Here is a 55083-nt window from a genome sequence, read left to right on the forward strand (position 1 = left end):
ATTGAGCGTAATCAGCAGGCGCTTGAGGTGTTGAAACCGCATAAAGAAACCGGTCTGTACGGTGCGGATGGTCAGACGGCGACGGCGCGTATTGCAGGTGTGAAAAAGATTTCGATTTGACGCATAAGCGACTCATCATGCAGTGGGGAGCACCATGAGGTGAACTCCCCTTTTGGCGTTTATGCCGTCCGGCGGGCAAACTCTTTGACTTTGAAACCCAGCACCGCGAGCGTGGCAAAATACGCCACCACCCCAACGCACACCACGGCCATCAGGCGCATCAGACGATAAGGCATCGTGCCCAGGGACCACTCCGGCATCACGTGCATCATGCCAAGCAGCGCGGCAGACATCACCAGTACCGCAACGATCAGACGCACCAGGAAACTGCCCCAACCCGGCTGCGGCGTGAAAATATCCTGCTTGCGCAGCTGCCAGTACAGCAGCCCGGCATTCAGACAGGCCGCGAGACCAATCGATAATGACAGGCCGGCATGTTTCAGCGGACCAATAAACGCCAGGTTCATCAGCTGCGTCATAATCAGCGTCACGATGGCAATTTTTACCGGCGTTTTAATGTCCTGACGCGAGTAAAAGCCCGGCGCCAGCACTTTCACCACGATCAGCCCCATCAGCCCCACCGAGTAGGCAATCAGCGCGCGCTGGGTCATGGCGGCATCGAAGGCAGTGAATTTCCCGTACTGGAAGAGCGACACCGTCAGCGGTTTGGCCAGAATACCCAGCGCCACCGCGCTTGGCAGGGCCAGCAGGAAGCAGAGACGCAGGCCCCAGTCCATCAGGCGGCAATACTCATCATGATTGCCGCTGGCAAAACTTTTCGACAGCGACGGCAGCAGGATGGTCCCCAGCGCCACGCCCAGCACCCCGGACGGAAACTCCATCAGGCGGTCGGCGTAGTACATCCAGGAAACCGAGCCGGACACCAGGAACGAGGCAAAGATGGTGTTGATAATCAGCGAGATCTGGCTGACAGAGACGCCGAGAATGGCGGGCCCCATCTGCTTGATGACGCGCATCGCCCCGGCATCTTTGAGGTTGATGCGCGGCAGCACCAGCATGCCGATTTTTTTCAGGTGCGGCAGCTGATACGCCAGCTGCAGCACGCCGCCGACGGTGACCGCCCAGGCCAGCGCCAGCACCGGCGGGTTGAAGTGCGGGGCGGCGAACAGGGCAAAGCCGATCATGCTGACGTTAAGAAACGTCGGCGCAAACGCCGGTACAGAGAAGCGGTTCCATGTATTGAGGATCGCCCCCACCAGCGAGGCCAGCGAGATCAGCAGAATATAGGGGAAAGTAATGCGCAACAGCTGCGAGGTCAGGGCAAACTTGTCGGCCGTATCGGCAAAGCCGGGCGCGGTCACCATAATCACCCAGGGCGCGGCCAGCATCCCGAGGACGGTCACCACCGCCAGCGCCAGCGTCAGCAGGCCGGAGACATAAGACACAAAGACGCGCGTGGCGTCCTCGCCCTGCTTGCTTTTATATTCTGCCAGGATCGGGACGAATGCCTGGGAAAACGCCCCTTCCGCAAAAATACGACGCAGCAGGTTCGGTAATTTGAACGCGACGAAAAAGGCGTCCGTGGCCATCCCTGCACCAAATACCCTTGCCACAATGGCGTCGCGCGCAAAACCCAGCACGCGGGAAAACATGGTCATCGAGCTGACGGCCGCCAGCGATTTTAATAAGTTCATTAACGTGAATTTCCAGAACCATACGGATTTCCAGGACGGGCAAGCGTAAGCGCCACCCGGCAAAGCCTACAAGCGGCGCTTAGTCTACCCGGATTTCAACGAATTACTATCCGCAGATGTTACAGCGAGTTATTCACTCATGGCCTCGCGCCAGAGCCTTTCCACAATGCGCTGCGCCATGATGGCCTGCTCGCCGGACGTTTCAGGAACCGTCTGATTTTGCACGCAGGTGATGAAGTGGCGGGCGCAACCGGCAAAACCGCGCTGTTCAAGCGTGCTCTGCCAGCCAGGCGCGGGGAGCGTCATCACGCCTCTGCCCTTCTCTTCCCGCCATTCACGCATGTCGGTAATGTCGTACAACGCCCCGTCGGTGACGGCCTGGACGCATTCTCGCTGGCTGCCGGCACGACGATGCATGCTGGTAGTTACCTGCAGATGGTCAATCGCGAAATGGTGTTCGGCGTAGACCATTTCACCCTGCTCGTTCGTGAGCAGCGTGCCACTTTGCAGCTGCGCGTTGCTGCCGGCGAGCCACAGCGCCGTATCCACAACGTGGAGATAATCATCCAGCAGCGTGAAGCGCAAATCGTTCGGCCCGATGCTGTCCGTGCGGTGCTTATCCATCCGCAGCGAGGCAAACGTGCCCGACTGTGCCTTAAGCTGCTGGTAAAGGGGCGCGAAGCGGCGGTTGAAGCCGACCATCAGCGTCAGTTTTTTACGCGCCGCCAGTTCAATCAGGCGTTCCGCGTCCGGAACATTTTCCGCCAGCGGTTTATCCACGCAAACGTGAACGCCCGCATTGAGCAGCTCGCTCACGACCTGATAGTGGGTAGACGTTGAGGTATGCACAAAGACCGCATCGCACTCGCGGGCCAGATCCTGAAGCGACGCCGCATACGGCATACGCCAGGTTTCGCAGATCCGCTCGGCCTTCTCGCGCGTGGGTGACCATGCCCCTTGCAGCGTCCAGTCCGTCGCTGCCCCCAGAACCGGCAGCCAGGCTTTTTGTGCAATACCGCCCAGCCCTACTACGCCAATGCGTAATTTTTTCACCGTCAGTCTCCCAAATGTGCCAGCAGGGCATCCAGACGCTGTTTCAGCCCGGCGACCTCGTCTTCCAGCGCCGCTACGCGGGCAACCAAATCATCATCTACGGCCGTTATGTCGGTTGCGCTGGATTTAACTGAACTATCAACGTCACCGCTGAACAGGTGCATATAGCGGCTTTCACGCTTGCCCGGCTCGCGCGCCAGACGCACCACGTAAGGACCGTCTTCACGCGCGGCCAGCCCTTCGAGGGTCTGCTCGACCTCCTGCATATCGCTGAACTCATGCATGCGGGAAGCGCGCGTGCGCAGTTCTCCCGGCGTCTGCGCTCCGCGCAGCAGCAGCGTGGTGATGACCGCCACTTCCGCACTGCTCAGCTTCAGGTCACCGAATTCGGAGTTACAGAAGCGCTGTTCGTATTTGGTCACGCGGTTGCCGAAGCCGCTGACGGTGCGCAGATAGTGGCGTTTGACCAGCGCATCCAGCACGTCCTGAACCTCATGCTCGCTGAGGTTCATCACCGGCTCGCGGTTGGTTTTCTGGTTGCAGGCCATGGTCACGGCGTTGACGGACAGCGGATACTGCTCCGGCGTGGTGACCTGTTTTTCGAGTAAGCACCCAATCACGCGCGCTTCTGTACCGTTTAGCTGATACTTCATCTTTTCTCCTTAACGACCTGCAGTCCAGTCCCGGGTGGTTAATGCCGTCAGAACGTGGTCGCGCCACTCTCCGTCTATCAGCAGATAGTCTTTGGCGTAACCCTCTTTCTCGAACCCTAAACGCGCCAGCAGATTTCCGCTGCGCTGGTTATGCGGCATATAGTTCGCCATAATGCGATGAATGTGCTGGGTGCGTTGCATATAGCGGATCGCTACCGTCAGCGCCTCGTACATCAGCCCCTGCCCCTGCCACTTCTGGCCGATGGAGTAGCCCAGGTAGCAGGCGTGAAACGATCCCCGCACCACGTTTGAAAAATTGGCGATCCCGATAATCTCTTTCTCTTCAGGATCCAGCAGCGCGAAATAAAACGCGCTGCCCTGCTTGTGAAATTCCGTAATCATGCTGAGGCGCGCCTGCCAGCCGGAAGGGTAACAATGGCTCTCATCCCGAACGGGTTCCCAGGGTTTTAAAAACTGGCGATTCTCGGCGTAATAATCCGCCAGACGCCAGGCATCACGCTCATGCACCAGACGAACGACCAGCCTGTCCGTTGTCAGACGCACTTTTGGCACATTACTGCGATAGCCAAACATCGATACCACTCCTTCCCGTCACTTCAGCTTGCCCATTAGCTTTACTATACCTGCGCCTGCGCCGTCTGTGAAAACAGTGACATACCATTTTCACCTCTTTTCACATTTTTCGATGAGAACTCTCTATCAAAGCACCCTTTTGATAAAAAAATATTGTCACGTGCAGGGGTGGGAAAAAACGCGGCGACACCGCAGAATGTTAGCGTGCTCACCATCTTATTTTCCCTGGAGGGAAAATGTCCCGCGTATCACAGGCCAGGAGCCTGGGTAAATATTTCCTGCTCGTCGATAACATGCTGGTCGTGCTCGGCTTTTTTGTCGTTTTTCCGCTTATTTCGATCCGCTTTGTCGATCAGATGGGCTGGGCGGCATTAATGGTCGGCATTGCCCTGGGGCTACGCCAGTTTGTCCAGCAGGGCCTGGGCGTCTTTGGCGGGGCTATCGCCGACCGCTTTGGCGCGAAACCGATGATCGTCACCGGTATGCTGCTGCGCGCGGCAGGGTTTGCCACGATGGCGGTCGCCCAGGAGCCCTGGCTGCTCTGGTTCTCCTGTTTCCTCTCCGGTATCGGGGGCACGCTGTTCGATCCGCCCCGCACCGCGCTGGTGGTAAAGCTGATTCGCCCGCAGCACCGCGGCCGTTTCTTCTCCATTCTGATGATGCAGGACAGTGCCGGGGCGGTTATCGGCGCCCTGCTGGGAAGCTGGCTGCTGCAGTATGACTTCCGTCTGGTCTGCGCGGCTGGGGCGGTGCTCTTTATGCTGTGCGCGCTGTTTAATGGCCTGTTCCTGCCGGCGTGGAAACTGTCAACGGTGAAAGCGCCGGTTCGGGAAGGGCTGGGCCGCGTCCTGCGCGACAGACGTTTTGTCACCTATGTGTTGACCCTGACGGGATATTACATGCTGGCCGTGCAGGTCATGCTGATGCTGCCGATCATGGTTAACGACATTGCAGGTACCCCTGCGGCGGTGAAATGGATGTACGCCATCGAAGCCTGCCTGTCGTTAACGCTCCTCTATCCGATTGCCCGCTGGAGCGAGCGGCGTTTTCGCCTGGAGCATCGCCTGATGGCCGGACTGTTCCTGATGACGCTGAGCATGATGCCGATCGGCCTGGTGAACACGCTCCAGCAGCTGTTTACGCTGATTTGCACGTTCTATATTGGCTCGATCATCGCCGAGCCTGCCCGCGAAACGCTGAGCGCCTCGCTTGCGGATGCGCGTGCACGCGGCAGCTATATGGGGTTCAGCCGACTGGGGCTGGCGCTTGGCGGGGCATTAGGTTACGCCGGCGGCGGCTGGTTGTTTGATGCTGGCAAAGCGTTAAATCAACCTGAACTTCCGTGGATGATGCTGGGCGTGGTGGGCTTTATGACGCTACTCGCCCTGTGGTGGCAGTTCAGCCAGAAACGCAGCGCGAGCGGCATGCTCGAGCCTGGCGCGTAGCCTTTCCCTCGGGCGGGAGCCCTTCCCGCCCCACTTCTCAGTTTTTTCTGCTGGTTTCTGCCCATTCACGCTGACATACTGGCGTAACAGGACAGAAGCGCCGATTTTTCGTTGAGGAACACTATGAAGAAAATTGTCTTAGCCGCGGCATTGATTGTCAGCGGCCTGCTGGTTGGCTGTAACCAGCTCACGCAATACACCGTCAGTGAACAGGAAATTAATCAGGCGCTGGAAAAACATAACAATTTCTCGAAAGACATTGGCGTACCGGGTCTTGCCGATGCGCATATCGTGCTCACAAACCTCACCAGTCAAATCGGACGTGAAGAGCCAAACAAAGTCACCCTGGCCGGTGATGCGGACCTCGATATGTCCTCCCTCTTTGGCAATCAGAAAGCCAACATCAAGCTCAAGCTGAAGGCACTGCCTGTTTTCAACAAAGAGAAAGGGGCGATTTTCCTGCAGGAGATGGAAGTGGTCGACGCGAAGGTGTCTCCGGACAAGATGGCGCCAGTTCTGCAAACCCTGATGCCCTATCTGAATCAGTCGCTGCGGAATTACTTTAACCAGCAGCCCGCGTACGTCTTAAGCGAAGACAAAAGCAAGGGTGAAGCTCTGGCGAAAAAATACGCAAAAGGCATAGAGGTGAAACCGGGCGAAATTATCATTCCTTTCACCGATTAACCTGAAGGGCGCTGCGGCGCCCTTTTTTTTCACGGAAAAGTGTGCAAACGAAAACGTTTCCGCTTATGATTTGTGTCCGGCAAAAACAGCCATCCTTATGACTGATTCCTGACAAGCCGGAGCTTCCATGACTGCACAACCCCAGGTTCTTAAAATCCGCCGCCCTGACGACTGGCATATCCATCTGCGTGATGGCGATATGCTGAAAACCGTCGTGCCTTATACCAGCGAAATTTATGGCCGCGCGATTGTCATGCCTAACCTGGTGCCACCAGTCACCACCGTCGATGCCGCGATAGCCTATCGCCAGCGCATTCTCGACGCCGTTCCTGCGGGACACGATTTTACCCCGTTGATGACCTGCTATCTGACCGATTCACTGGATCCGAACGAAGTGGAGCGCGGGTTTAACGAAGGCGTCTTTACGGCAGCGAAACTCTACCCGGCGAATGCCACCACCAACTCCAGCCACGGCGTCACCAGCATTGATGCCATTATGCCGGTGCTGGAACGCATGCAGAAACTGGGTATGCCGCTGCTGGTTCACGGCGAAGTAACGCATGCCGAGATTGATATCTTCGACCGCGAAGCCCGTTTTATCGAGACCGTGATGGAGCCTTTGCGCCAGCGCCTGCCGGCGCTGAAGGTGGTCTTCGAGCATATCACCACCAAAGACGCGGCAGAGTACGTGCGTGACGGCAACGATCTTATCGCCGCCACCATTACGCCACAGCACCTGATGTTTAACCGTAACCACATGCTGGTGGGTGGGGTGCGCCCTCACCTCTACTGCCTGCCTATTCTTAAGCGCAACATCCACCAGCAGGCGCTGCGCGAGCTGGTCGCCAGCGGATTCTCCCGCGCGTTCCTCGGTACCGATTCCGCGCCTCACGCCCGCCATCGTAAAGAGGCGAGCTGCGGCTGTGCAGGCTGCTTCAACGCCCCAACGGCGCTTGCCAGCTACGCAACCGTGTTTGAAGAGATGAACGCGCTGGAACATTTCGAAGCATTCTGCTCCCTTAACGGCCCGCGCTTCTACGGCCTGCCGGTCAACGACACCTTCATCGAACTGGAGCGTAAAGCGAGCCACGTTGAGGAGTCCATTGCCCTGACGGACGACACGCTGATCCCCTTCCTGGCGGGTGAAACCGTAAGCTGGACGGTAAAACGTTAAAAAATCAGTGCCCCTTGTTGTCAAACTGATAATATACCTGTATAAATAAACAGTATATTACACAGGGGGCATTTATGCGTATTGAAGTCACCATAGCCAAAACTACCGTTCTGCCTGCCGGCGCGCTTGATGCACTGGCAGGCGAATTATCCCGTCGTATTAACAACACCTTTCCCGACAACGCGGGTGCCGTCACGGTGCGTTACGCCGCGGCGAACAACCTCTCCGTCATTGGCGCCGCAAAAGAAGATAAAGATCGCATCAGCGAAATCCTCCAGGAAACGTGGGAAAGCGCTGACGACTGGTTCATCACGGATTAACACTGCTCCCTCATTGTGTTTTTTTGCCGGGTCGCCCCGGCTTTTTTTTGCCTCATAATCCTGTAAGTTCAAAATAATTCGGCATCTTCTTTAAAAATCGTGAACGAGATGGTGTTTTATTGTTCGAACAATCCTAAAAAGCAGAAAAATGTGTTGCCACCTGTTTATTTTTCCCTTCGGAACCCTTATTACTTGGTATACTGAAGTTGCTTTCAGAAAAACATGCATTGAACCTCAAAGCCGTTGTCTTCTAACACGCATTAAGGGGGTTATAATGGAAAAGAATAGTGAAGTCATCCAGACCCACCCACTTGTTGGCTGGGATATCAGTACCGTAGATAGCTACGATGCGCTGATGCTGCGTTTGCACTACCAGACCCCAAATCAACTCAACCGTGAAGAAGCGGAAGTTGGACAGACGCTGTGGCTAACAACAGACGTCGCCCGTCAGTTTATTTCTATTTTAGAAGCAGGTATTGCAAAAATAGAATCTGGCGACTACCAGGAAAATGAGTATAAACGGCACTAAGCTTATGCCCACTTTTCTCTCTACAGGCACCCTCGCGGTGCCTTATTTATTTCTCCCTTGTCTAACCCCGCGTTGTTAATTACTCTGCTAACAAAACATCAGTTTATGAGATGCATATGAGATACGACTTAATCATTATTGGCAGCGGCTCCGTAGGATCTGCCGCAGGCTATTACGCAACACAGGCAGGTCTGAAGGTTCTGATGATCGATAGCCATCTGCCTCCTCATGCGGAAGGCAGCCATCATGGCGATACCCGCCTCATCCGCCATGCGTACGGTGAAGGTGAACGCTACGTTCCGCTGGTGCTTCGCGCCCAGACGCTGTGGGATGAACTGGCGAAACAGACCGAAGATCGTATTTTCGAGCGTACTGGCGTCATCAACCTGGGTCCGGCACATTCTGCGTTTCTCGCTGGCGTCGAACGCAGCGCGAAAGCGTTTAATCTGGACGTTGAGAAGCTGGATGCGACGGGCATTACCGCACGCTGGCCCGAAATTACCGTCCCGGACGATTATATTGGCCTCTTTGAAGCCCACTCCGGGGTGCTCCATTGCGAAACGGCGATCAAAACCTGGATCGAGCTTGCTGCGAAGGCAGGCTGCGCGCAGCTGTTCAACTGTCCGGTAGAGGCCATCACCCATGATGATAATGGCGTCACGGTCACCACTATTGACGGCGATTATTCAGCGTCCCGCCTGCTGGTCAGCGCAGGTACCTGGGTTACCCGCCTGCTGCCCGATCTGCCGATCCAGCCGGTGCGCAAGGTCTTCTCCTGGTTCCAGTCGGATGGCCGTTACAGCGCCCAGAATAAATTCCCGGCCTTCACCGGCGAATTACCCAACGGCGACCAGTTCTACGGCTTCCCGTCAGAAAAAGACGCGCTGAAAATCGGCAAACACAACGGCGGCCAGGCGATCTCCTCCCCTGAAGAGCGTAAACCTTTCGGCGCCTTCCCACAGGATGGTTCAGAGGCCTTCTCGTTCCTGCGCACTATTCTTCCGGGCATTGGCGGCTTGCTGTATGGCGCGGCCTGTACCTACGACAATACGCCGGATGAAGACTTTATCATTGATACACTGCCGGGGCATGACAACACCCTGCTCATCACCGGACTGAGCGGCCACGGCTTTAAGTTTGCTTCCGTTCTGGGTGAAATCGCCGCGCAGTTTGCCCAGGGCTTTGCGCCGCAGTTTGATCTGACGCCCTTCTCCCTCTCGCGTTTTAACGGATAATCCGCACGGGTTCCGGAGGTCACGGGGCCCGCTTCATTCACACCGCATGTTGGGGCGTTATGCGCAAGATCGTTAGCTTTCTGATGAATAATATTCGCGAGCATTTTATGCTCTATCTCTTATTGTGGGCGCTGCTGGCCATTATTGATTTTGTTTACATTGTATTTTACTGAAAAGCCTTACTGACAATAATTGACATTACTTTATCTTTATTGAAGCTTATATTTTCATCTTGCACGAAGAGATTGAATTAGCGTTAGCGATCCTTTTCAAAATTGCTGAAATAAATAAAATAAAAATCAATAGCCAATTATTTCAGTTGCAATATCCCGCCTTCCCGTTCATTTTTACTTTCCGGTTAATTTGAAAATGGACATTCTGATGCAATGGCGTAACTCCTCCCGGCGCTATGGAATAATATCCATAGGTTTGCACTGGATATTTGCTCTTGCCGTCTACGGTATGTTTGGACTTGGGCTCTGGATGGTCACGCTCAGCTATTACGATGGCTGGTATCACCAGGCGCCGGAATTGCATAAAAGCATTGGTGTCCTACTGATGCTGGGGCTGGTTTTCCGCGTGATCTGGCGGCACATTTCCCCACCGCCCGGCGCGCAAAAGACTCACAGCAAATTTACCCGCGTCAGTGCAGTCGCCGCGCATATTGCCCTTTATGCGCTGCTGTTTGCCATCCTGATTAGCGGCTATCTTATTTCGACGGCTGACGGTAAGCCGATTAACGTTTTTGGCCTGTTCGAGGTTCCGGCAACCCTTAGCGATGCCGGCGCTCAGGCCGACACGGCGGGGGTTGTTCACCTCTGGCTCGCCTGGAGCGTGGTGATTCTGTCCGTGCTGCACGGGCTTGCCGCCCTCAAACACCATTTTATTGATAAAGACGATACGCTAAAGCGCATGCTTGGCCGCTCGTCAGTTGACTCTGGAGCATAAAATGAAAAAACACCTGCTGGGTATCGCACTGGGTTCTCTGTTATTCACCGCCGGCTCCGCCGTGGCGGCGGATTATAAAATAGATAAAGAGGGCCAGCACGCTTTCGTCAATTTCCGTATTCAGCACCTGGGATATAGCTGGCTGTACGGCACCTTTAAGGATTTTGACGGCACATTCACCTTTGACGAAAAAAATCCCGCAGCCGATAAAGTCAATGTGACCATTAATACGAACAGCGTCGACACGAACCACGCAGAGCGCGATAAACACCTGCGCAGTGGGGAATTCCTCAACGTCGCGAAATTCCCGCAGGCGACCTTCACTTCTACTGAGGTGAAGAAAGAGGGTGATAAGCTGAATATTACCGGCAACCTGACGCTTAACGGCGTAACCAAACCGGTTACGCTTGATGCGAAATTACTGGGCCAGGGTGACGATCCGTGGGGCGGTAAACGCGCAGGCTTCGAAGCGGCAGGGAAAATTCACCTGAAAGATTTTAATATCACAACGGATTTAGGCCCGGCGTCTCAGGACGTGGAGCTGATTATATCCGTTGAAGGTGTACAGCAGAAATCATAATAACGTCGCCCGGCAGGCTTTTGCCGTGCCGGGCGTTATTATCATTCCGGGTCAGGGATACCCAGTTTGGTATTCAGACGACCGCGAGATTTATTGAAAATCTTGTTGCCGTTTTCACGTCCTGCGCGACGGCGACGCTGCTCTTCTTCCGGCAGGATGCTCTCTTCACTGCACAGCTCGCTACAGCAACCGTTAAACTTCTCGGCACAGGCCGGGCACTGAATGAACAGCAGATGACAACCGTCGTTTTTGCAGTTGGTGTGGGTATCGCACGGCGCGCCGCACTGGTGGCACTGGGCGATGACGTCATCCGAAATACGTTCACCCATACGCTCGTCAAAGACAAAGTTTTTCCCGATAAAGCGTACCGGCAGCCCCTGTTCACGGGCGCGGCGAGCGTACTCAATAATGCCGCCTTCAATGTGCCAGACTTTATTGAAGCCGTTGTGCTTCATCCACGCGCTGGCTTTCTCACAGCGGATACCGCCGGTGCAGTACATAACGATCTTTTTATCTTTATGCTCCTGCATCATTTCAACCGCTTTCGGCAACTGCTCGCGGAAGGTATCCGCCGGAATCTCCATCGCATTCTCGAAATGCCCCACTTCATACTCATAGTGGTTACGCATATCGATGAACACGGCATCCGGATCGTCCAGCATCGCATTCACTTCCGCCGCCTTCAGGTATTCACCGACGTCCGCCGGGTTAAACTCCGGATCGTCGATACCGTCCGCCACGATGCGTTCACGCACCTTCATGCGCAGCACCCAGAAGGATTTCCCGTCATCATCCAGGGCAATGTTCAGGCGTAAGCCGTTAAGGGCCGGGTCAAATTGATAAAGTACGTCGCGGAAGGCGCTGACTTTGCTTTCCGGTACGCTAATCTGTGCGTTGATGCCTTCACGGGCAAGGTAGACGCGGCCGAAGACGTTCAGCGCCGTGAACGCCTGATAAAGCGCATCTCGGGTCGCCTGCGGATCGTCGATCGTGAAGTATTTATAGAATGAGATGGTTGTGCGCGGTTCGGTTTCAGCCAACATACGCGCTTTTAACATCTCGTTCGAAACGCGGTTGTGTAACACTGGCATGGTGTACAGTCCTGGAGTCGTTAGAGAGAATGAAAAATCGGTCGGCATCATATAGCAAACAAAACCAATTTACATCCACACAATTTACGCTACATTTCACACACCCTGATTAATCAGGATTAACAATTGCTGTATTCGTGCACGCTTCGAAAGCAGATATTTTGGCTACGCCTCAAAAAATGAGACACTAGCGAAACAGGACGTTTGAACACAGGAAAGACATGACCCAGTTACCAAAATTTACTGCCGCCCTTTTGCATCCCCGCTATTGGTTGACCTGGCTTGGCATCGGCTTTTTATGGCTTCTGGTACAGCTTCCCTACCCTGTTATTTTTCGGTTGGGTAAATTTCTGGGCCGTTTCGCACAACTGTTTATGAAGCGTCGCGCCAGAATCGCGTACCGCAACCTTGAGCTGTGTTTTCCGCAGATGAGCGACTCAGAGCGTCACAATATGGTCGCGAAGAACTTCGAATCCGTTGGGATGGGCCTTATGGAAACCGGCATGGCGTGGTTCTGGCCGGACAAACGCATGGCTCGCTGGAGCGAGGTAACGGGAACCGGCATGGATCCCGTGCATACGCTTCAGGCCAACCAGACGGGCGTTCTGCTGATCGGCGTCCATTTTCTGACGCTCGAAATCGGGGCGCGTATGTTCGGCATGCAGGCGCCCGGCATTGGCGTTTATCGCCCTAACGATAACCCGGTCATCGATTTAATCCAGACCAACGGCCGCATGCGCTCCAACAAAAGCATGATCGACCGTAAAGATCTGAAGGGAATGATCCGTGCGCTGAAATCCGGCGAAGTGGTCTGGTATGCCCCCGACCACGACTATGGCCCACAGGTCAGCGTTTTTGTCCCCTTCTTCGCCGTTGAAGAGGCCGCCACAACCACCGGCACCTGGATGCTGGCGCGGATGTCCAAAGCCGCCATCGTACCCTTTGTTCCCCGCCGCAAGCCTGACGGTTCGGGCTACGAGTTGATGATGCTGGAACCGGAACTCGCGCCGCCGCTTGACGATGCAGAAACCACCGCGCGCTGGATGAACGGTATCGTAGAGAAATGCATCATGCTCGCACCCGAGCAGTACATGTGGTTGCACCGCCGCTTTAAAACGCGGCCAAAAGGCACGCCGTCCCGCTATTGATTTTCAGGATGCGATCCTCAAGGTCGCATCCTGTTTTAGCTTTAAAAGCTCCCCCTCATTGCGGCAATCATAACCCAGGCGCATAATTAGCAGGCTTATTACTTCTTGCTTCAGGTGCTCAGCACCTCATTATGCGGATTGTTATGTCACCTTCAGATGCCCCCATAAACTGGAAGCGTAACCTCACGGTTGCGTGGCTTGGCTGTTTTCTCACCGGCGCGGCGTTTAGCCTGGTCATGCCTTTTCTGCCGCTCTATGTTGAACAGCTGGGCGTGACGGGCCATAGCGCGCTCAATATGTGGTCCGGCCTGGTATTCAGCATCACGTTCCTGTTCTCCGCGATAGCCTCGCCCTTCTGGGGCGGCCTTGCCGACCGCAAGGGCCGTAAAATCATGCTGCTGCGCTCGGCGCTGGGGATGGCCATTATCATGGCGCTGATGGGCGTGGCGCAGAACGTCTGGCAGTTCCTGATTTTGCGCGCGTTGCTGGGTTTGCTGGGTGGATTTATTCCCAATGCCAATGCCCTGATTGCCACGCAAATTCCTCGCCATAAGAGCGGCTGGGCGCTGGGCACGCTCTCAACCGGCGGCGTAAGCGGTGCCCTGCTGGGGCCACTGGCCGGCGGACTCATGGCCGATAGCTATGGCCTGCGTCCGGTGTTCTTTATCACCGCCTGCGTGCTGTTCCTGTGCTTTGTTGTCACCCTGCTCTGTATTCGGGAAAACTTCACCCCCGTTGCGAAGAAAGAGATGCTACACGCCAGGGAGATGCTGACCTCGCTTAAAAATCCCAGACTGGTGCTGAGCCTGTTCGTGACGACCCTGATTATTCAGGTCGCAACCGGATCGATTGCCCCTATCCTCACGCTGTACATCCGCGATCTGGCGGGCAACGTCAGCAATATCGCGTTTATTAGCGGGCTGATTGCGTCCGTGCCCGGGGTGGCGGCGCTGCTTAGCGCGCCGAGGCTGGGGAAACTGGGGGACCGCGTCGGTCCGGAAAAAATTCTGATCTGTGCGCTGGTGATCTCCGTCCTGCTGCTGATCCCCATGTCGATGGTGCACTCTCCGTGGCAGCTGGGCTTACTTCGCTTTTTGCTTGGTGCCGCAGACGGGGCCTTGCTGCCCGCCGTACAGACCCTGCTGGTTTACAACTCCACGAACCAGATTGCCGGGCGGATCTTCAGCTATAACCAGTCATTTCGCGACATCGGTAACGTCACCGGACCGCTTCTCGGGGCGAGCATCTCCGCCAGCTTCGGTTTTCGCGCCGTCTTTATCGTGACGGCGGGCGTGGTACTGTTTAATGCAATTTATTCGTGGTTCAGTTTATCCCGCGCGCTACGGCCAGTGGCGGAATAAGACGAACGCCTGACGCTTATTTTCGCATTCATACTTGCAGAATCGGATATTAAGCTATTCTTTCCCTGAAACCTTCTGGAAAACAGGGAGACACCAATGACCATGTACGCCACGCTGGAAGAAGCTATTGATGCCGCTCGTGAAGAGTTCCTCGCCGACAACCCCGGCGTTGAAGAAGAAGATGCTGACGTGCAACAACTTAATATCCAGAAATACGTTCTGCAGGATGGGGATATTATGTGGCAGGCCGAATTCTTTGCCGATGAAGGTGAAGAAGGGGAATGCCTGCCGGTCCTGAGCGGTGAAGGTGCGCAGGCCGTCTTTGATGGCGACTATGATGAAATCGAACTGCGGCAGGAATGGCTGGAAGAGAACACATTGCACGAGTGGGATGAGGGCGAATTTCAGCTCGAGCCACCGCTGGATACGGAAGAAGGTCAAACCGCAGCCGATGAGTGGGACGAGCGTTAATTTACGCTACTCGTAAGGGCCGTGGCTGGCATCGATCGGCAGCAGCAGCGTGTCGAAAATTAGCGAGAATGGCAGATCCAGCACGGTGAGGTAGCGCCATGCGGAGTCTCGGAGATCCCATTTCACACCCGGGTAATACTGATTCCCGTGGCCCTGCCCTGGAATGGTGCGGCTGATGATGCTGCCGCAGCCGCTGAGCAGGCATGCCATCAGAACGACGATGATGATTCTCATGAGTAACCTCTAAAAAAATACCGGCGATTATGCCGGTATTTTAGTTGGCGGGAGGCGCTTCGCTTACCCGCTCTACTTAACCACTTACTTCGCCTTCAACGCCAGCGGGTTCAGCTTCAGTTCTTTATAGTAGTTTACCCACGAAGAGTATCTCTCCGGAGCGGACCATACGCGGTAGTGAAGACGCGCCATCGTAACCGGGTCGCTCAACAGGACCAGACGACGGTCACGGTTGAGTTTTTCCGGGGTCTCGTTCAGCGCCTGCTCAACGTGACGATCGCGGGCAATCTCCAGCACCTGGCTGGCGCGGTGACGCGCCGTCGCCATTGCCGTCGCCAGGGCGTTGAATGACGGGTTAAACACGGCGTGCATAAAGCCGTCATCCAGCGTGCGATTGCGGTTCTGCTCGAGATAACGATCGGTGTCTACCAGCACCTGCGGCGGGGAATACTCTTCCGGGATCAGGAACAGCTTCCAGCGTTTGGTCCGCAGCCCCACCGTCGAACGGCTGGAGATCACGGAGACAAACGGCGACAGGATCAGCGAGAAGACAATCGGCGCCAGCCAGAACAGGAAGCGCAGATCCAGCCACGCCATCCCGGCCGCCCACACCAGACCCAGCAGCAGCTGAGAACCATGGCGCATAAAGGCTTCGCTCCACGGCGTGGAGTCGTCATCACGCTGCGGTGAGTTCCAGACCACTTCCCAGCCCAGGAACGCACTGACCACGAACACGGTGTGGAACAGCATACGCACCGGTGCCAGCAGCACGGAGAACAGCACTTCCAGCAGCAGTGAAAGGGTCACGCGGAAGAAACCGCCGTACTCTTTTGAGCCTTTGCACCAGATCAGGATGATGCTGAGCAGCTTAGGCAGGAACAGCAGCACCATGGTGGAGGCAAACAGCGCAATCGCCAGTTCCGGACGCCACTGCGGCCACACCGGGAACAGCTGGCGCGGCTGCAGGAAGTATTGCGGCTCCGTCAGGGCATGGACGACCTGCAGCGCTGTGGAGAGCGCAAGGAACATAAACCACAGCGGTGCGGAGAGATACGACATCACGCCCGTCAGGAACACCGCGCGGTGAACCGGGTGCATCCCTTTCACCAGGAACAGGCGGAAGTTCATCAGGTTACCGTGACACCAGCGGCGGTCACGCTTGAGCTCGTCCAGCAGGTTCGGCGGCAGCTCTTCGTACGATCCCGGCAGGTCGTAGGCAATCCAGACGCCCCAGCCAGCACGACGCATCAGCGCCGCTTCCACGAAGTCATGTGACAGAATAGAACCGGCAAACGAACCCTCGCCCGGCAGCGGCGCCAGCGCACAGTGCTCAATGAACGGCTTCACGCGGATGATGGCGTTGTGACCCCAGTAGTGGGATTCACCCAGCTGCCAGAAGTGCAGGCCCGCCGTAAACAGCGGCCCGTAAACACGGGTGGCGAACTGCTGACAGCGCGCATAGAGCGTGTCCATACCGGACGCTTTTGGCGAAGACTGAATGATACCCGCGTTCGGGTTGGCTTCCATCAGACGCACCAGACCGCTCAGGCAGTCACCGCTCATGACGGAGTCAGCATCCAGCACCACCATGTAGCTGTACTGGTTACCCCAGCGACGGCAGAAGTCATCGATGTTACCGCTTTTACGCTTCACACGACGGCGGCGGCGACGGTAGAAGATCTGCCCTTCGCCCTGCACTTCTGCAATCAGGTCCATCCACGCTTTTTGTTCTGCCACGCAGATATCCGGGTTGTAACTGTCGCTCAGGATGTAAACGTCAAAATGCTCCGCGTTGCCGGTGGCCTTCACGGACTCCCAGGTGGCACGCAGGCCCGCAAACACGCGGTCAACGTCTTCGTTACAGATAGGCATAATCAGCGCGGTACGGTGCTCAGGATTGAGGGGTTCATCCCCGACCGTTGACGCCGAAATGCTGTATTTGTCACGCCCCATCAGCAGCTGCAGGAAGCCCATCAGCGCGGTCCAGAAACCGGCCGAGACCCAGCAGAAGAGAACCGCGAACAGCAGAAGGATGCCGCTCTGCAGGATATACGGCAGCAGCTGCATGAAGGAGACCCAGAGATCCTGACCCATCATGTCCATCGGATTGATGAACGCCCAGCCCTGATACGGCAGGATGGTTTTCATATACCAGGTCGCGACGACCGTCTGCGCCAGCGTCAACAGCAGCAGGATGTAGCGACGGAGGGTCCCCACGGTACGCCATTTCTGTTCGGAAGCCTGCTCTTCTTTCGTCAGGCGTGACAGATAGCGCGGCGTCACATCACGCCCGCGCAGGCGATCCCAGAAGCGGCCCACCGGGTTGGTGCGCCACGGATCGGGGAACATTGAGGAACGCGTGGCCTTCGGCATCGCCTGAAGCTGATCGCGCCCTTCGTCGTCTTTAATCAATTGCCCTTCTGCCAGCGAGTCCGGCCAGGCCTGCTCCAGACGTGCCTTTACTGACCCCAGCGGCGTATCATCATCACGGGAAAACTGACGATGTTCACCATCCAGCGCGGTGTGAACCGCGCGGATGTCGCTCTTAGGCAGTGCCGCTTTTTCGATATCCGTCAGCGGCATGGCATCAATATATTCAGATGTATTATTCATTGGCAGGTAGCTGATAGCTCCAGGTTTCACTCAGCGGCTGATCGTTACTGACCAGCGCAGCACGCATTTCAGTGGTCTGTTTCGGATCTTTCACTTTCACGCGCAGGGTCAGACGCCAGCCTTTGGTTACGGGGTTGTAACGCACGGTATTCTCAACGATTTCACCGTTATCACCGATGCTGGCCTGAGCGGCAACGGCGGTGTCCGGTGACAGTTTCTTCATATCCTGGCCTGTAAAGTCCACGACAAAGGCCACGGTACCGTCAGGCTGACGGATAAGATTAGACTGTTTCACATCACCCGTTGAGCGACGAGTCTGCATCACATACGCGTTATCCGGCGCATGCAGCTTATCTTCGTCGCGGCTGAAGGTGATGGTGTACTTGAAGTTCATCTCTTTACCGGCTTCCGGCAGCTGATCCGGCGTCCAGTAAGCCACGATGTTATCGTTGGTTTCGTCGTTGGTTGGAATCTCAACCAGCTCAACCTTACCTTTACCCCAGTCACCGTTTGGCGTGACCCAGGCGCTTGGACGCTGGTCATAGCGGTCGTCCAAATCTTCAAAGCGGGAGAACTGACGGCCACGCTGCAGCAGGCCAAAACCTTGCGGGTTTTCCATCGCGAAGCTGCTCACCGCCAGATGTTTCGGGTTGTTCAGCGGACGCCAGATCCACTCTCCGTTACCGGCATGAATAGACAGACCGTTGGAGTCGTGCAGTTCCGGGCGGAAGTTAGTGGCCGGAGACGGCTGGTTCGGCCCAAACAGGAACATGCTGGTCAGTGGTGCAACGCCCAGTTTGCCCACTTTATCACGCAGGTAAACCTTGGACTGCACGTCAACCACGGTGTCACGACCCGGCATAATCACAAAGCGATAGGCGCCGGTCGCACGCGGTGAATCCAGCAGCGCGTAAATGGTCAGACGTTTATCCGTTGGTTTTGGACGTTCAATCCAGAACTCACGGAAACGTGGGAATTCTTCACCTGATGGCAGCGCGGTATCAATCGCCAGTCCGCGCGCAGAAAGCCCGTATACCTGCCCCGCGCCAATCACGCGGAAATAGCTGGCACCAAGCATGCTGACGATTTCGTCGTTTTTATCTTTGCTGTTGATCGGGTAAAGCACCTTAAAGCCTGCGAAGCCCAGGTCTTTCACCGTATCTTTGTCGTGTTGCACATTGCCAAAATTGAAGTAATCCGGGCTGTATTTGATCTTACGTACCGCTGTGGCCGTCACTTCGTTGATGGCAACAGGCGTGTCGAAATACATACCCTGATGATAAAACTCAAGCTTGAACGGGGTCTTGATGTTGCTCCAGTAGGCTTTGTCGTGATTGAACTGGATTTGCTGATAGTCCGCATATTTCATATCGCGGAAAACGGAGGGCAAGTTACTTTTCGGCGCTTCGTAGCTCTTGCCAGCCATCGATTTTGCCTGTTTTGCGACATCGTCGATGTTAAAGGCCAGTGCCGATGAGGTATACAGTGATAACACCACTGCAGCACCTAACCAACGCATTTTCATCATCTGTGGTTTATGTTTCATAATAAGTAAGCACTTCCCCCTTTGTGTGCTTATATCGATCCGATCCATTTTAATGGAAACTCAGGCAATCCGACAACATTATCACTGCTTTGTTCAGCTGCTGGCTCATGGATTAAGCAAATGAAAGAACCCATTATTCACTTTGCGTGCTTATCCTGGAGACAGGGTGTCGGTCTTGGTGTAGGGTTGCTTTCGAATGTAACCATTATGAGTCTTAGGGATAAGACGAAAAGTCTGAGAATGCACAACGTTATATGAGCACAACACCAACAGAACGTGAATATTTCCTCGACTCGATCCGGGCATGGCTGATGCTATTGGGGATCCCTTTTCACATATCACTGATTTACTCCAGCCACACCTGGCATGTGAATAGCCAGATGCCCTCCTGGTGGCTGACGCTGTTTAATGACTTTATTCACGCCTTCCGTATGCAGGTGTTTTTTGTCATCTCCGGCTATTTCTCTTACATGCTGTTTCTGCGATACCCGCTTAAACGCTGGTGGAAGGTGCGCGTCGAGCGCGTGGGGATCCCCATGCTGACCGCGATTCCGCTGCTGACCCTGCCCCAGTTCATTATGCTGCAGTACGTCAAAGGCAAAGCGGAAAACTGGCCGAATCTGTCACTGTATGAAAAGTACAATACGCTGGTCTGGGAGCTGGTGTCTCACCTGTGGTTCCTGCTGGTCCTGGTGGTGCTCACTACGGTGAGCCTGTTCATTTTCAGCCGCCTGCGTCACCACCTGAGTTCGAGAGCTGACGCCTTTTTCGCCACCGTTACGCTGGGCAAACTGTCGGTGCTCTTCTTGCTGTTGGGTATCGCTTACGCCGCGGTGAGACGCATCCTGTTTATCGTCTATCCACCGATACTGAGCGACGGCCTGTTTAATTTTGTGGTGATGCAGTCCCTTTTCTACATTCCGTTCTTTTTAATTGGCGCGCTGGCGTTTATTTACCCGAAGCTGAAAGCGCTGTTTACTACCCCGTCACCGTGGTGTGCTGTGGGTGCGGCCATCGCGTTCGCGGCCTATCTGCTGAACCAGCGCTACGGGAGCGGTGACGCCTGGATGTACGAAACGGAAAGCGTGATCACCATGCTGCTGGGTTTATGGATGGTGAACGTAGTATTCGCGCTCGGCCACCGCCTGCTGAACTTTAAGTCCAGCCGCGTGACCTACTTCGTGAATGCGTCGCTGTTTATTTATCTGGTGCATCACCCGCTCACGCTCTTCTTCGGGGCTTACATCACCCCGCATATCGCCTCTAACACGCTGGGTTTCTTTACCGGTCTGGTGTTTGTCGTGGGGATTGCGATCGTGCTCTATGAAATCCACCTGCGGATCCCGCTTCTGCGTTTCCTCTTCTCAGGAAAACCTCAGGTAAAAGCCTCATAAACAACCGCGGCGCACTCAGTGCGCCGCGTTTTGCTTCAGGTGTCCAGTTCCTGCCCGCGCTGGGTCAGCAACCGTTGATAAAGGTGGGTGGTTTCTTCATCGAAACAGACAAAGATAACTTTCTCAGGCATCGGTTTTAGCGACAGATAGCGGTAAACGGTGTCGACGGCGATCGTAGCGGCAGCCGCCTTAGGATAGCCATACACCCCCGTACTGATGGCCGGGAACGCCATTGTTTTATAGCCGTTGTCGGCAGCCAGCCGCAGACAGTTTCGGTAAGCCTCTTCCAGAATACTCGCCTCGTGCCGATCGCCACCGTGCCAGACAGGCCCTACGGCGTGGATCACCGCTTTGGCAGGCAGATCGCCCGCAAGCGTAATGACCGCATGGCCGGGAGGACATTCGCCCTGCTGTTGCCGTACGGTTTTGCAGGCTTCCAGCAGCTGCGGTCCGGCAGCCCGGTGGATAGCCCCGTCCACACCGCCTCCCCCCATCAGGGAGGGATTGGCCGCATTGACGATGACGTCGACGTGCATGGTCGTAATATCACCATGAATAACTTCAATTTGCGGTTTCATAAAGCCCCTCTGCAACCCGCCTTTTTATTAAGTGTATCGCAGGGCTACCCGGGAGAAAAAACTATCAGAAAAAATCCTCTTCCGCACAAAGCGGAAGAGAGAACGCTATCGATACTGGATTTCGACAACCGCGAGCGTTTTTTCAGGGTTAAGGTATTTCATGCGGAGCGACACCAGATCTGAATCGGACACTTTGCCATTAAGCGCCTCTTCATAACTGACCATGCGCGTTTGCATACGATTATTATCCGGACAGGACATAGCAAACTGTCTCTGCTGCGGCGTAACTTCACAGGGGTCTGCAACAATGGCACCGCGAAAATGAATAACGCCACCGTTCACAATGGTAGCCGAATAAACCGGGAGGCTAAAAACAGAAACAATCAGGCCCAGACCCGTCACGAGTCGAGCGAAAGAGTGGTTCATTATCGGTACTCCTCAATGAAAATCGTCCTTGAGGGGTAAACGCACTTCATTATGACAAACGAAGTCTCACGTTAAGGAACATAATGACCTGATCCCTGATATCAGCATAGCTCAACGGCACAGACCCGCCACATTCGCAACGCATTGATTTCATGAATGATTAAAGCGAACGTTCCGCTGGCGACCACTGCTGTGATAAATGAAGCGATTTACCGTCTGAAACGGTGACAACGATTTTTACCGTGTCTCCCGCATTAATATTTAAACTCAGGCGCATTAAATCAATCGTCTGATTAGCGGGTATAAAAAGGGTATTTTGCTGTCGGGACGAACTTTGTCCCCCCTGCCCTTCCCGAACGGAAACAATCTGAACCTGACAATCACACGGCTGCGCCAGGGTGACCTGAGGAATAATGGTGGTCATATTTTCCTGCTGCGACGTTTTGAAAGTTATCTGGCTGGAAAGCGCGGCAAGAAGAATTAAGGTATTCATGATGAACTCCCGAAAAAAAACAGGGCATCAGCCCTGTTTTTTTGTAGCACAGATTTCAGTATCAGTACTGATGAGCTGTCGCGTGGTTACCAAAACCAATCTGGGTAACGTTGACAGTAGAGTTAGAGGCAGTCTGGTCGACGAGGGCGCCGTTAAAGCCGCCGGACTGGCTAACGTTCATAACAGATTTTTTGCTGTTCCACTGATCCAGTGTTGCACTGTTGCCAAATCCTTTCTGGGTCAGGTTGATTTTACTGTCATCAGAACCCTGACCAACGTCAGCGCCGTTACCGCCACCTTTCTGGGTAATATTCAGCACGGAATTTCTGGCGTCTGTCTGCAGAGCAACCGCGGAGTTACCGCCACCGTCCTGATAAATATTCAGGGTTGAATTTGGGCCACTGTATCCGCCATGACCATGCCCATGGCCCCAGCCGCCCTGATTAATAGAACCCGCCATAGCACTACCAGAAACTACGATTGCTGCAAGCGCTGCCACTTTGAGAAATTTCATGGTAAACCCCCATCGGATTGATTAAAATCGTCGCGAATGCGCTAATGTTGAATAACGTTAATCGCCATTTGCGACTGTTTCTGCACTACAACTGCGGTTTTCTGCGTACCGTACTGCGTAATATTTGCTCTATTACCCGACCCTTTCTGGATAATTTTCGCGCTATTACCGTATCCCTCTTGCGTAATGCCTGCATCATTCGCGGTACCGCTCTGATCGATCCAGGCTATATTGTAACTCCCTGATTGATCAACTCTTGCTCTGTTGCCCGCCCCATCCTGTGAAACAATGGACAAGAGTTTTGAACCTTCCTGGCGAACCTGAGCGTCATTAAAAACACCCTGTTGACCAATAATGGCTGCCTGATTGAGTGATGAAAGACTTAATTCGTTAACCGCAAAGTTATATTCAGCATTGGCTAAATCTGAATTCGCTGCGGTTACAAATCCAGGCGCACCCAGTAATGTAAACACCATAAATAACGATGTGTATTTCATGTTGTCACCCTGGACCTGGTTATTTAATCACGCCATAACCTATAACCGTGTTACTTGTAAAAACGATGCATATTGTGTTAACGCGTCGTTACGGTGAAGAGTATGTCCGCTGAAACATTTTAAATATCTCACCCGCGCGGCTTATTTTTATTTTTCGGATCACCACAAAGTCGTAATTTACGACAAAAATCACTTTACTCAGGCCAGCTTATATTTTTTATTTCCCCTGCCCAACAATCAGGTTGTACAACGAGGCGAAGGCTGTCCACGCGTCTTCTCGCGTTGTTTAAACGTAACGGCAGAAGGACACTTTTTCACAGTCGTGACACGAAGCCCGTTTTCTTAAGCCAGACAACCGCGCATTTATGGGCTTAGAAATAATCTGAACCTCATACTGTTTTATCGTTAGCACAAAATAACAAATCCACCTCAAAATCAATGACATATAAATATTTGTATGATTTTTAAAAACTGTGCATCTCTATTTAGGTGTACAACTTTCTCATCATTTCTCGCCATTCATTACAAGTGATTTTCACAAATTAATATTGATTTTTACATTCGGTTACATGTTTAACACTTGCTTTAAACTTCGTAAAAGCTAGATTGAAATTAGATGTACGAAATTGGTTTTATATTTACCTCCCCGTGGAGGTTATGGTCTGATTCTACACACAGCAGTGCAACATCTGTCAGTACTTCTGGTGTCCTCTATTAAACAGGAGGACAGCTGCCAGGTGCCAAAAAAAAGTGGGGTTTCATCATGTATAATGAAGTCCATAGTTTACATGGTCATACATTACTGTTGATCACAAAACCTTCTTTGCAAGCGACAGCGTTATTACAACATTTAAAGCAATCTTTATCACTGAACGGGAAATTGCATAATATTCAACGTTCTTTTGATGATATTGCACCTGGCAGCATCATTCTGTTCGATATGATGGAAGCTGATAAAAAGCTCATCCATTACTGGCAAGATATTTTAAGCAGGAAAAACAATAATATCCGCGTGCTATTATTGAATACGCCTGATGAATATCCTTTCAGGGATATTGAAAGCTGGCCGCATATCAATGGCGTGTTCTACGTCACGGAAGAAGAAGACCGGGTAGTTGAGGGTCTGCAAGGCATATTGCGCGGAGAGTGTTATTTTTCGCAAAAGCTGGCCAGCTACCTCATCACGCACTCCGGAAATTATCGCTATAACAGCTCAGAGTCAGCACTGCTCACGCACCGTGAGAAAGAGATCCTGAATAAGTTACGCATTGGTGCTTCAAATATTGAAATCGCCCGTTCGTTATTTATCAGCGAAAATACGGTAAAGACGCACCTTTATAATCTTTTCAAGAAGATAGCTGTAAAAAACCGAACTCAGGCGGTTTCGTGGGCAAACGATAACCTCAGGCGTTAATCACATGAAGCGCACGTTGAGTTGGATCGCCGCAGCGAGTTTCCTGCTCGCTGCCGGGAATCTGAAGGCCGTCGAGGTCGAAGTTCCCGGATTGTTAACAGACCACACTGTCTCATCGGTCGGGCACAGTTTTTATCGAGCCTTCAGTGACAAATGGGACAGTACTTATACCGGAAATATAACAATCAACGAGCGGCCCAGTGCACGATGGGGAAGTTGGATAACAATAACGGCCAATCAGTACGTTATTTATCAAACGTTTTTATTCCCCACTAAAATGGACTTCGATAAAAACGTAGCCCTGGCACTGGCCCAATCAGAAGACGCTATTAATCGCCTGCAAATAGATAAAGCCCTATTAAGCACCAGCGATTTAGCTAAAGACGAGTTCTAGCGAACCGATATGCGGAGGCTGTCATGCGTATTGCATATGCAGTTGTTTCGATAATGCTAATAACACCTATAAGCTGGGCCGGAAATATGACGTTTCAGTTCCGTAACCCTAACTTTGGCGGTAACCCTAACAACGGCGCCTTTCTGCTGAATGAAGCGCAGGCGCAAAACTCCTATAAGGACCCAAGCTTAAAGGATTTTAGCGTTGATACCCCATCCGCACTGGACAACTTCACTCAGGCTATCCAGTCGCAGATTTTAGGCGGATTACTGACCAACATTAATACCGGCAAACCCGGCAGAATGGTGACCAACGATTTTATCGTTGATATCGCCAACACCGATGGACAGCTTCAGCTGAACGTGACCGATCGTAAAACCGGAAGGATCTCCACTATTCAGGTTTCCGGTCTACAAAGTAATTCAACTGACTTTTAAACAATAGCTAAATAAGGACAACGATCATGCAGCGCTTCCTGATATTTGTTGCAGTGTGCTTATTGAGCGGTTGTTTAACTGCTCCACCTAAAGAAGCTGCAAAACCAACATTAATGCCTCGGGCCCAGAGTTATCGTGATTTAACGCATTTACCTGCTCCAACGGGGAAAATATTTGTCTCCGTATACAACATTCAGGATGAAACCGGGCAATTTAAGCCTTACCCGGCAAGTAACTTCTCCACGGCCGTGCCGCAAAGCGCCACCGCGATGCTGGTTACCGCGCTCAAGGATTCGCGCTGGTTTATTCCGCTGGAACGTCAGGGTCTTCAGAACCTGTTGAATGAACGGAAAATCATTCGTGCCGCACAGGAGAATGGTACCGTCGCGGCCAATAACCGCACGCCTCTGGAATCTCTGGCGGCAGCGAACGTGATGATTGAAGGATCGATTATTGGTTACGAAAGTAACGTTAAATCGGGTGGTGCGGGCGCGCGGTACTTCGGTATCGGTGCGGATACCCAGTACCAGCTCGACCAAATCGCCGTTAACCTGCGTGTGGTCAACGTCAGTACAGGCGAAGTGCTCTCTTCGGTGAACACCAGCAAAACCATCCTGTCTTATGAAGTTCAGGCAGGGGTATTCCGCTTCATCGATTACCAGCGTTTGCTGGAGGGTGAAATTGGCTACACCTCTAACGAGCCGGTCATGATGTGTCTGATGTCGGCCATTGAAACCGGCGTGATCTTCTTAATCAACGACGGTATTGACCGCGGGCTGTGGGATCTGCAAAACAAAGCAGACGTGCAGAACCCGATACTGGTGAAATACCGCGATATGTCAGTCCCTCCGGAATCCTGACAGGAAGCGCATAAAAAAGGCGAGATGATTATCTCGCCTTTTTTTATTCGCTCACCGCCGTGATGTCTTGCGCTTTTTCCCGCCGCGATGCCAGCCAAAGACCGCTGTTTTTCATGGCATAGCCAAACAGCAATCCCAGCGCCAGAGAAGGAACGACCAGCTTCCAGTCACCCTGCCCTGCAAAGGTCGCGCACGCCCCGATAAAGGTGCCCGGCACAAACGAAAGCAGGAGATGCTTAGCCTGAATACACATCAGGAAGGCAACAACGCCCGTCATGATGTACCCCAGCATCTCCAGATGCGGCGCCAGCGCGCTGCCTTTCATGATCACCAGCGCCCAGATCACCCCGCTCATGAGCGTGCAACCTGAGATAAAGAGCCCTTTGACGCCCCCCTGCGGGCAGGCGAAATAGGCCGTACAGCCAAGGAATCCAGCCCAGCTGAGCAATCCGAGAGACACGGCCACCCATCCCCAGAGCCCGGAGAGAATGCCCGTTGTTATTGCGATACAAAGTAATATGTTCATGGCGCGCATCTTAGCAGAAGCGCACCATAGAAATGCGATCAGAAGCACATTATGTGCAAATTGAAATGCGGCGTTGCAGGATTTATGTGATCTAAATCACTCTTCGTTCTCTTCTTCCAGCTCATCCCACATCGCCGCAATTGCGTCGCGGGTCAGCGGTGCCAGCGTTCTCCAGAATGGCGAGGCGGCGTGGGCTTCGACTTTCCCAAGGAATGTTCCGACCCACGGCAGCAGGTACGTTTCGAAAAGCGTTTCGATAGCTTCGTTCTCATCATCCCCGGCGTTATCTTCAATCCAGGAAGCGGCCAGCAGCAGCGTACCGATATGATCCGCAGGCGTATCGCTCAGCGGCATACCGCGCGTGGAGAGGAAAGCACGGACTTCCGCTTCCGTCGCCCCTTCCTGCCAGGCAGAACGGTATGGCGAAACGCGGCACTCATCGCCGACGAACAGCGCATTGTAATCGGTCGCAATCTGCTGCATGTCGCAGCTTTTTTGCAGACGCGCCAGTAAATCATCCTGTTCCAGCGGCCAGTTCTCCGCCAGCTTACCTTCACGAATTAACGTAAAGAGCGGAACCAACAGCGGGTCTTGCGGCTGGCGATAATAGAGCGTACCCAGCACGCGGCAAAGGATGGAAAACTCGTTCATTTTTATTATTCCATTACACAATTAAAGATCGGCAAATTCGGCAATCGGCTCCATGCCGCGCGATTCGAGGAAATCGAGCATGCGGCGCGGAGTCACGTTCAGGATTTGCGCTTCCGGGAAGTTAACGTCATTGAGCACTTTCAGGCACTCGCTGAAATCGCCCAGCGTAAAGGCGGTATGGGAATCCGAACCCAACGCCACCATGCCGCCCGCATCGCGTACGGCGGCGGCCACTTCGCGGCAGTTGGCTTCACTGCCCTTGCGCGAGTGAACAAAGGAGGAGTTGTTAATCTCCAGCGCCACGCGGTGCTTCGCTGCCGCCTGCGCGACAGCCTGAATATCAATCGGGTACTTCGGGTTGCCGGGATGGCTGATAATGTGCACATTGCCGCTGGCAATGGTGGCAATCATCGCCGCGGTGTTGGTCTCTTTATCCTGAGGTGCAAAAACCGGCTCGTGGAAACCGGCGAGGATAAGATCCAGAGACGTCAGCATCGGCCCGGTGCAGTCGATCTCACCGTCGGTATTTTTGATATTCGCCTCGATGCCGCGCAGTATCCCAATGCCGTCCACCAGACGTGGCCAGATCCGCATATTCACAAAATGCCAGTAGTGCGGCGCATCCGCCATGTCCGGACCATGATCGGTGATCGCGAACAGCTTAATGCCTTTCAGCTTCGCCTGGGCGATATAATCATGGAGGTTGCTATACGCGTGGGTACTGGCGACGGTGTGCATATGCAGGTCAACGGGATACATCTCTCTCTCCTCTGCGGTTTTTCCAAAGGATAGCAGTTATCAGCGGCGAATATTAGCAAAAACCCGGCGAACGCCGGGTTTCTCTCAGTAGCCGCGCTGTCTGTCAACCTGGCCGGTGACCGCGTTACCCTTTTCCATTTCGCTGATGGTATGGGAAATGTACGCCACCGCTTCTGCCGGACGCGTCACGGCGGCCACGTGCGGGGTCATCGCCACGCGCGGATGTGCCCACAGCGGGCTTTCCACCGGCAGCGGCTCACGGCTGTAGACATCCAGCATGGCGCCTTTTAGCTTTCCACTGTCCAGCGCCTTCAGCAGATCGGGCTCGACCAGATGCACCCCGCGCGCCAGGTTCATCAGGTAGCTTTCATCGGCTAACTGGTTGAGCAAGGTTTCATTGATGATCCCTACCGTTTCCGCCGTGTTGGGCAGCAGATTGATCAGCACGCGCGTGCCGTTCAGAAAGGCCGGAAGCTCATCCGTTCCGGCAAAGCTCTCTACGCCCGGATAGTCCTTACGGCTGCGGCTCCAGCAGCGCAGCGGGAAGCCCCACGGAGCGAGGGCTTCAGCCACTTTTGAGCCCAGCACGCCCGCACCGAGGATGCCGATGGTAAAGTCTTCGCGACGGTAATCCGGCAGCGGCTCCCAGTGGGCCTGCTGTTTAAAGGCCTGATAGTCATCAAAGCGGCGGAACCAGTGCAGCACCTGGCTGACGGCATATTCCTGCATCTGCTGGCCCATTCCGGTATCTTCCAGGCGGAACAGGGGAATCGCTTCCGGCAGCATGTCAGGGTGCGCCTTCAGCTTGCTCAGAATGGAATCCACGCCCGCCCCCAGGGCAAAAACGGCCTTCAGCTTACGGCCCTGGAGCATTTCTACCGGCGGATGCCAGACCAGCGCATAGTCAGCATGTTCGTTATCTCCACGCTTCCACTCGCGAACGCGTGCGCCGGGTAAAGCTGCCGTGAGCGCCTCGATCCAGTAGGCCGTATCAAACGTGGGGTGATAGAAAAGTATATCCATAGTCATTCCTGCCTTTTATTGCGCTGATTTATTTTGCTTTTTAACGAGGTTGTCAGCATAACAAATTTATTGCGCGGCTGTGTTGCTGATAAAAAAGACGCTTTCAGCACAATTAAGAATCATGTTGCCTGAAGTTTGTCTAAACGCGCTAATTTACTGAAAAAGTGAGTTGACGGCAGTTCGGCTTTTCCTTACATTAGCGCCCGTCCCGTCAACAACGGGATGACAATATGGTGAGGTGTCCGAGTGGCTGAAGGAGCACGCCTGGAAAGTGTGTATACGGCAACGTATCGGGGGTTCGAATCCCCCCCTCACCGCCATATTTAAAGAAGAGCTCGCATGAAAATGCGGGCTTTTTTTTCGCATATTGCACGCATGCAGGGGGGATGAGAATCCCCGACCGGGGTTCGACAACTGGCGACAGCCAGTTGGACAGACTGTGAGCGTCGCGAACAGGCTGCCCGCAGGGCGAGCGAAGCGAGTCAATCCCCCCCTCACCGCCATATTTGAGATGAGAGCTCGTACGAAAGTACGGGCTTTTTTCTTTTATATTCTCCGAAAGGGGGGAATTCGAACCTTGAAACTCCCTGCGCTCTTTATGTCGGGTGGTGCTGCGCTTACCCGACCTACAAAAAGCTACTCCTCCACCATCTTCGCATACTCTTCAGTCAGAAAATCCACCAGCGTCCTGACCGACGGCAGCATGCCGCGCCGCGAAGGATAAACCGCGTGAATCACTTCCCGTCGGGGTTCCCACGCGTCCAGCACCCGTACCAGTTCCCCTGACGCAAGCTGATCCTTCACCATCAATATCGGCAACTGTACAACGCCCACGCCCGCCATCGCCGCTTCCCGCAATGCCAGCATGTCGGTGGTAATAAAGCGCGGTGCGTAGTGGATCTCCGCTCTCGCCCCTTCTGGACCACTGAGCTCCCATTTATGCACCTGTTTACCGGCCCCCATACTTAATCCAGGCCATTCACTGAGCTCGGAAGGCATTCGCGGTTTACCCATACGTTCAATCAACTGCGGACTTGTCACCAGGCAATGCCCCCTGTCAGCCAGCACCCTTAACACCAGATCGCTGTCATCAAACGGACGCGGACGCACGCGGATAGCCACATCAATACCTTCGCCAACAAGATCGACCCGACGATTGGTGGCCTCAAGCTGGAGATTAATCCCGGGGTAGCGCGCCATAAACCGCGCCAGCATCGGTCCCACGTGGACGTGCAGTAACGTGACGGGACAGGTGATCCTGACGACGCCGCGCGGCTCAGCCTGCAGCGCAGCAACGGCCTCCTCTGCCGCTTCTGCTTCTATCAGCATTGCCTTACAGTGCTGATAGAAAGTGTGCCCCACTTCCGTCACCGTAAACTGCCGCGTCGTGCGCTGTATCAACCGTACGCCAAGCCGCTCCTCCAGCTGCGCGATCCTGCGGCTCAGTTTGGACTTGGGTTGGTCAAGCGCCCTTCCCGCCGCCGCAAACCCCCCGTACTCCACTACCTTCACAAACCAGACGAAGTCATTGAGATCCTGCATAAATCCTCATCGTTCTATTTTCAGAACAGTGAATGCCATTTTCACTATCTACCGGGATATTAACCCTGAATATAAGCTAATTACATCAACAGAACATCAGGAGTTAATCATGAAAAACATCACTGGCGTTTATACCGCTCCTCGTCAGCACTGGGTGGGCGACGGTTTCCCGGTCCGTTCAATGTTCTCCTATCAGACGCACGGCGAGCCGCTCAGCCCGTTCCTGCTGCTGGACTACGCGGGCCCATACACCTTTCCGGCAGACGGTGCGAAACGCGGCGTAGGCCAACACCCTCACCGGGGTTTTGAAACGGTCACTCTCGTCTATGCCGGTGAAGTGGAGCATCGCGACTCCACGGGGAAAGGCGGCGTCATTGGCCCCGGGGACGTGCAGTGGATGACCGCCGGCGCAGGCATTTTGCACGAGGAGTTCCACTCCAGCGCGTTCTCACAGAAAGGCGGAGAACTCAAAATGATGCAGCTTTGGGTCAACCTGCCGGCGAAAGACAAGATGGCCGCACCGGGCTACCAGAGCATCACGAAAGCCGACATCCCGGTGGTGACGCTGCCTGACAATGGTGGAACGTTGCGGGTTATTGCCGGTCGCTACGACACGGTGACCGGCCCGGCGCACACCTTCTCGCCGCTCAACGTCTGGGACATCGCGCTGAACCAGGGAAGCCATCTGACGCTCGCTCAGCCGGAAGGCTGGAGCACGGCGCTGGTCGTGCTTGAAGGCAGCATCACGGTAAACGGTACCGCTCAGGCGGGTGAAGCCCAGCTGGTCGTGTTAAGTCAGGAAGGCGACAAACTGCACCTGGAAGCGAACAGCGACGCAAAAGTGCTGCTGATGGCCGGCGAGCCGCTGAATGAACCGATCGTGGGCTACGGCCCGTTTGTGATGAACAGTAAAGCCGAAATCAACGAAGCCATTCGTGATTTCAATTCCGGCCGCTTCGGCCAGCTCTGAACGTAATAAAGGAGAAGAACATGTCTACACCTGCGAATTTTGATGGAACCCGTCCGGTCATCGATGTGAACGATGCTGTGATGCTCCTTATCGATCACCAGAGCGGTCTGTTCCAGACCGTTGGTGATATGCCAATGCCGGAACTGCGTGCCCGTGCGGCAGCGCTGGCAAAAATCGCTACCCTGGCGAAGATCCCGGTGATCACCACCGCATCCGTCCCGCAAGGGCCGAACGGACCGCTTATCCCGGAGATCCACGCCAACGCGCCGCATGCGCAATATGTTGCCCGTAAAGGCGAGATCAACGCCTGGGATAACCCGGAATTCGTGGCGGCGGTAAAAGCCACCGGGCGTAAGACGTTGATCATTGCGGGTACCATTACCAGCGTCTGCATGGCCTTCCCGTCGATCAGCGCGGTTGCGGACGGGTATAAGGTGTTTGCGGTGATTGATGCCTCCGGCACCTACAGCAAAATGGCGCAGGAGATCACGCTGGCGCGCGTGGTGCAGGCCGGTGTGGTCCCGATGGATACGGCGGCGGTGGCCTCTGAGATCCAGCGAACCTGGAACCGTGAAGATGCGGCGGAGTGGGCGGAAGTGTACACCCACATCTTCCCGGCTTATCAGCTGCTGATCGAAAGCTACAGCAAAGCGCAGGAAGTGATTAAAAACAGCGAAGTGCTCGATTCACAGCGTTAATCCCCTGCTCCGCGGCGTAAAAACCGTGGAGCTGATTATTGCTTAACCGAACAGGCACTAAAGCTGAAAATCTGCTTGACCGTGTCAGCGCAACTCCCTATAGTAGCGCCCCGTTGCCCCCCACGCGGTCAGGCAGCAAAACAATATGGTGAGGTGTCCGAGTGGCTGAAGGAGCACGCCTGGAAAGTGTGTATACGGCAACGTATCGGGGGTTCGAATCCCCCCCTCACCGCCATATTCGAGATGAGAGCTCGTACGAAAGTACGGGCTTTTTTCTTTTATATTCTCCGAAAGGGGGGATTCGAACCTTGAAACTCCCTGCGCTCTTTATGCCTGTTGGCGCTGCGCTTACCCGGCCTACGGGTATTGTAGGTCGGGTAAGCGCAGCGCCACCCGAAAACATGCCTGCACATAAAACAAAGCCCGGTTTCCCGGGCCTTGAACGCAACTGCACACTCAGTAATACGCTTGCAGCGTGCGCTGGCAGAGCGCCGAGCGCACGCAGTCATCTTTGGTGAAGCGTACCACCCCAATCATCTCATCTTCCTCAAAACGTGACATGGCGTCGCTCAGTCCGGATTTTACGCCGGACGGCAGGTCACACTGGGTAATATCGCCGTTAACGATAACCGTCACGTTCTCCCCGAGGCGCGTTAAAAACATCTTCATTTGCGCAGCGGTCACGTTCTGAGCCTCGTCAAGAATGACGACCGCATTTTCAAATGTACGTCCGCGCATATAGGCGAACGGCGCGATTTCCACCTTGCCAATCTCTGGCCGCAGGCAGTACTGCATGAAGGATGCACCCAGCCGCTTCACCAGCACGTCATAGACGGGCCTGAAGTACGGGGCAAACTTCTCCGAAATGTCACCGGGCAAGAAGCCGAGATCTTCATCAGCCTGCAGTACCGGACGGGTAACAATGATTCTTTCCACGTCCTTATGGATCAGCGCTTCCGCCGCTTTGGCTGCACTGATCCAGGTTTTCCCGCATCCGGCTTCACCGGTTGCAAAGATGAGCTGTTTACTCTCGATAGCATTCAGGTAGTGCGCCTGAGCCTCATTACGCGCAACAATTGGAGAATTATCACGGCTGTCACGGGCCATGCCAATTGCCTCTACGCCACTCATCTGCACAAGCGAGGTGACCGATTCTTCTTCACGCTGTTTATGGCTACGTGAATCCCGTCTCAGCACACGTTTTGCTTCGCGACGAGCTTTGATCACTGCTTTTTGTCTTCCCATGGATAGCACCTTGAGTTGTTGGTATTCATCACACGCGCCAGCGTCGGCACGATTATGCGCACGAACATCAGAGGGTTGGCTTCCTTGTAAGCCATTGCTTGCACTATCGGATGACGATACGGAACAGCTACGCGCACCGTTCTGCACGTCGGTCGAATCAGATTCTTGAGGGAGGGGGGAAAATTTAGTGGTGAGGAAATCGCTGCCGGAGTCTGAGCCTCCGCGCCGGGTGCTGCGGTTGTTATGTTTACCTTGTCCAGTACAGGACGCAACCATTCGCGATCTCCATAGTGATTCAGCATCACTGCCGGGAACTACCGCTGTCTTATCTTAAGTACATCAGGAGTTATCATAAATGCAACATTTATTTTACCTGAATGCAACTTTTAGGACTGTCCCTACAGTTGAAATCAGTCTCATATAGAAATATTACAGAAATATAACAGCAGGATAGTCATATGAAAAAATAATGTCCCCGCGAACGGTTGCGGGGACAATTATCAGGCTTCAATAAGACCCTGCGCGAGATACGCGTTGCTGTCGCGCACGCCTGGCAGGGCAAAGAAATAGCCGCCGCCGATAGGTTTAATGTACTCTTCCAGCGCTTCGCCGTTTAAGCGCTTCTGTACCGTCAGGAACCCCTTCTCGAGATCGTGCTGATAGCAGACGAACAGCAGCCCCATATCGAGCTGACCGGAATTGGTCACGCCGAGCGAATAGCTGTATCCCCGACGCATCATCAGACTGGACTGCGTCTCTTTGGTACGCGGATTGGCCAGACGAATATGGCTGTCCAGCGCAATCACGTCGCCATTCGGATCGCGGGCGTAGTCAGGCACATCATGCTCGTTCTTCATGCCGAGCGGCGCCCCGCTTTGCTTATCGCGACCGAAGATCGTCTGCTGCTCTTTGAGCGGCGTGCGGTCCCAGAACTCCACGTGGAACTGAATAATGCGCACCGCCTGATAGCTACCGCCCACCGCCCATGCCGGTTCGCCCTGATCGGCAGTGACCCACACCACCTCCTTCATGAGCGCACTATCATGGCTGTCCGGGTTGGCCGTGCCGTCCTTGAAGCCCAGCAGGTTCACCGGTGTCTCTTTCCCTTTGCTGCGGGCGGCGTGGTCAGAGATAAACCCTTCCCGCTTCCAGCGCACGCTCAGCAGATCCGGCGTGTGCTTAATGATGTCGCGCAGGGCGTGGATTACCGTGTCCTGCGTATTGGCGCAAATCTGCAGAAGCAGATCGCCGTGGCAGAGGGCGGCGTCCAGGGAATCATTCGGGAAGCGCGTCATTTTTTGCAACGCCTTCGGCTTCTGTTTTGCCAGCCCGTAGCGCGCGTCAAACAGCGATTCACCCAGCGAAACGGTAATGGTCAGGTTATCCGGGGCGATGAAAGGCCCCAGAATGCCGGAGTCCATTGGCGGCAGACGCGGGTTCGGCGTATCGGGCGCCGGTCCACCGGCGGTCAGAAACGCGATGCGCGTCGTCAGCAGGCGGAACAGGCGTTCCAGATCGGCTTTATCGCTGGCCAGCGAATCAAAGGCCACCAGCATCATCGACGCCTGCTGCGGCGTCAGAATGCCCGCCTGATGCTCGCCATAAAACGGCTGCGTCTCCATGCGGGCGTTGGGTGACAGCGTGCCGGGCGCGCTTTGCGGTTTCGCCGCGTGCGCCACCGGACACCCGCCAGCCAGAGCAAGCGCGCCTCCCAGCGCCCCTACCCCTTTTAACAGCCGACGACGTGAGGGCTCTGCCACGTCGCTCTCGTTGTGCTTATCCATCGTGCTTAGTCCAGACCCAGTACGCCACGCAGCAGGGAGAGATCTTCCGCCAGGGCGGTAATCGGGCCTTTCAGCGCGTTACGGTCGGCATCGGTCAGCTTGTCGTAGGTTTCAAAGCCGTCTTTGGTACGGTACTTCGCCAGAATGGTGTCGACCTTTTTGAAGTTGGCGTCCACCTTGGCCAGCAGTTCGCCGTTCTCTTTCTGCAGCTGAGGACGCAGCAGGTTAACAATTTTCTGCGCGCCGTCGACGTTAGCCTGGAAGTCCCACAGATCGGTATGGCTGTAGCGATCCTCTTCACCGCTGATTTTGCTCGCGGCCACTTCTTCAATCAGACCGGCCGCGCCGCCCACCACTTTAGACGGCGGGAAGGCCAGCTCGCTGATGCGCTTTTGCAGCTCCAGCACGTCGCTGTTCAGCTGCTCAGCGTATTTCTCCATCCCTTTGGTGGTGTTGTCGCCAAACAGGGCTTTCTCCAGACGGTGGAAACCGGTGAATTTCGGATCGGCGGCCTTCTGCTCGAAATCATCTTCACGGGCATCGATGCTGCCATCAAGGTCAGAGAACAGCTCGGCGATCGGCTCGATGCGCTCGTAGTGCTGACGGGTTGGCGCATAGAGGGATTTCGCTTTTTCGATATCCCCGGCCTTCACCGCATCGGTAAAGGCTTTGGTTGCCGTCGCCAGCTCCGCCGTCTCTTTCGTGACATAGGCTTTATAAGCCGTAATCGCGTCGCCCAGGCTCAGCACCGCCGCGCCTTTCGCCGCATCGGCCGTCACTTCACCTTTGACGATCAGCTTCCCTTTCGGGTTGGTCAGCAGGCCGCAGGTCATCTCATACTCGCCCGGCTGCAGGTTGGCGGTCATCTTCTGGCTGAAGCCAGGGGCGATGTTTTCGCGCTCCTCCACCACCAGAACCCCTTTCAGGATCTCCCACTCCAGCGCCTTCTGGCTGTGGTTCTGAATAATAAACTGGGTTTTACCGCTGTTCACCGTGAGGGTCATCGGCTCACACTGCTTGTCGTTGACGGTGACCTTTACCTGTGGAACATCCGCGCCCCAGGCGGAGAATGCAGAAGCGAACAGCGCGGCAATGCCTGCGCATAACGCACTACGACGGAACTGAATTGCCATGACTCTTCCCTTTAAAAGTATGTTGTCACTAAATCAAAGATTACGGCGCAACGCGCGACGCCTGCGTGCCGGTACGCGGCGGCATGGCGAACAGCACCAACGCCGGAACCAGATAAATAAAGTACATCGCCACCTCGCTGACGCTCGGCGTTTCCTGATAGCCGAAGATACCTTCGAGCAGGGTGCCGGTCAGAGAGTGCGTGGAGAGAACGTTGCTGAGGTCAAACGCCACGTCCTGGAAATGGTTCCACAGGCCCGCTTCATGGAAGGCGCGAATCGCCCCAGCCGCCAGACCCGCCGCCACCAGCAGAATAAACAGGCTGGTCCACTTGAAGAAGGCGCCCAGGTTCAGGCGGATACCGCCCCAGTACAGCAGGAAACCGAGCACCACGGCCGTGGCGAGGCCCAGCACGGCCCCCAGCGGAGGCCAGATCCCCACATCCTGCTGAAACGCCGCCAGCAGGAAGAAAACAGACTCCAGCCCTTCACGCGCGACGGCGAAAAAGACCATCATAATGAGCGCCCAGCCGTGGTTGTTCCCCTTCTGCAGCGCGTTATCCACCGCCTGCTCCAGCTGCACCTTCACGTTACGCGAGACTTTACGCATCCAGAACACCATCCAGGTGAGGATCACCACCGCAATCACGGCGACGATACCTTCAAACAGCTCCTGCTCTTTCTGCGGGAACTCGCCGGTAGTTTCGTTAATGAGAATGCCCAGGCCCAGGCAGAGCGCCGCGGCAAGGAATACCCCGACCCACATGACGCCAATCCAGCGCCCGCGCTGGGTTCGCTTCAGATAACTGGCGATGAGGCTCACGATAAGGGCGGCTTCGAGCCCTTCACGTAACATAATGAGAAATGGAACAAACATGCCGACACCTTAAATGTTTATCGCGGTCAACTGATGCAAAGAAAGGTAAATTCTTGTGATAGTGATTATCATTACGACGGAAAGAAAAACAAGCGAAATGTGCGGTGTTTTGATGACGAGTTGTAAACGCAAAGCCTGATAATAGTGACGTACGTAACGTTCAGGTTTATAAGTTATAACGAAAATGCCCATTTACGCTGATTCAGGGCTGTGGCTAAATATCCGCCTCACAACCTAACTGAAAATAAACCATGTTTAAAATTGTCCATTTCCTGCTGGCGCTGGTGATTATTCTTGCGCTCGCCTGGCTTACGAGTTTTGACCGCCGGAAAATTCGGGTTCGTTTTGTTTTACAGCTGATTGTTATTGAAATTGCGCTGGCGTTCTTTTTCCTGCACGCCGAAAGCGGGTTATTCCTGATTAAATACGTCTCGGGATTTTTTGAGTCACTGCTCAAATTTGCTGGCGAAGGCACCAATTTCGTCTTTGGCGGTATGGGAGAAAAAGGGCTGGCGTTCATTTTCCTCGGCGTGCTTTGTCCGATTATTTTTATTTCCGCACTGATCGGTATTCTTCAGCACTGGCGGATCCTGCCAATTTTTATTCGGGTAATCGGTACGCTGCTGTCAAAACTGAACGGTATGGGCAAGCTGGAATCCTTTAACGCGGTGAGCTCGCTGATCCTCGGCCAGTCGGAAAACTTCATTGCCTACAAAGGCGTGCTGGGCGATCTCTCCTCGCGTCGTCTGTTCACCATGGCGGCCACGGCCATGTCGACGGTCTCACTGTCGATTGTCGGGGCGTATATGACCATGCTCGACGCCAAATATGTCGTCGCGGCGCTGATTCTCAACATGTTCAGCACCTTCATTATCCTCTCGGTCATCAACCCGGCGCGCCCGGAAGCGGAACCGGATGTTAAGCTCGAAAAACTGCATGAATCCCAGAGCTTCTTCGAGATGCTCGGCGAGTATATTCTGGCCGGTTTTAAGGTGGCGATGATTATTCTGGCGATGCTGATTGGCTTTATCGCGCTTATTAGCGCCGTTAATGCCCTCTTCTCCAGCGTATTTGGCATGAGCTTCCAGCAGATCCTGGGCTATGTATTTTATCCCCTGGCGTGGCTGGTAGGGATTCCGCTGAGCGACGCCTTAAACGCGGGCAGCATTATGGCGACCAAGCTGGTGGCGAATGAATTTGTGGCGATGATTGAGCTGCAGAAAATAGCCCACCAGATGTCCCCGCGCGGGCTGGGGATTTTATCCGTCTTCCTCGTCTCGTTCGCGAACTTTGCCTCCATCGGCATCGTGGCCGGGGCGATTAAGGGCCTGAACGAGCAGCAGGGTAACGTGGTATCGCGTTTCGGGCTGCGTCTGGTGTACGGCGCGACGCTGGTGAGTTTGCTGTCGGCGAGCTTTGCGGGGTTGGTGCTCTGATGCAATGCCGGGTGGCGCGCAGCGATCCCGGCCTACAAAACAACAACGGCGGGAATTCCCGCCGTTTTCATTAAAACTGCACGCACACCGGCTGATCGACACGCATCACCGACTCCTGCGCGAAGCGAGACTTATAAATCCCGCGTAACGCTTCGATGTTCTTCTCGCTCTGCGCATCTTTACCGTGGATCAGCATTAGCGCCTTGCTCGGCTCGCGCGCCACTTTTCCGTCGTTCCCCAGCCACTGCCCGCGGGCATCAAACACCGTTAAGCCATCGCGAAAGCGCGGCGTCACGTCCTGGTCAACAAACTGCTGCCACTCGTTGCTGGTAATCTGCGCCCCGGCAGGACGGTTTAAGCCGAAATAGAGCGTGGTTTGCTGCATCTGGCTATCCGCTTTGCAGGTCTCCACCGCCGCGTGTTGCGATGGCGCGCTGCAGCCCGCCAGCATCAATAATGCCGCCGCCATTAACCCTGTTTTGATTGTCATGCTTCGCTATCCTCATTGTTATAAGCACAGGGATATCACAGGAAAAGACGGATTTTGGCAAGAAAAAAGCCGGGTGCGCTTGCGCTTACCCGGCCAACGGTTTTCCGTGGGAAAAATTATTCCGGCTGCAGCTTAGACGGCGGCGCGGAGTGGTAATGCGCGTCGGCTTCCGCAAAGCGTTTCTGCATGGAGGCAGACGGTGCTTTACCCAGCAGGCTGAAGACCACGATACCGATGCTGCCGAAGATGAAGCCAGGAATGATTTCGTACAGGCCCAGCCAGGCGAACTGTTTCCAGACGATAACGGTCACCGCACCGATAATCATCCCCGCCAGCGCGCCGTTACGGGTCATACGGGACCACATGACGGAGAACAGGACGACCGGACCAAACGCCGCACCGAAGCCCGCCCACGCGTAGCTCACGAGACCCAGCACGCGGTTTTCCGGGTTGGCCGCCAGCGCAATCGCCACCAGCGCCACCAGCAGCACCATAAAGCGCCCTACCCACACCAGCTCTTTCTGGCTCGCGTTTTTACGCAGGAAGGCCTTATAGAGGTCTTCGGTGATTGCACTGGAGCAGACCAGCAGCTGACAGCTCAGGGTGGACATCACCGCCGCCAGGATCGCAGAGAGCAGAATACCGGCAATCCACGGGTTAAACAGAATCTGCGCCAGCTCGATAAATACGCGTTCGGCGTTCTGGTTCACCGCGCCCGCCTGCGCCGGGTTGTTATTAAAGTAGGCGATACCGAAGAAACCGACCGCACACGCGCCCGCCAGACACAAAATCATCCACGTCATGCTGATGCGACGCGCATGAACGATGGTGTGATGAGAATCAGCCGCCATAAAGCGCGCCAGAATGTGCGGCTGACCGAAGTAGCCCAGACCCCAGCCCATCAGGGAGACGATGGCGACAAAGTTCAGCCCTTTCAGCATGTCGACGTTTTCAATGCTCTTCTGCTTGATCACTTCCAGCGATTCGCCAAAGCCGCCAACGGTGAAAATCACAATCACCGGGGTCAGGATCAGGGCAAAGATCATCAGGCTCGCCTGCACGGTGTCGGTCCAGCTTACCGCCAGGAACCCGCCCACGAAGGTATAGAGGATGGTCGCCGCCGCACCGGCCCACAGGGCGGTTTCGTAGCTCATGCCGAAGGTGCTTTCGAACAGGCGCGCGCCCGCCACGATGCCGGAGGCACAGTAGATGGTAAAGAACAGCAGGATAACCACGGCAGAGATAATGCGCAGAATGCGGCTGTTATCTTCAAAGCGTCCGGTGAAGTAATCCGGCAGCGTCAGGGCATTATTGTTAGCCTCGGTATGCACGCGCAGACGGCCCGCCACCAGCTTCCAGTTGATCCACGCGCCCACGGTCAGACCGATGGCGATCCAGCTTTCCGAGATACCGGAGATAAAAATCGCACCCGGCAGACCCATCAGCAGCCATCCGCTCATGTCCGATGCGCCCGCGGAGAGTGCGGTCACCATCGGGCCTAAACTGCGTCCGCCCAGAATGTAGTCGTCAAAGTTTTTCGTGGAACGCCACGCCAAAAACCCTATCAGGATCATGCCAAAAATATAAACGAGAAATGTCACCAGCATCGGTGTGCTAATTGCCATTCAAATTCTCCAAAAGTGTCGAGCGACAACCATCCGGGTTGCCTTGTTATATGATCACCGGAACGAGGTGACGGTATCTTGTGTTTCGGTTGGGCGCGCTATCCTGCCGTATGCGCCCTCCGCTGACAAACGATTTAACACTGCATTTACATCAATTTCATCCCCGGTTTGATACGAGTTTCCTATAGGTTGCACTCGCTCACGCTTTTACGGGTTGCACCTTTGAAAAGTGTTAACTCCCGCATAAAACCAGGCTTTCCGCGACAAAGCCAGCACGTTTTTCCAGCTAACCATTCGTTAACAATCCATTCATTTTCTGGGTTGCAAACCAGGTCACATTTAACACGGTTGCACAAAGTTGCAACATGGTGGATATTTCACGCTAACGACCAAACACGATGAAAGCACAACAGGAGCTTTGGCATGGGTATGACCACCATGGGGGTTAAGCTGGATGACGCGACCCGCGAACGGATTAAGACCGCAGCAACCCGCATTGATCGCACGCCGCACTGGTTAATTAAGCAGGCGATTTTTAACTATCTCGAAAGACTCGAGAGCGACGAGGGCCTGCCGGAGCTGCCTGCCCTGCTCGCCGGTGCCGCCAATGAAAGCGAAGACGCGCCAGCCGCTGGCGATGAAAGCCATCAGCCGTTCCTCGAATTCGCCGAGCAGATCCTCCCGCAGTCCGTCAGCCGTGCCGCCATCACCGGTGCGTACCGTCGCGCCGAAACCGACGCCGTACCGATGCTGCTGGAGCAGGCCCGTCTGCCGGAAGCTATTGCCGCACAGGCGCACAGCCTGGCGTACCAGCTGGCTGACAAACTGCGTAACCAGAAAACCGCCACCGGCCGCGCCGGGATGGTTCAGGGTCTGCTGCAGGAGTTTTCCCTCTCCTCACAGGAAGGCGTGGCGCTGATGTGCCTGGCGGAAGCGCTGCTGCGTATTCCGGATAAAGCCACCCGCGACGCGCTGATCCGAGACAAGATCAGCAACGGCAACTGGCATTCGCACATTGGCCGCAGCCCGTCGCTGTTCGTTAACGCGGCGACCTGGGGCCTGCTGTTCACCGGCAAACTGGTCTCGACCCATAACGAAGCCAACCTCTCCCGCTCCCTGAACCGCATCATCGGCAAGAGCGGCGAGCCGCTGATCCGCAAGGGCGTGGACATGGCGATGCGCCTGATGGGCGAGCAGTTCGTCACCGGGGAAACCATTGCCGAAGCGCTGGCGAACGCCCGTAAGCTGGAAGATAAAGGTTTCCGCTATTCCTACGACATGCTGGGCGAAGCGGCGCTGACCGCCGCCGACGCGCAGGCCTACATGGTTTCTTACCAGCAGGCGATCCACGCCATCGGTAAAGCGTCCAACGGTCGCGGTATTTATGAAGGCCCGGGCATCTCCATTAAGCTCTCCGCTCTGCACCCGCGCTACAGCCGCGCGCAGTACGATCGGGTAATGGAAGAGCTCTACCCGCGCCTGAAGTCCCTGACCCTGCTGGCGCGCCAGTATGATATCGGCATCAACATCGACGCCGAAGAGTCCGACCGTCTGGAGATCTCCCTCGATCTGCTGGAAAAACTGTGCTTCGAACCGGAGCTGGCGGGCTGGAACGGCATTGGCTTCGTGATCCAGGCCTACCAGAAGCGCTGCCCGTTCGTCATTGATTACCTGATTGACCTGGCCAGCCGCAGCCGCCGTCGCCTGATGATCCGCCTGGTGAAAGGGGCCTACTGGGACAGCGAAATCAAACGCGCCCAGATGGAAGGGCTGGAAGGCTATCCGGTCTACACCCGCAAGGTCTACACCGACGTCTCTTACCTCGCCTGCGCGAAAAAGCTGCTCAGCGTGCCGAACCTGATCTATCCGCAGTTCGCCACCCACAACGCCCACACCCTTGCGGCCATTTACAGCCTGGCCGGGCAGAACTACTACCCGGGCCAGTACGAATTCCAGTGCCTGCACGGCATGGGTGAACCGCTGTACGAGCAGGTGACCGGTAAAGTGGCGGACGGCAAGCTTAACCGCCCGTGCCGTATCTATGCCCCGGTAGGCACCCACGAAACCCTGCTGGCCTACCTGGTGCGTCGTCTGCTGGAGAACGGGGCGAACACCTCCTTCGTTAACCGCATCGCTGACACCACGCTGCCGCTCGACGAGCTGGTCGCCGATCCGGTGCAGGCCGTTGAGAAGATGGCGGCGCAGGAAGGCCAGATTGGTCTGCCGCATCCGAAGATTGCCCTGCCGCGCGAGCTGTACGGCAAAGGCCGCGTCAACTCGGCGGGGCTGGATCTCGCCAACGAACACCGTCTGGCATCCCTCTCCTCTGCCCTACTCAACAGCGCGCTGCAGAAGTGGCAGGCGAAACCGATGCTGGAGCAGCCCGTTGCTGACGGCGACATGCAGCCGGTCATCAACCCGGCGGAGCCAAAAGATATCGTCGGCTACGTGCGTGAAGCCACCGAAGCGGAGGTGGATCAGGCGCTGGACAGCGCGGTGAATAACGCCCCTATCTGGTTCGCCACCCCGCCGCAGGAGCGTGCCGCCATTCTGGAACGCGCGGCGGTGCTGATGGAAGATCAGATGCAGTCGCTCATCGGCATTCTGGTGCGCGAAGCGGGTAAAACCTTCAGCAACGCCATCGCCGAAGTGCGCGAGGCGGTCGACTTCCTGCACTACTACGCCGGTCAGGTGCGCGATGATTTCGACAACGAAACCCACCGTCCGCTCGGCCCGGTCGTCTGTATCAGCCCGTGGAACTTCCCGCTGGCGATCTTCACCGGCCAGATTGCCGCCGCCCTGGCCGCAGGCAACAGCGTGCTGGCAAAACCGGCGGAGCAGACCCCGCTGATTGCCGCACAGGGCATCAACATTCTTCTGGAGGCAGGCGTACCGGCGGGCGTGGTCCAGCTGCTGCCGGGCCGCGGTGAAACCGTGGGCGCCAAACTGACCTCCGATAACCGCGTGCGCGGCGTGATGTTTACCGGTTCGACCGAAGTGGCCTCGCTGCTGCAGCGCAATATTGCCACCCGTCTGGATGCGCAGGGTCGTCCTACGCCGCTCATTGCGGAAACCGGCGGCATGAACGCCATGATCGTCGACTCCTCTGCCCTCACCGAGCAGGTGGTAGTTGACGTTCTGGCCTCCGCCTTCGACAGCGCCGGTCAGCGCTGCTCCGCCCTGCGCGTGCTGTGCCTGCAGGATGACGTGGCGGACCACACCCTGAAAATGCTGCGCGGCGCGATGGCCGAATGCCGCATGGGCAACCCGGGCCGTCTCACCACCGACATCGGGCCGGTGATCGATGCGGAAGCCAAAGCCAATATTGAAAACCACATTCAGGCCATGCGCGCGAAAGGCCGTCCGGTGTTCCAGGCGGTGCGAGACAACAGCGAAGACGCCCGCGAGTGGCGTTCCGGCACCTTTGTGCCGCCTACGCTTATTGAGCTGGCGAGCTTCGACGAGCTGAAAAAAGAGGTCTTCGGTCCGGTACTGCACGTGGTGCGCTACAACCGTAACAACCTCAACGAGCTGGTTGAGCAGATCAACGCCTCCGGCTATGGCCTGACGCTCGGCGTGCATACCCGTATCGACGAGACCATCGCGCAGGTGACCGGCAGCGCCAAAGTAGGCAACCTATACGTCAACCGCAACATGGTTGGCGCGGTCGTGGGCGTGCAGCCGTTCGGCGGTGAAGGCCTCTCCGGCACCGGTCCGAAAGCGGGCGGTCCGCTCTACCTGTACCGTCTGCTGGCGAACCGTCCTGAGAACGCGCTGGGCGTTACCCTGGCGCGTCAGGATGCGGAGTATCCGGTGGATGCGCAGCTGAAAACCGTGCTGACCCAGCCGCTGGACGCGCTGATTAAGTGGGCTGATAATCGTCCAGAGCTGCGTGCGATTGCGCAGCAGTACGGCGAGCTGGCACAGGCCGGTACGCAGCGTCTGCTGCCGGGGCCGACCGGCGAGCGCAATACCTGGACGCTGATGCCGCGCGAGCGCGTTCTGTGCGTGGCGGATAACGAGCAGGACGCGCTGGTACAGCTGGCCGCCGCGATGGCCACCGGGTGTGAAGTGCTGTGGCCGGACGATGCGCTGCATCGCGACCTGGCCAAACAGCTGCCGAAAGCGGTCTCGGCCCGCATTCACTTCGCGAAAGCCGATGCGCTCCTGACGCAGCCGTTCGATGCCGTCATTTACCACGGTGATTCTGACCAGCTGTGCGAGCTGTGCGAGCAGGTTGCGGCCCGCAGCGGGGCGATTGTTTCGGTGCAGGGCTTCGCGCGCGGCGAAACCAACCTGCTGCTGGAACGCCTGTACGTGGAGCGTTCCCTCAGCGTCAACACCGCGGCAGCGGGCGGTAACGCCAGCCTGATGACCATCGGTTAATCGTGTAAACTTTCCCCGGTGGCGCTACGCTTACCGGGGCTACAAAACAACCGTAGGCCGGATAAGCGCAGCGCATCCGGCTTTTTTACACGGAGGGGATGATGAAAAGAGTATTTCTCGCAGGCGCAGCGCTGCTGCTGAGCGCCAGCGCGCTGGCCGACGAGTGCGACAAAGCGACCACCCAGCTTGAGCTGAATACCTGTAGCGCGCAGCAGTACCAGGCTGCCGACAAAAAGCTCAACCAGACCTATCAGGCCGCCGTCAAGCGTGCGGAAGCCCCTCAGCGCGAGCTGCTGAAAAAGGCGCAGCAGGCCTGGATTGCCCTGCGCGACGCGGACTGTGCGTTTATCGGTTCGGGGACGGAAGGCGGCAGCGTTCAGCCGATGATCGTGAATCAGTGCCTGGCGGAGAAAACCGTGGAGCGCGAGGCGTTTCTGGCCTCGCTGATGCAGTGTGAAGAGGGCGACTTAAGCTGCCCTCTCCCACCAGGGAACTAGCGCAAGCGGATCCCTTCGATAATCATCCGCTGCACGTTCTCCAGGGTGCTGTGGAAAAACGCTTCGTCCTGGAGCGTTTTACCGGTCACCGCCTCGACCTGGGCCGCAAAGTCAGCGTAATGCTGGGTGGAGGCCCAAATCATAAAGATCAGATGATGCGGATCGACAGGGGCCAGCTTTCCGCTGGCCACCCATCCGGCAATAATGGCCGACTTATCGTCCACCAGCTGTTTTAAATCTCCGGTCAGCTCCGCCTGCAACAGCGGCGCCCCCTGCAGCATCTCAAGACAAAACAGCCGTGATGCCTGCGGGTAATCGCGCGACACCTCCAGCTTCAGGCGTATGTACTCTTTGATCGCCACCAGCGGGGCCAGCTCCTCGCGGAACGCTTTCAGCGGCGCCAGCCAGATATCGAGGATCTGCTGCATCACCGCGACATAGAGCGCCTCTTTCGACGGGTAATAGTAGAGCAGATTGGTTTTGGATACCCCGGACTGCTCCGCCACCTGCTCCAGGCGCGTGCCGTGAATGCCAAACTGCGAAAAGGTCTCCAGGGCCGCGCTGAGGATCGCCTGCTTCTTGGCGCTCACCGCCTGCGAACGTTTACCTGGTATTTTCACTGCGCCTTGTGTCATTCCCGCTCTCCTTATTCTGCGTTGCCCTCAGCATAGCAAAACCCCCGTCTCGCCACGACATCCTGCACCCCGATCGCGCATGAATGCCTGTTTTCTGTGCAATGTTTTTGACCAGTTAGTCCACATTTAATCACATCAAACCACCAACCTCTGATTAACACATTAATAACACTGCCATTTTCAAAACTGGCACTGCCTTTGCAAAAACACCGTTACACCTGCGACGTAATGAAGAGAGGTTCGTGATGAAAATTGGCGTATTTGTACCCATCGGCAACAACGGCTGGCTTATCTCGACCACTGCACCGCAATACATGCCGACCTTTGAGCTGAATAAAGCCATCGTGCAGAAAGCGGAGCACTACCATTTCGACTTTGCGCTTTCGATGATCAAGCTGCGCGGCTTCGGCGGCAAAACCGAATTCTGGGATCACAACCTGGAGTCCTTCACCCTGATGGCCGGGCTGGCCGCGGTCACCTCGCGGATCCAGATCTACGCCACCGCAGCCACCCTCACCCTGCCCCCGGCGATCGTGGCACGCATGGCCTCCACCATCGACTCCATCTCCGGCGGACGCTTTGGCGTCAACCTGGTGACCGGCTGGCAAAAACCGGAGTACGAGCAGATGGGTCTCTGGCCGGGCGACGATTACTTCTCTCGCCGCTACGACTACCTGACCGAGTACGTGCAGGTCCTGCGCGACCTGTGGGGTACCGGCAAAAGCGATTTCAAGGGCGACTTCTTCACCATGAACGACTGTCGCGTCAGCCCGCAGCCCTCGGTGCCGATGAAGGTGATTTGCGCCGGGCAGAGCGACGCCGGGATGGAATTCTCGGCGAAATACGCCGACTTCAACTTCTGCTTCGGTAAAGGGGTTAACACGCCTGCCGCCTTCGCCCCGACCGCCGCGCGCATGAAAGAGGCCGCCGACAAAACCGGGCGCGACGTGGGCTCCTACGTGCTGTTTATGGTCATTGCCGACGAAACCGACGACGCCGCGCGCGCAAAATGGGAGCGCTATAAGGACGGCGCCGACGAGAAAGCCCTGAGCTGGCTCACCGAGCAGAGCCAGAAGGACACCCGCTCCGGGGCGGATACCAACGTTCGTCAGATGGCCGACCCGACCTCCGCCGTCAATATCAACATGGGCACGCTGGTCGGCTCGTACGCCAGCGTTGCCAGAATGCTCGATGAAGTGGCGGCCGTTCCCGGTGCGGAAGGCGTCCTGCTGACCTTCGATGACTTCCTCACCGGCGTGGAGACCTTCGGCGAGCGCATCCAGCCGCTGATGCAGTGCCGCGCCCACATCCCTGCCGTCACGAAGGAGGTAGCGTAATGACAACCCTTAACGCACGCCCGGAAGCCATCACCTTTGCGCCGCAGCAGAGCGCGCTGATCGTGGTGGACATGCAAAACGCCTACGCCAGCCAGGGCGGTTATCTGGATCTGGCGGGGTTCGACGTCTCCACCACCCGGCCTGTGATCGCGAACATCAAAACCGCCGTCGCCGCCGCGCGCGCCGCGGGCATGCTTATCATATGGTTCCAGAACGGCTGGGATGACCAGTACGTTGAGGCCGGTGGCCCCGGCTCGCCCAACTTCCACAAGTCGAACGCCCTGAAAACCATGCGTAAACGGCCCGAACTGCAGGGCAAGCTGCTGGCGAAAGGCGGCTGGGACTATCAGCTGGTGGATGAGCTGGTCCCGCAGGCGGACGATATCGTCCTGCCGAAACCGCGCTACAGCGGCTTTTTCAACACGCCGCTCGACAGCCTGCTGCGCAGCCGGGGCATTCGCCATCTGGTCTTCACCGGCATTGCCACCAACGTCTGCGTGGAGTCGACCCTGCGCGACGGCTTTTTCCTCGAGTATTTCGGCGTGGTGCTGGAAGACGCGACCCATCAGGCCGGGCCGGATTTCGCCCAGAAGGCGGCCCTGTTCAATATCGAAACCTTTTTTGGCTGGGTCAGTAACGTTGCGGAGTTCTGCGACGCCCTGACTCCTCCGCTCGCCCGTATCGCCTGAGGAGACACACGATGCCAAAATCCGTAATCATCCCGCCGGGCACCAGCACGCCCATCGCCCCGTTTGTTCCCGGCACCCTTGCCGACGGCGTGGTGTATGTCTCCGGCACGCTGCCGTTTGATAAAGACAACAACGTGGTGTTTATCAACGACCCAAAGGCGCAAACCCGCCACGTGCTGGAGACGATCAAAACCGTGATCGAAACGGCGGGTGGCACGATGGAAGACGTGACCTTCAACAGCATCTTTATTACCGACTGGAAAAACTACGCCGCGATTAACGAAATCTACGCGGAGTTCTTCCCCGGCGATAAGCCGGCCCGATTCTGCATTCAGTGCGGGCTGGTGAAGCCGGACGCGCTGGTTGAGATCGCCACCGTTGCGCACATCGCGAAGTGAGGCAGGCATGAAACTCTCCGTCTCACCGCCCCCGTATGAGGGTGCGCCCGTGGTGGTCCTTATTGCCGGTCTCGGCGGCAGCGGCAGCTACTGGCTGCCCCAGCTGGCCGCGCTGGAACCCGAGTATCAGGTGGTGTGTTATGACCAGCGCGGAACGGGCAATAACCCCGACGCCCTGCCGGAAGGATACAGCCTGGCACAGATGGCGGACGAACTGGCCCAGGCGCTGGCTGAGGCCGGGATTGCCCGCTACAGCGTCGTCGGCCATGCGCTGGGGGCACTGGTCGGCCTGCAGCTGGCCCTCGACCGCCCCGACGCCCTCACCGCGCTGGTGTGCGTCAACGGCTGGTTGACCCTCAGCGCGCATACCCGCCGCTGCTTTCAGATCCGCGAGCGCCTGCTGCATTACGGCGGCCCACAGGCGTGGGTTGAGGCGCAGCCGCTGTTTCTCTACCCGGCAGACTGGATGGCCGCTCGCGCCCCCCGTCTGGAGGCCGAAGAAGCGCTGGCGCTGGCCCATTTCCAGGGCAAAGCCAACCTGCTGCACCGGCTCAGCGCCCTGAAAAAGGCCGACTTCAGCCGCCACGCCGCACGCATCCGCTGCCCGGTACAGATCATTTGTTCCGCCGACGACATGCTGGTGCCCTCTGTCTGCTCGTCTGAGCTGCAGGCGGCCATCCCGCACAGCCACAGCGCGGTGATGCGTCAGGGCGGCCATGCCTGCAACGTCACCGAGCCGGACACCTTCAACACCCTGCTGCTGAACGGGCTGGCCAGCCTGCTGCACAGTCATGAACACGCTTTATAAGGAGCCTTAATGAGCGAAGCCATTACCCCCGCCGCGCTGGAAACCCTGTTCACCGGCGCCCGCACCCATAACGGCTGGCAGGATATTGCCGTCACCGACGAGACGCTGCACGAAATCTACGACCTGATGAAATGGGGGCCAACCTCGGCCAACTGCTCCCCGGCACGGATTGTGTTTGTGCGAAGCGCGGAGGGAAAAGAGAAGCTGCGCCCGGCGCTCTCCAGCGGCAACCTGGAGAAAACGCTCACCGCCCCGGTTACGGCGATCGTGGCCTGGGACAGTGAATTCTACGAGCGCCTGCCTGAACTGTTCCCGCACGGCGATGCCAGAAGCTGGTTTACCGCAAGCCCCGCGCTGGCGGAAGAGACGGCTTTTCGCAACAGCTCGCTGCAGGCCGCGTACATGATTTTCGCCTGTCGCGCGCTGGGGCTGGACACCGGCCCGATGTCGGGCTTTGACCGCCAAAAGGTCGACGAGGCCTTTTTCACCGGCACGACGCTTAAAAGCAATCTGCTGATCAACATTGGCTACGGCGACCCGGGCAAACTTTACGGGCGCCTGCCGCGCCTGACCTTCGACGATGCCTGCGGGCTGGCGTAAGGAGCGATCATGACGACACCGGATAAGCAAACCTTTCGCGACGCCATGGCCTGCGTTGGCGCAGCGGTGAACATCATCACCACCGACGGCCCGGCGGGGCTGGCAGGCTTCACCGCCAGCGCGGTGTGCAGCGTTACGGATTCACCACCCACCCTGCTGGTGTGCCTGAACCGCGGCGCGTCCGTCTGGCCGACGTTCAGCGAAAACCGCACCCTTTGCGTGAATACCCTCAGCGCCGGACAGGAGCCGCTCTCAAACCTGTTTGGCGGCAAAACGCCCATGGAAGAACGCTTCGCCGCCGCCCGCTGGCAGACGGGCGACACCGGATGTCCGCGTCTGGAGGATGCGCTGGCCTCGTTTGACTGCCGCATCAGCCAGGTGGTGAGCGTCGGCACCCATGACATTTTGTTCTGCGACATCGTTTCGATTATTCGCCACCCGGCGCCGCAAGGGCTGGTGTGGTTTGACCGCGGCTACCACGCGCTAATGCGACCCGCCTGTTAAGGCGCTCTAAGGAGACAGACCATGTTCGGATTTCCCCACTGGCAGTTGAAATCGACCTCCACAGAAGCTGGCGTGGTCGCGCCGGATGAACGCCTCCCGCTCGGGCAGACGATGGTGATGGGCGTCCAGCACGCGGTCGCCATGTTTGGCGCCACGGTGCTAATGCCGATGCTGATGGGACTCGATCCCAACCTCTCGATTCTGATGTCGGGTATCGGCACCCTGCTGTTCTTTTTTGTCACCGGCGGGCGCGTGCCCAGCTATCTGGGATCCAGCGCCGCCTTTGTCGGCGTGGTGATCGCCACCACCGGGTTTAACGGCCAGGGAATCAACCCCAACCTGAGCGTGGCCCTCGGCGGCATCATCGCCTGCGGTCTGGTGTATACCCTGATCGGTCTGGTGGTGATGAAGATCGGCACGCGCTGGATCGAACGCATGATGCCCCCCGTCGTCACTGGCGCGGTAGTAATGGCGATCGGTCTGAACCTTGCGCCGATTGCGGTGAAAAGCGTCTCCGGCTCGCCCTTTGAAAGCTGGATGGCCGTCGTGACCGTGCTGTGCATCGGTCTGGTGGCGGTCTTTACGCGGGGCATGATCCAGCGGCTGCTGATCCTGGTCGGGTTGATTGTCGCCTGTCTGGTATATGCCCTGCTGGCAAACGTTTTTGGTCTCGGCAAGCCGGTTGATTTTACGCTGCTGCATCAGGCCGCCTGGTTCGGCCTGCCGCAAATCACCTCGCCCACCTTTAACACCCAGGCGATGATGCTTATCGCCCCCGTCGCCGTTATCCTGGTGGCGGAAAACCTGGGTCACCTGAAGGCGGTCGCGGGAATGACCGGACGCAGCATGGACCCGTACATGGGCCGCGCGTTCGTCGGCGACGGGCTGGCGACCATGCTCTCCGGTTCCGTGGGCGGCAGCGGCGTTACCACCTATGCCGAGAATATCGGCGTGATGGCGGTGACTAAAGTCTACTCGACGCTGGTCTTCGTGGCGGCGGCAGTGATGGCGATGCTGCTCGGCTTCTCGCCGAAATTCGGCGCGCTGATCCATACCATTCCGTCACCGGTCATCGGCGGGGCATCAATCGTGGTGTTTGGGCTGATCGCCGTGGCCGGGGCGCGCATCTGGGTGCAGCATCGCGTCGACCTTAGTCAGAACGGCAACCTGATTATGGTGGCGGTCACGCTGGTGCTGGGCGCGGGCGATTTTGCCCTGACGCTGGGCGGGTTTACGATCGGCGGGATTGGCACGGCGACCTTCGGCGCGATCCTGCTTAACGCCCTGCTGAGCCGCCGGAAAAGGGATGTGGCACAAGGGGAAGCCATCACCCCGTCCACCTGATATGTGTTTCACTTTCTTGCCGGGTGACGCTACGCTTACCCGGCCTACAGTTGGAATGTAGGCCCGCGCAAGCGTAGCGCCGCCGGGCGAAACGGGCAGCGTACGCGTTGTTAGCTATCTGCACCTTGTTCAGCACCTACCCCGGCAATCGCCTTACGTCGTTTTTTTAACTTCAACTCGCTCACCAGCACCCCGGCGACAATAAACGCCGCGCCCACCAGGGCCAGCAGCGGCAGACGTTCCCCGGCGAGTCGCCCGAAAATGCCCGCCCAGACCGGCTCGCCGGTGTAGATGACCGTTGCCCGCGTTGGCGATACGCTGCGCTGCGCCCAGTTCATGGTGACCTGGATAATGGCGCTGAAAATCCCCAGCCCCAGCGCCACCACGACCAGGCCCGTGGACATCGGCGGCACGGACTCTCCTGCCGGCACCATGGTCGCAAAGGCCACCAGCGACGCGGTCGCGAGCTGCACCACCGTCACCCGTTTGACGTCGACCTTGCCCGCCCACGCGCTGATCAGAATAATTTCCGCCGCAATGGCAATCGCCCCAATCAGGGTAATGATCTCGCCCGGCCCCAGCGCCAGAAGATTGTTTTCCGGCCCGGCCAGTAAGATCAGACCGATAAACGCCAGCACGATGCCAATACAGGACATCAGACCCGGCAGCCGCCCCAGGCACAGCCATTGCAGTAGCGGCACCAGCGGCACATACATGGCAGTGATAAACGCGGATTTGCTGCTGGAGATGGTCTGCAATCCCCACGTCTGCAGGCTGTAGCCCATGGCTATCGCCACCCCAATCGCCACGCCCGCCTTAAGCTCTTTCAGCGTCAGACCCCGCAGCGTTTTAAGGGATATTAGCCCCACGGCTAACGCCGCCGTCGCAAAGCGAAGGCCGACAAAGAAGAACGGATCGCTGAGGGTCACCGCGTACTGAACGGCCAGAAACGTCCCGCCCCAAAACATGGTGATGAGAATGAGGATGGCTTCCTGTGGTTTTACGGAGAATTTAAAGCGTGAGACAGACATGCGGCACCAGCAAATGAGAACAATTCTGTAGTGTGCGTTGCCTTTGGTTACAGTTCAATGTTGCAGAAATAAAAAAACCGCCGGGGGAAACCCGGCGGCAGGGAGTCAACCCGGCGAATTACTTATTACCGCCATGGCTGTTTTTCCCCCCTTTCTTGCCAGCCTCAGATGCGCGCTGAGGGTCATTTTTAAAATTCCCCCCGCTATGCTGGCCACCTTTACGGCCTGCTTCTGATGCTCTTTCACGGTCTTCTGCGAAATTACCTGAACCACCACGATGGTTTGCCATCTCTAACCTCCAGAGTGTGAAACATTAGACATCATATTGCATTCAGTAAAAGAGGATTCTTTCACCTCGCGGCTCAAGGACAACGCCTTTATCTGTGCCGCGTGAAACTAAGCTTAGTGGAATGAGGTTATCCGGCAAGCCGAAGGTAATATCCTGCAACATGATCTCAGTCTTTCGGGTGAGATGACGCGGCGGTAATTCATAAGCCTTTCTTATCATTTTAAAAATCCGCACCGGGAAAGTTGTATCATTTTGCTACAAAGCCATTTTTCTCCTCATGTTGTTATAAATCAAATAAATGGCGTTCATTTTTGCAGTCTGGCTGTGATGACATATCTTTAAAAGAGCGCAGCGATCCGCTGTCAGAGAAACCAACGAGGAGTGAAGCAAAATGGCAAAAGTTCTGGTGCTCTATTATTCCATGTATGGACACATTGAAACCATGGCTCACGCGGTAGCAGAAGGTGCAAACAGGGTTGACGGCGTTGAGGTTGTGGTGAAACGCGTACCGGAAACCATGCAGGCGGAAGCCTTCGCGAAAGCCGGGGGAAAAACACAAAACGCCCCGGTCGCCACCCCGCAGGAGCTGGCGGATTATGATGCCATTATCTTCGGCACCCCAACCCGCTTCGGCAATATGTCAGGCCAGATGCGCACCTTCCTCGATCAAACCGGCGGACTTTGGGCATCCGGGGCGCTCTACGGCAAACTCGCCAGCGTATTCAGCTCTACCGGCACCGGCGGCGGCCAGGAGCAGACGATTACCTCAACCTGGACTACCCTTGCTCATCACGGGATGGTGATTGTGCCAATTGGCTACGGCGCGCAGGAGCTGTTTGATATTTCCCAGGTGCGCGGCGGTACGCCGTACGGTGCAACCACCATTGCCGGTGGGGATGGTTCACGCCAGCCAAGCAATGAAGAACTGTCTATCGCCCGCTATCAGGGTGAATACGTCGCGGGTCTGGCCAAAAAACTCAACGGCTAACACCCAACAGGAGGACAAGCATGCCAACTCAAGAATCCAAAGCTCACCACGTGGGCGAATGGGCAAGTTTACGCAACACCTCTCCGGAGATTGCCGAAGCTATCTTTGAAGTCGCGAAATACGATGAAAAGCTGGCCGAGCAGATTTGGGAAGAAGGCAACGATGAAGTGCTGGTGCGCGCCTTCGAAAAAACGGACAAAGACTCGCTCTTCTGGGGTGAGCAAACCATCGAACGTAAAAACGTTTAAGCGTTTCCCCCCGCCATTACGCGGGGGGTTCTCCTTTACTTCGCCGCGTTATTCATCACCGCATTGAATTTATCGACAGGACAGAAGCCGTTCGCATCCACCGGGCAGCCCTTCAGCTCCAGCGTCACGCGCTGCGCCGGAGACTGCAGCGACAGCACGCTGGCGTTGCGCA

General features: G+C 56.1%; 60 protein-coding genes, 2 tRNA genes and 1 other RNA gene (2 of these 63 running past the window's edge). 35 read left to right on the forward strand and 28 right to left on the reverse strand.

The window, feature by feature from the left end:
- A protein-coding gene (gene flgN / locus LLF79_RS06590) for a flagella biosynthesis chaperone FlgN (protein ID WP_008500818.1) crosses the window boundary here: on the forward strand, window positions 1-120 show its final stretch. It extends 306 nt beyond the left edge of the window; 120 of the gene's 426 nt are visible here — the last part of the coding sequence; its start codon lies off the left edge, out of view; it ends in the stop codon at window positions 118-120.
- Window positions 121-179: 59 nt separating this feature from the next.
- On the opposite strand, the gene murJ is transcribed toward flgN, so the two are convergent.
- From murJ to rimJ, 4 genes are all read right to left on the reverse strand, one after another.
- Window positions 180-1715 (reverse strand): murein biosynthesis integral membrane protein MurJ, encoded by a 1536-nt coding sequence (gene murJ / locus LLF79_RS06595; RefSeq protein WP_021240770.1) that lies wholly within the window; start codon window positions 1713-1715, stop codon window positions 180-182.
- Window positions 1716-1844: 129 nt separating this feature from the next.
- Window positions 1845-2768, reverse strand: coding sequence for a Gfo/Idh/MocA family protein (locus LLF79_RS06600; RefSeq protein WP_227879290.1), 924 nt, complete (start codon window positions 2766-2768; stop codon window positions 1845-1847).
- A 2-nt stretch (window positions 2769-2770) separates the two neighbouring features.
- A complete protein-coding gene (locus LLF79_RS06605) occupies window positions 2771-3421 on the reverse strand; it encodes a YceH family protein (RefSeq protein ID WP_021240772.1) in 651 nt (216 codons plus the stop codon).
- A 9-nt stretch (window positions 3422-3430) separates the two neighbouring features.
- Window positions 3431-4015, reverse strand: a complete 585-nt coding sequence (rimJ, locus tag LLF79_RS06610) for a ribosomal protein S5-alanine N-acetyltransferase (RefSeq protein ID WP_008500822.1) — start codon at window positions 4013-4015, stop codon at window positions 3431-3433.
- 236 nt (window positions 4016-4251) lie between these two features.
- Here rimJ and mdtH point away from each other — a divergent pair, with 236 nt between their 5' ends.
- The 9 genes from mdtH (at window position 4252) to LLF79_RS06655 (ending at window position 10930) form a co-directional block, all read left to right on the forward strand.
- A complete protein-coding gene (gene mdtH, locus LLF79_RS06615) occupies window positions 4252-5460 on the forward strand; it encodes a multidrug efflux MFS transporter MdtH (RefSeq protein ID WP_023292794.1) in 1209 nt (402 codons plus the stop codon).
- Between the two features lie 123 nt (window positions 5461-5583).
- Window positions 5584-6144, forward strand: a complete 561-nt coding sequence (locus tag LLF79_RS06620) for a lipoprotein (protein WP_008500824.1) — start codon at window positions 5584-5586, stop codon at window positions 6142-6144.
- A gap of 127 nt (window positions 6145-6271) precedes the next feature.
- Window positions 6272-7318, forward strand: a complete 1047-nt coding sequence (gene pyrC, locus LLF79_RS06625; RefSeq protein ID WP_021240774.1) for a dihydroorotase — start codon at window positions 6272-6274, stop codon at window positions 7316-7318.
- Between the two features lie 74 nt (window positions 7319-7392).
- Entirely contained in the window at window positions 7393-7638 is a 246-nt protein-coding gene (gene dinI / locus LLF79_RS06630; RefSeq protein WP_008500826.1) for a DNA damage-inducible protein I, read from the forward strand.
- Between the two features lie 274 nt (window positions 7639-7912).
- Window positions 7913-8167, forward strand: coding sequence for a biofilm formation regulator BssS (gene bssS / locus LLF79_RS06635; RefSeq protein ID WP_008500827.1), 255 nt, complete (start codon window positions 7913-7915; stop codon window positions 8165-8167).
- Between the two features lie 116 nt (window positions 8168-8283).
- Window positions 8284-9402, forward strand: coding sequence for an N-methyl-L-tryptophan oxidase (gene solA / locus LLF79_RS06640; protein ID WP_063435993.1), 1119 nt, complete (start codon window positions 8284-8286; stop codon window positions 9400-9402).
- A gap of 59 nt (window positions 9403-9461) precedes the next feature.
- Window positions 9462-9575 carry a DUF2770 family protein gene (locus LLF79_RS06645; RefSeq protein ID WP_021240776.1) on the forward strand — a complete coding sequence of 38 codons (114 nt, stop codon included), beginning with the start codon at window positions 9462-9464 and terminating at the stop codon, window positions 9573-9575.
- A gap of 208 nt (window positions 9576-9783) precedes the next feature.
- A complete protein-coding gene (locus LLF79_RS06650) occupies window positions 9784-10350 on the forward strand; it encodes a cytochrome b (RefSeq protein ID WP_023292797.1) in 567 nt (188 codons plus the stop codon).
- A gap of 1 nt (window position 10351) precedes the next feature.
- On the forward strand, window positions 10352-10930 hold the full coding sequence (locus LLF79_RS06655; protein WP_008500830.1) for a YceI family protein: 579 nt from the start codon (window positions 10352-10354) through the stop codon (window positions 10928-10930).
- A gap of 41 nt (window positions 10931-10971) precedes the next feature.
- Here the strand turns inward: LLF79_RS06655 and LLF79_RS06660 are convergent, their stop codons facing one another.
- Window positions 10972-12021 (reverse strand): rhodanese-related sulfurtransferase, encoded by a 1050-nt coding sequence (locus LLF79_RS06660; protein WP_008500831.1) that lies wholly within the window; start codon window positions 12019-12021, stop codon window positions 10972-10974.
- A 221-nt stretch (window positions 12022-12242) separates the two neighbouring features.
- On the opposite strand from LLF79_RS06660, the gene LLF79_RS06665 reads away from it, so the two are divergent.
- The 3 genes from LLF79_RS06665 to LLF79_RS06675 all read left to right on the forward strand — a co-directional run bounded on the left by LLF79_RS06665 (window position 12243) and on the right by LLF79_RS06675 (window position 15001).
- Window positions 12243-13169, forward strand: coding sequence for a Kdo(2)-lipid IV(A) acyltransferase (locus LLF79_RS06665; protein ID WP_227879291.1), 927 nt, complete (start codon window positions 12243-12245; stop codon window positions 13167-13169).
- 143 nt (window positions 13170-13312) lie between these two features.
- On the forward strand, window positions 13313-14530 hold the full coding sequence (gene mdtG, locus LLF79_RS06670; RefSeq protein ID WP_227879292.1) for a multidrug efflux MFS transporter MdtG: 1218 nt from the start codon (window positions 13313-13315) through the stop codon (window positions 14528-14530).
- 96 nt (window positions 14531-14626) lie between these two features.
- A complete protein-coding gene (locus tag LLF79_RS06675; RefSeq protein WP_008500834.1) occupies window positions 14627-15001 on the forward strand; it encodes a MysB family protein in 375 nt (124 codons plus the stop codon).
- 6 nt (window positions 15002-15007) lie between these two features.
- Here LLF79_RS06675 and LLF79_RS06680 read toward each other — a convergent pair whose 3' ends face one another.
- The 3 genes from LLF79_RS06680 to mdoG form a co-directional block, all read right to left on the reverse strand.
- A complete protein-coding gene (locus LLF79_RS06680) occupies window positions 15008-15235 on the reverse strand; it encodes a YceK/YidQ family lipoprotein (RefSeq protein ID WP_008500835.1) in 228 nt (75 codons plus the stop codon).
- An 84-nt stretch (window positions 15236-15319) separates the two neighbouring features.
- On the reverse strand, window positions 15320-17848 hold the full coding sequence (mdoH, locus tag LLF79_RS06685; protein ID WP_045417128.1) for a glucans biosynthesis glucosyltransferase MdoH: 2529 nt from the start codon (window positions 17846-17848) through the stop codon (window positions 15320-15322).
- Complete coding sequence (gene mdoG / locus LLF79_RS06690) at window positions 17841-19394, reverse strand: glucans biosynthesis protein MdoG (protein WP_021240787.1); 1554 nt, start codon at window positions 19392-19394, stop codon at window positions 17841-17843. The genes mdoH and mdoG overlap by 8 nt, the downstream gene beginning before the upstream one ends.
- A 254-nt stretch (window positions 19395-19648) precedes the next feature.
- On the opposite strand from mdoG, the gene mdoC reads away from it, so the two are divergent.
- Window positions 19649-20788, forward strand: coding sequence for a glucans biosynthesis protein MdoC (mdoC, locus tag LLF79_RS06695; RefSeq protein ID WP_008500838.1), 1140 nt, complete (start codon window positions 19649-19651; stop codon window positions 20786-20788).
- 35 nt (window positions 20789-20823) lie between these two features.
- Here the strand turns inward: mdoC and ymdB are convergent, their stop codons facing one another.
- The 5 genes from ymdB to csgB all read right to left on the reverse strand — a co-directional run bounded on the left by ymdB (window position 20824) and on the right by csgB (window position 23296).
- Window positions 20824-21366 (reverse strand): O-acetyl-ADP-ribose deacetylase, encoded by a 543-nt coding sequence (ymdB, locus tag LLF79_RS06700; RefSeq protein WP_008500839.1) that lies wholly within the window; start codon window positions 21364-21366, stop codon window positions 20824-20826.
- Between the two features lie 105 nt (window positions 21367-21471).
- Window positions 21472-21792: a type 1 fimbrial protein gene (locus LLF79_RS06705; protein ID WP_008500840.1), complete on the reverse strand. Its 321-nt coding sequence runs from the start codon at window positions 21790-21792 to the stop codon at window positions 21472-21474.
- A 160-nt stretch (window positions 21793-21952) separates the two neighbouring features.
- Window positions 21953-22285, reverse strand: coding sequence for a curli assembly chaperone CsgC (gene csgC, locus LLF79_RS06710; protein WP_023343744.1), 333 nt, complete (start codon window positions 22283-22285; stop codon window positions 21953-21955).
- A gap of 61 nt (window positions 22286-22346) precedes the next feature.
- The gene (gene csgA / locus LLF79_RS06715; protein ID WP_008500842.1) at window positions 22347-22799 is read right to left on the reverse strand and encodes a curli major subunit CsgA; all 453 of its coding nucleotides are present in this window, start codon (window positions 22797-22799) and stop codon (window positions 22347-22349) included.
- Window positions 22800-22840: 41 nt separating this feature from the next.
- Entirely contained in the window at window positions 22841-23296 is a 456-nt protein-coding gene (gene csgB / locus LLF79_RS06720) for a curli minor subunit CsgB (RefSeq protein ID WP_008500843.1), read from the reverse strand.
- Window positions 23297-24059: 763 nt separating this feature from the next.
- Between csgB and csgD the strand changes: the two genes are divergently transcribed.
- The 4 genes from csgD to csgG are packed head-to-tail and all read left to right on the forward strand — an operon-like array spanning window position 24060 to window position 26401.
- Window positions 24060-24710: a biofilm master transcriptional regulator CsgD gene (csgD, locus tag LLF79_RS06725; protein WP_021240790.1), complete on the forward strand. Its 651-nt coding sequence runs from the start codon at window positions 24060-24062 to the stop codon at window positions 24708-24710.
- 4 nt (window positions 24711-24714) lie between these two features.
- Window positions 24715-25104: a curli production assembly/transport protein CsgE gene (gene csgE, locus LLF79_RS06730; RefSeq protein ID WP_008500845.1), complete on the forward strand. Its 390-nt coding sequence runs from the start codon at window positions 24715-24717 to the stop codon at window positions 25102-25104.
- Between the two features lie 23 nt (window positions 25105-25127).
- On the forward strand, window positions 25128-25541 hold the full coding sequence (csgF, locus tag LLF79_RS06735) for a curli production assembly/transport protein CsgF (RefSeq protein ID WP_008500846.1): 414 nt from the start codon (window positions 25128-25130) through the stop codon (window positions 25539-25541).
- Window positions 25542-25567: 26 nt separating this feature from the next.
- Window positions 25568-26401 (forward strand): curli production assembly/transport protein CsgG, encoded by an 834-nt coding sequence (gene csgG, locus LLF79_RS06740; RefSeq protein WP_008500847.1) that lies wholly within the window; start codon window positions 25568-25570, stop codon window positions 26399-26401.
- Window positions 26402-26444: 43 nt separating this feature from the next.
- Here the strand turns inward: csgG and LLF79_RS06745 are convergent, their stop codons facing one another.
- The 4 genes from LLF79_RS06745 to ghrA form a co-directional block, all read right to left on the reverse strand.
- The gene (locus tag LLF79_RS06745) at window positions 26445-26927 is read right to left on the reverse strand and encodes a DUF1097 domain-containing protein (protein WP_072203727.1); all 483 of its coding nucleotides are present in this window, start codon (window positions 26925-26927) and stop codon (window positions 26445-26447) included.
- Window positions 26928-27023: 96 nt separating this feature from the next.
- A complete protein-coding gene (locus LLF79_RS06750) occupies window positions 27024-27578 on the reverse strand; it encodes a molecular chaperone (RefSeq protein ID WP_021240794.1) in 555 nt (184 codons plus the stop codon).
- Between the two features lie 21 nt (window positions 27579-27599).
- Window positions 27600-28337, reverse strand: coding sequence for a phosphatase (locus LLF79_RS06755; RefSeq protein WP_008500850.1), 738 nt, complete (start codon window positions 28335-28337; stop codon window positions 27600-27602).
- An 84-nt stretch (window positions 28338-28421) separates the two neighbouring features.
- Entirely contained in the window at window positions 28422-29360 is a 939-nt protein-coding gene (gene ghrA, locus LLF79_RS06760; RefSeq protein WP_032651287.1) for a glyoxylate/hydroxypyruvate reductase GhrA, read from the reverse strand.
- Window positions 29361-29592: 232 nt separating this feature from the next.
- On the opposite strand from ghrA, the gene LLF79_RS06765 reads away from it, so the two are divergent.
- Together LLF79_RS06765 and LLF79_RS06770 are read left to right on the forward strand one after the other, a co-directional pair.
- Window positions 29593-29680: transfer RNA gene (locus LLF79_RS06765), tRNA-Ser, on the forward strand.
- A 46-nt stretch (window positions 29681-29726) separates the two neighbouring features.
- Window positions 29727-29863: non-coding RNA, RtT sRNA (locus LLF79_RS06770), on the forward strand.
- A gap of 133 nt (window positions 29864-29996) precedes the next feature.
- Here the strand turns inward: LLF79_RS06770 and LLF79_RS06775 are convergent.
- Window positions 29997-30902, reverse strand: a complete 906-nt coding sequence (locus LLF79_RS06775; RefSeq protein ID WP_129343981.1) for a LysR family transcriptional regulator — start codon at window positions 30900-30902, stop codon at window positions 29997-29999.
- A 109-nt stretch (window positions 30903-31011) separates the two neighbouring features.
- Here LLF79_RS06775 and LLF79_RS06780 point away from each other — a divergent pair, with 109 nt between their 5' ends.
- From LLF79_RS06780 to LLF79_RS06790, 3 genes are all read left to right on the forward strand, one after another.
- Window positions 31012-31872 (forward strand): pirin family protein, encoded by an 861-nt coding sequence (locus tag LLF79_RS06780; RefSeq protein ID WP_065101908.1) that lies wholly within the window; start codon window positions 31012-31014, stop codon window positions 31870-31872.
- 20 nt (window positions 31873-31892) lie between these two features.
- Window positions 31893-32570, forward strand: coding sequence for an isochorismatase family protein (locus LLF79_RS06785; RefSeq protein ID WP_227879293.1), 678 nt, complete (start codon window positions 31893-31895; stop codon window positions 32568-32570).
- A gap of 147 nt (window positions 32571-32717) precedes the next feature.
- A tRNA-Ser gene (locus tag LLF79_RS06790) sits at window positions 32718-32805 on the forward strand.
- Window positions 32806-33026: 221 nt separating this feature from the next.
- Here the strand turns inward: LLF79_RS06790 and phoH are convergent.
- The 4 genes from phoH to efeU all read right to left on the reverse strand — a co-directional run bounded on the left by phoH (window position 33027) and on the right by efeU (window position 37606).
- Entirely contained in the window at window positions 33027-33815 is a 789-nt protein-coding gene (phoH, locus tag LLF79_RS06795; protein WP_008503509.1) for a phosphate starvation-inducible protein PhoH, read from the reverse strand.
- Between the two features lie 500 nt (window positions 33816-34315).
- Entirely contained in the window at window positions 34316-35599 is a 1284-nt protein-coding gene (gene efeB / locus LLF79_RS06800; RefSeq protein ID WP_032651282.1) for an iron uptake transporter deferrochelatase/peroxidase subunit, read from the reverse strand.
- 5 nt (window positions 35600-35604) lie between these two features.
- The gene (efeO, locus tag LLF79_RS06805; RefSeq protein ID WP_008503507.1) at window positions 35605-36732 is read right to left on the reverse strand and encodes an iron uptake system protein EfeO; all 1128 of its coding nucleotides are present in this window, start codon (window positions 36730-36732) and stop codon (window positions 35605-35607) included.
- A gap of 40 nt (window positions 36733-36772) precedes the next feature.
- Window positions 36773-37606, reverse strand: a complete 834-nt coding sequence (gene efeU, locus LLF79_RS06810; RefSeq protein WP_008503506.1) for an iron uptake transporter permease EfeU — start codon at window positions 37604-37606, stop codon at window positions 36773-36775.
- Between the two features lie 251 nt (window positions 37607-37857).
- On the opposite strand from efeU, the gene LLF79_RS06815 reads away from it, so the two are divergent.
- Complete coding sequence (locus LLF79_RS06815; protein WP_021240801.1) at window positions 37858-39042, forward strand: NupC/NupG family nucleoside CNT transporter; 1185 nt, start codon at window positions 37858-37860, stop codon at window positions 39040-39042.
- A gap of 70 nt (window positions 39043-39112) precedes the next feature.
- Here the strand turns inward: LLF79_RS06815 and LLF79_RS06820 are convergent, their stop codons facing one another.
- Window positions 39113-39532 carry a DUF3574 domain-containing protein gene (locus tag LLF79_RS06820; protein ID WP_032651277.1) on the reverse strand — a complete coding sequence of 140 codons (420 nt, stop codon included), beginning with the start codon at window positions 39530-39532 and terminating at the stop codon, window positions 39113-39115.
- 116 nt (window positions 39533-39648) lie between these two features.
- Window positions 39649-41157 (reverse strand): sodium/proline symporter PutP, encoded by a 1509-nt coding sequence (gene putP / locus LLF79_RS06825; RefSeq protein WP_008499815.1) that lies wholly within the window; start codon window positions 41155-41157, stop codon window positions 39649-39651.
- Between the two features lie 423 nt (window positions 41158-41580).
- Here putP and putA point away from each other — a divergent pair, with 423 nt between their 5' ends.
- Entirely contained in the window at window positions 41581-45543 is a 3963-nt protein-coding gene (gene putA / locus LLF79_RS06830) for a trifunctional transcriptional regulator/proline dehydrogenase/L-glutamate gamma-semialdehyde dehydrogenase (protein ID WP_227879294.1), read from the forward strand.
- A 101-nt stretch (window positions 45544-45644) separates the two neighbouring features.
- Window positions 45645-46040 carry a lysozyme inhibitor LprI family protein gene (locus LLF79_RS06835; RefSeq protein ID WP_021240804.1) on the forward strand — a complete coding sequence of 132 codons (396 nt, stop codon included), beginning with the start codon at window positions 45645-45647 and terminating at the stop codon, window positions 46038-46040.
- Here the strand turns inward: LLF79_RS06835 and rutR are convergent.
- Entirely contained in the window at window positions 46037-46675 is a 639-nt protein-coding gene (gene rutR, locus LLF79_RS06840) for an HTH-type transcriptional regulator RutR (protein ID WP_039023902.1), read from the reverse strand. The genes LLF79_RS06835 and rutR overlap by 4 nt on opposite strands.
- Before the next feature lie 245 nt (window positions 46676-46920).
- On the opposite strand from rutR, the gene rutA reads away from it, so the two are divergent.
- Genes rutA through rutG form a run of 7 tightly spaced genes read left to right on the forward strand, consistent with a single transcriptional unit; the run spans window position 46921 to window position 52355 of the window.
- Entirely contained in the window at window positions 46921-48012 is a 1092-nt protein-coding gene (gene rutA / locus LLF79_RS06845) for a pyrimidine utilization protein A (RefSeq protein ID WP_227879295.1), read from the forward strand.
- Complete coding sequence (rutB, locus tag LLF79_RS06850; RefSeq protein ID WP_227879296.1) at window positions 48012-48701, forward strand: pyrimidine utilization protein B; 690 nt, start codon at window positions 48012-48014, stop codon at window positions 48699-48701. The genes rutA and rutB overlap by 1 nt, the downstream gene beginning before the upstream one ends.
- A gap of 11 nt (window positions 48702-48712) precedes the next feature.
- The gene (gene rutC, locus LLF79_RS06855; RefSeq protein WP_008499822.1) at window positions 48713-49099 is read left to right on the forward strand and encodes a pyrimidine utilization protein C; all 387 of its coding nucleotides are present in this window, start codon (window positions 48713-48715) and stop codon (window positions 49097-49099) included.
- A gap of 7 nt (window positions 49100-49106) precedes the next feature.
- A complete protein-coding gene (rutD, locus tag LLF79_RS06860; RefSeq protein ID WP_021240807.1) occupies window positions 49107-49907 on the forward strand; it encodes a pyrimidine utilization protein D in 801 nt (266 codons plus the stop codon).
- A 9-nt stretch (window positions 49908-49916) separates the two neighbouring features.
- Window positions 49917-50507, forward strand: coding sequence for a malonic semialdehyde reductase (locus LLF79_RS06865; RefSeq protein WP_126287632.1), 591 nt, complete (start codon window positions 49917-49919; stop codon window positions 50505-50507).
- A gap of 9 nt (window positions 50508-50516) precedes the next feature.
- On the forward strand, window positions 50517-51011 hold the full coding sequence (gene rutF, locus LLF79_RS06870; protein WP_023292823.1) for an NADH-dependent FMN reductase RutF: 495 nt from the start codon (window positions 50517-50519) through the stop codon (window positions 51009-51011).
- A gap of 21 nt (window positions 51012-51032) precedes the next feature.
- The gene (gene rutG / locus LLF79_RS06875; protein WP_044596837.1) at window positions 51033-52355 is read left to right on the forward strand and encodes a pyrimidine utilization transport protein G; all 1323 of its coding nucleotides are present in this window, start codon (window positions 51033-51035) and stop codon (window positions 52353-52355) included.
- A 110-nt stretch (window positions 52356-52465) separates the two neighbouring features.
- Here rutG and LLF79_RS06880 read toward each other — a convergent pair whose 3' ends face one another.
- Both LLF79_RS06880 and LLF79_RS06885 read right to left on the reverse strand, forming a co-directional pair.
- The gene (locus LLF79_RS06880; RefSeq protein WP_023327076.1) at window positions 52466-53386 is read right to left on the reverse strand and encodes a DMT family transporter; all 921 of its coding nucleotides are present in this window, start codon (window positions 53384-53386) and stop codon (window positions 52466-52468) included.
- 118 nt (window positions 53387-53504) lie between these two features.
- Window positions 53505-53675 (reverse strand): general stress protein, encoded by a 171-nt coding sequence (locus tag LLF79_RS06885; RefSeq protein ID WP_013097201.1) that lies wholly within the window; start codon window positions 53673-53675, stop codon window positions 53505-53507.
- Window positions 53676-54066: 391 nt separating this feature from the next.
- Between LLF79_RS06885 and wrbA the strand changes: the two genes are divergently transcribed.
- Complete coding sequence (gene wrbA, locus LLF79_RS06890) at window positions 54067-54663, forward strand: NAD(P)H:quinone oxidoreductase (protein ID WP_008499831.1); 597 nt, start codon at window positions 54067-54069, stop codon at window positions 54661-54663.
- 20 nt (window positions 54664-54683) lie between these two features.
- Window positions 54684-54911, forward strand: coding sequence for a YccJ family protein (locus LLF79_RS06895; RefSeq protein ID WP_008499832.1), 228 nt, complete (start codon window positions 54684-54686; stop codon window positions 54909-54911).
- 35 nt (window positions 54912-54946) lie between these two features.
- On the opposite strand, the gene agp is transcribed toward LLF79_RS06895, so the two are convergent.
- Window positions 54947-55083, reverse strand: partial view of a bifunctional glucose-1-phosphatase/inositol phosphatase gene (gene agp, locus LLF79_RS06900; RefSeq protein ID WP_126305746.1) — the final stretch only. Its footprint extends 1105 nt past the window's final position; 137 of the gene's 1242 nt are visible here — the last part of the coding sequence; its start codon lies beyond the right edge, outside the window; the stop codon is at window positions 54947-54949.

The organism is Enterobacter cloacae complex sp. 2021EL-01169 (assembly GCF_020733125.1).
Lineage (GTDB): Bacteria > Pseudomonadota > Gammaproteobacteria > Enterobacterales > Enterobacteriaceae > Enterobacter > Enterobacter roggenkampii.

Excerpts from the sequence above, each read along its gene's own strand:
- rutD (WP_021240807.1), top strand. The coding sequence starts at position 49,107 with ATGAAACTCTCCGTCTCACCGCCCCCGTATGAGGGTGCGCCCGTGGTG.
- rutF (WP_023292823.1), top strand. The coding sequence starts at position 50,517 with ATGACGACACCGGATAAGCAAACCTTTCGCGACGCCATGGCCTGCGTT.
- LLF79_RS06620 (WP_008500824.1), top strand. The coding sequence starts at position 5,584 with ATGAAGAAAATTGTCTTAGCCGCGGCATTGATTGTCAGCGGCCTGCTG.
- murJ (WP_021240770.1), bottom strand. The coding sequence starts at position 1,715 with ATGAACTTATTAAAATCGCTGGCGGCCGTCAGCTCGATGACCATGTTT.
- efeB (WP_032651282.1), bottom strand. The coding sequence starts at position 35,599 with ATGGATAAGCACAACGAGAGCGACGTGGCAGAGCCCTCACGTCGTCGG.
- bssS (WP_008500827.1), top strand. The coding sequence starts at position 7,913 with ATGGAAAAGAATAGTGAAGTCATCCAGACCCACCCACTTGTTGGCTGG.
- LLF79_RS06880 (WP_023327076.1), bottom strand. The coding sequence starts at position 53,386 with ATGTCTGTCTCACGCTTTAAATTCTCCGTAAAACCACAGGAAGCCATC.
- wrbA (WP_008499831.1), top strand. The coding sequence starts at position 54,067 with ATGGCAAAAGTTCTGGTGCTCTATTATTCCATGTATGGACACATTGAA.
- LLF79_RS06745 (WP_072203727.1), bottom strand. The coding sequence starts at position 26,927 with ATGAACATATTACTTTGTATCGCAATAACAACGGGCATTCTCTCCGGG.
- LLF79_RS06650 (WP_023292797.1), top strand. The coding sequence starts at position 9,784 with ATGCAATGGCGTAACTCCTCCCGGCGCTATGGAATAATATCCATAGGT.
- csgA (WP_008500842.1), bottom strand. The coding sequence starts at position 22,799 with ATGAAATTTCTCAAAGTGGCAGCGCTTGCAGCAATCGTAGTTTCTGGT.
- rutC (WP_008499822.1), top strand. The coding sequence starts at position 48,713 with ATGCCAAAATCCGTAATCATCCCGCCGGGCACCAGCACGCCCATCGCC.
- LLF79_RS06660 (WP_008500831.1), bottom strand. The coding sequence starts at position 12,021 with ATGCCAGTGTTACACAACCGCGTTTCGAACGAGATGTTAAAAGCGCGT.
- csgD (WP_021240790.1), top strand. The coding sequence starts at position 24,060 with ATGTATAATGAAGTCCATAGTTTACATGGTCATACATTACTGTTGATC.
- LLF79_RS06775 (WP_129343981.1), bottom strand. The coding sequence starts at position 30,902 with ATGCAGGATCTCAATGACTTCGTCTGGTTTGTGAAGGTAGTGGAGTAC.
- phoH (WP_008503509.1), bottom strand. The coding sequence starts at position 33,815 with ATGGGAAGACAAAAAGCAGTGATCAAAGCTCGTCGCGAAGCAAAACGT.
- solA (WP_063435993.1), top strand. The coding sequence starts at position 8,284 with ATGAGATACGACTTAATCATTATTGGCAGCGGCTCCGTAGGATCTGCC.
- csgB (WP_008500843.1), bottom strand. The coding sequence starts at position 23,296 with ATGAAATACACATCGTTATTTATGGTGTTTACATTACTGGGTGCGCCT.
- LLF79_RS06645 (WP_021240776.1), top strand. The coding sequence starts at position 9,462 with ATGCGCAAGATCGTTAGCTTTCTGATGAATAATATTCGCGAGCATTTT.
- rutR (WP_039023902.1), bottom strand. The coding sequence starts at position 46,675 with ATGACACAAGGCGCAGTGAAAATACCAGGTAAACGTTCGCAGGCGGTG.
- LLF79_RS06665 (WP_227879291.1), top strand. The coding sequence starts at position 12,243 with ATGACCCAGTTACCAAAATTTACTGCCGCCCTTTTGCATCCCCGCTAT.
- LLF79_RS06820 (WP_032651277.1), bottom strand. The coding sequence starts at position 39,532 with ATGACAATCAAAACAGGGTTAATGGCGGCGGCATTATTGATGCTGGCG.
- putP (WP_008499815.1), bottom strand. The coding sequence starts at position 41,157 with ATGGCAATTAGCACACCGATGCTGGTGACATTTCTCGTTTATATTTTT.
- rimJ (WP_008500822.1), bottom strand. The coding sequence starts at position 4,015 with ATGTTTGGCTATCGCAGTAATGTGCCAAAAGTGCGTCTGACAACGGAC.
- LLF79_RS06675 (WP_008500834.1), top strand. The coding sequence starts at position 14,627 with ATGACCATGTACGCCACGCTGGAAGAAGCTATTGATGCCGCTCGTGAA.
- LLF79_RS06815 (WP_021240801.1), top strand. The coding sequence starts at position 37,858 with ATGTTTAAAATTGTCCATTTCCTGCTGGCGCTGGTGATTATTCTTGCG.
- ymdB (WP_008500839.1), bottom strand. The coding sequence starts at position 21,366 with ATGAAACCGCAAATTGAAGTTATTCATGGTGATATTACGACCATGCAC.
- dinI (WP_008500826.1), top strand. The coding sequence starts at position 7,393 with ATGCGTATTGAAGTCACCATAGCCAAAACTACCGTTCTGCCTGCCGGC.
- mdtG (WP_227879292.1), top strand. The coding sequence starts at position 13,313 with ATGTCACCTTCAGATGCCCCCATAAACTGGAAGCGTAACCTCACGGTT.
- rutA (WP_227879295.1), top strand. The coding sequence starts at position 46,921 with ATGAAAATTGGCGTATTTGTACCCATCGGCAACAACGGCTGGCTTATC.
- ghrA (WP_032651287.1), bottom strand. The coding sequence starts at position 29,360 with ATGGATATACTTTTCTATCACCCCACGTTTGATACGGCCTACTGGATC.
- LLF79_RS06865 (WP_126287632.1), top strand. The coding sequence starts at position 49,917 with ATGAGCGAAGCCATTACCCCCGCCGCGCTGGAAACCCTGTTCACCGGC.
- LLF79_RS06755 (WP_008500850.1), bottom strand. The coding sequence starts at position 28,337 with ATGTATCCCGTTGACCTGCATATGCACACCGTCGCCAGTACCCACGCG.
- rutB (WP_227879296.1), top strand. The coding sequence starts at position 48,012 with ATGACAACCCTTAACGCACGCCCGGAAGCCATCACCTTTGCGCCGCAG.
- mdoC (WP_008500838.1), top strand. The coding sequence starts at position 19,649 with ATGAGCACAACACCAACAGAACGTGAATATTTCCTCGACTCGATCCGG.
- efeU (WP_008503506.1), bottom strand. The coding sequence starts at position 37,606 with ATGTTTGTTCCATTTCTCATTATGTTACGTGAAGGGCTCGAAGCCGCC.
- efeO (WP_008503507.1), bottom strand. The coding sequence starts at position 36,732 with ATGGCAATTCAGTTCCGTCGTAGTGCGTTATGCGCAGGCATTGCCGCG.
- LLF79_RS06780 (WP_065101908.1), top strand. The coding sequence starts at position 31,012 with ATGAAAAACATCACTGGCGTTTATACCGCTCCTCGTCAGCACTGGGTG.
- mdtH (WP_023292794.1), top strand. The coding sequence starts at position 4,252 with ATGTCCCGCGTATCACAGGCCAGGAGCCTGGGTAAATATTTCCTGCTC.
- mdoH (WP_045417128.1), bottom strand. The coding sequence starts at position 17,848 with ATGAATAATACATCTGAATATATTGATGCCATGCCGCTGACGGATATC.
- LLF79_RS06785 (WP_227879293.1), top strand. The coding sequence starts at position 31,893 with ATGTCTACACCTGCGAATTTTGATGGAACCCGTCCGGTCATCGATGTG.
- mdoG (WP_021240787.1), bottom strand. The coding sequence starts at position 19,394 with ATGAAACATAAACCACAGATGATGAAAATGCGTTGGTTAGGTGCTGCA.
- csgF (WP_008500846.1), top strand. The coding sequence starts at position 25,128 with ATGCGTATTGCATATGCAGTTGTTTCGATAATGCTAATAACACCTATA.
- csgC (WP_023343744.1), bottom strand. The coding sequence starts at position 22,285 with ATGAATACCTTAATTCTTCTTGCCGCGCTTTCCAGCCAGATAACTTTC.
- csgG (WP_008500847.1), top strand. The coding sequence starts at position 25,568 with ATGCAGCGCTTCCTGATATTTGTTGCAGTGTGCTTATTGAGCGGTTGT.
- LLF79_RS06655 (WP_008500830.1), top strand. The coding sequence starts at position 10,352 with ATGAAAAAACACCTGCTGGGTATCGCACTGGGTTCTCTGTTATTCACC.
- LLF79_RS06750 (WP_021240794.1), bottom strand. The coding sequence starts at position 27,578 with ATGAACGAGTTTTCCATCCTTTGCCGCGTGCTGGGTACGCTCTATTAT.
- LLF79_RS06895 (WP_008499832.1), top strand. The coding sequence starts at position 54,684 with ATGCCAACTCAAGAATCCAAAGCTCACCACGTGGGCGAATGGGCAAGT.
- LLF79_RS06680 (WP_008500835.1), bottom strand. The coding sequence starts at position 15,235 with ATGAGAATCATCATCGTCGTTCTGATGGCATGCCTGCTCAGCGGCTGC.
- LLF79_RS06835 (WP_021240804.1), top strand. The coding sequence starts at position 45,645 with ATGAAAAGAGTATTTCTCGCAGGCGCAGCGCTGCTGCTGAGCGCCAGC.
- LLF79_RS06885 (WP_013097201.1), bottom strand. The coding sequence starts at position 53,675 with ATGGCAAACCATCGTGGTGGTTCAGGTAATTTCGCAGAAGACCGTGAA.
- rutG (WP_044596837.1), top strand. The coding sequence starts at position 51,033 with ATGTTCGGATTTCCCCACTGGCAGTTGAAATCGACCTCCACAGAAGCT.
- LLF79_RS06705 (WP_008500840.1), bottom strand. The coding sequence starts at position 21,792 with ATGAACCACTCTTTCGCTCGACTCGTGACGGGTCTGGGCCTGATTGTT.
- pyrC (WP_021240774.1), top strand. The coding sequence starts at position 6,272 with ATGACTGCACAACCCCAGGTTCTTAAAATCCGCCGCCCTGACGACTGG.
- putA (WP_227879294.1), top strand. The coding sequence starts at position 41,581 with ATGGGTATGACCACCATGGGGGTTAAGCTGGATGACGCGACCCGCGAA.
- csgE (WP_008500845.1), top strand. The coding sequence starts at position 24,715 with ATGAAGCGCACGTTGAGTTGGATCGCCGCAGCGAGTTTCCTGCTCGCT.
- LLF79_RS06605 (WP_021240772.1), bottom strand. The coding sequence starts at position 3,421 with ATGAAGTATCAGCTAAACGGTACAGAAGCGCGCGTGATTGGGTGCTTA.